Raw genomic sequence first — 57,671 nt, 5'->3', positions numbered from 1 at the left:
AGGCATACTAACCATTGCCAAAAACACATCGCGCTCTAGACGTACTAGATTGTCTAAGCGCTGACTGACTACCTTGATTTGCGCGTACTCTTCGAGGCGTTCGATCAGTTCTGCTTTTGGATCACGCTCGTCGGTTGGGGTATCAGGGGCAGGCAATAGCAGTTCGGTTTTGATGGCGATGAGCGTTGATGCCATAAGAAGATAATCACCCGCTAATTCAAAGTGCTCGGTATCCAATTCACCGATATAAGCTAAGTACTGCTCAGTGATAGGCAGAATAGGCATTTGGGTCAAATCGACGTTGTTCTTTTTGACCAAATACAATAGAAAATCCAATGGACCAGCAAACTGCTCTAACCAAATAGCAAATGCTTGCGGTGGGACATAAAGATCGTCTGGCAAATGCTGCACAGGCGTTTGATAGATACGTAGCGACATATCATGGTTGACTGATTCATCAGGCTCATTCTGATTGTCCATAGGCTCAGAAGTTGAATCAGCCATAGCAGATAAGGCGGCTTTAGACAAAGCCGCCTGTTTGGTGTTTGGTTCAGTTTGCACGTTTAGCACCCGCTTTGATAATAAATTGCGCCAGTAAAACGACTATTCCAGCAACGATTATTTAAGCTTAGCAAGCGGACGGATACCGATAGCACGGCGAGCTTTGTCTAGTTGCTTACGACTATGGCGACGGGCTTTATCCGCACCCATCTGCAAGATTTCTTCTAGCTCTTTTGGATTGGCCATCAGCTCTTCATAACGTGCACGGAATGGCGCGATTTCGTCATTAATCTTATCAAACAGAGCTTGCTTAGCGTCACCCCAGCCAATACCAGCGGCATAACGCGCACGCATATCAGCAATCTCTTCAGGGGTCGCAAATGCTTTATAAATCTCAAAGATAGCTGAATCATCAGGATCTTTTGGCTCATCAGGTAGCTGTGAGTTAGTCACAATTTTCATGATGGCTTTATGCATTTGTTTTTCAGGACTAACTTGTGGATTTGGCTCACCAAATAGGGGAATCGTATTGCTATAGCTCTTACTCATCTTGCGGCCATCAAGCCCAGTAAGCAGCGGTATATCGTTATCAACGACTGCTGACGGTAGCGTGAAAAGCGACTTATAACGATGATTAAAAGTACCTGCGATATCACGCGCCATCTCGATATGCTGCACTTGGTCACGACCAACAGGCACGTGGGTCGCATTAAACATCAAAATATCAGCCGCCATTAGCACGGGATAACCGAATAGACCCATGGTGACACCTTGATCAGGATCGACATCGGCTTTTTCTGTATTGATATCAACGGCTGCTTTATAGGCATGGGCGCGGTTCATCAAACCTTTGGCACATGAACAGTTCAAAATCCAAGCAAGTTCTGGAATCTCAGGCACGTCTGACTGACGATAGAACGTGACGCGCTCTGGGTCTAGACCACAAGCAATCCACGTAGCGGCAATGGCTCTCGTCGACTCATGAATGATAGCAGGGTCATAACAACCGATAATGCCATGGTAGTCTGCCAAAAAGAAAAACGCTTCATGATCACTGTTCTGAATAGACTCAATCGCTGGACGAATCGCGCCAACATAGTTACCTAAATGTGGAATACCAGTTGGTTTGATACCAGTCAAGATGCGCTTAGCTTCGGTTGAAGTATCAGAAGTTTGATTGTCAGGAGTACTGTTATTGCTCATGGAAAATCCGTTATTTTGTTTATAAAATTATTATCAGTGCATAGCTAAAATGCAAAATATTAGCCGCAAAGTATAGCAAACTTCACCAGTATTTTTGGGAATAAAGGCTTACTTATAGATATCAGTACGACCGTTTGGCCCATGTTTAAAACGACGATGGAACCACATCCACTGCGTAGGATCAATACGAATGAGCCCTTCTAAAACTTCATTGACCCGAGTGGCATCAGCGACTTCATCTTTACTTGGATAGTTGTCTAATTCTGGCGTAATTGTTAAATGATAATGGGGACGTTTACCACGCGGCAAGTTGTCAGGCGTTTGCCGATAAGTATGCAATGCCATGACAGCTGGTGGCTTTGCTTTGCTACCCAGTTTTGCCATGCGACGCGATGCAGTGATAGTCGCGGCGGGCACACCGAAAAATGGTGCCATGACCCCTTGCTTAAGGCCATAGTCTTGGTCAGGAGAGTACCAAATGACGTGTCCTGCTTTGATAGAAGTAACTAAGCTTCGCATATCACGACTAGAGATTTGCTTACCAAATATATTGGTACGACCATTATAGATAATCCAGTCCAGCAAAGGGTTGTTTTGCGTACGATACATACAATCTACTGGGAAAAACTGCGCACATAATAGTCCACCCAAATCTAGCATCGTATAATGTGCACCGAGCAGGATAACTGGTCGCTGCTCATTTTGCGCATTAACAATATGCTGTAGCCCTGAAATGGAAACAGTTCTAGTAAATATATTTGGCCTGAACCAAGCGCATAACGTTTCAAACACACCAATGCCTTGATTGACAAATACTTGCTTGGCCATTAGTTCACGTTCAGCTTCGGGCTTTTCTGGAAATGCCAGCTTCAGATTGATTAGCGTATCGCGTCTACGCGAGCCAGCAGCTTTATAAATCAATATACCAAGCTTACGACCTAGCCAAAACTGCCAACGTAGTGGCAGATATATCATTGGTAGCATTATTAAGAATAATAACCAAATGCCCCAATTCTTTGGTGATAAAAACTGCCACTGAAATGGCTTGTTATCTGCTTGCGCTGTACGCTTATGATTTTGGGTAATTGTCGGTGTGCCAGCAGGTATCGCAGGCGACTTAGCCGACTGTTTCATGCTAGGCGGCACGCTGCTATTGGCAGATGGTTTGCTAGGGTCAAATTGTTCTGGCGCTTTCATAATATCCTTCTGCAGCACGGTTTGAGGCATCATGGCAAATAATAAAAAGTTACTGATATGATGGGGTAGCGTTTAATGCTTTGCAAGTTAGAATTTCTACAGACGCTCTACTTTGCAGCGTTGAAACAAGGCACTCATGTTAGTTATTGCCGTAAAACAAAGCTGGTTTGATGAAGACAATCGGATAATCAACACGCTATCAGTAGGCATAAAAAAACCTTATAAGCTGTGACCAGCTTATAAGGTTTTGCAAAACCAGACTCTTATTTAACTTTGCTACTGAAGCTCTGAGAAAAAGACAACAGCAGCAAAAATATAAGAGATAGTTTTGATTAACGTTTTGAGAACTGTGGACGTTTACGTGCTTTACGTAGACCCAGTTTCTTACGTTCAACTTGACGTGAATCACGAGTAACAAAACCAGCTGCTTTTAGGGCAGGCTTCAAAGTTTCGTCAGCTTCGATTAATGCACGTGTGATGCCGTGGCGGATTGCGCCAGCTTGACCACTAATACCACCGCCTGCAACAGTTACATATAAGTCATATGCGTTAACAGAGTCTAGTAGTTCTAATGGCTGACGTACAACCATGCGTGAAGTTTCACGGCTGAAGTATTCGTCAAGTGGCTTACCGTTAACAACGATACTACCAGTACCTTTTGATAAAAATACACGAGCAGTAGACGTCTTGCGGCGACCAGTTCCGTAATTGCGTTCCATAAGTATATCCTTAGATGTCTAGTTCTTTAGGTTGCTGTGCAGTATGTGGATGATCAGTACCCGCATAAAGTTTCAGCTTCTTGATCATCGCATAGCCAAGAGGGCCCTTTGGAAGCATACCCTTAACTGCTTTGTGTAGAACATCTTCAGGCTTATGTGCAAGCAACTTATTGAAGTTGGTTTCTTTAATACCACCTGGGTAGCCACTGTGACGATAGTACTTTTTGTCTTGTGCTTTTTTACCCGTTACCGTGATTTTGTCAGCATTGATGACAACAATAAAGTCACCAGTATCAACGTGCGGAGTAAAAGAAGGCTTGTGCTTGCCACGTAAGCGAGTTGCGATTTGAGTGGCTAAGCGACCAAGGGTTTTGCCGTCAGCATCTACGACATACCAGTCATGGGTCACTTCAGCTGGTTTTGCACTAAGTGTTTTCATGATAAAACCTTAAAATTAGAATTCGTTGAGAGTTTAGCTGGGAACGGGGCTCTCAAAAAACAGACTGCACATTATAAGCAGTAGCGCCTACGCTTGCAAGCTGCATTGGGGTTTATTTTCGCCTTATATACATTAAACTGCAGCGTCGGCCAGTTTTTAGCGGTTCTAAACATTTGTAAAATACGTTAACGGCTTTCATTAACCCGACAATTATGACGATGATAGACGATAAAGTCCAGCGACAACTTGTCCGACTTTGGTTTGTTTCAAGCATTCAAAAGTGATTGGTTGCTGAGTAACGCTCGATTGAGAGGCTAAATTCTCATTTAGCGACGCTTCCAATTGCTTAAGCTGTGCTGACAAATCTTTATCAGCTTCTAAATAAATTAGTGTTTCAGTATTGATTAAGGCATTGGTAATAAGCGCAGTCAAAATAGGCTGCCATAAATCCTGAGCATAAGGTGGATCGATAAATACAATGTCAAAAAGGCGTGCAGTCAGTTGCTCTTGACGTAATACTTGCTTAGCAGTGCCAGTGATGATTTGGTAAGCAGCAGCTTCAAGACGTAATTGCTCAGCACTCTGACGTAGCATGTTACTTTGTGCTGGATTGATTTCGATAAATGTTGTGTGGGCCGCACCGCGAGATAGTGCTTCAAATCCTAGTACGCCACTGCCAGCGCAGCTATCGAGTACATGGGCGTCATGAATGTCAGCGAGTAGCCAGTTAAATAAAGTCTCCCGCAAGCGATCTGGGGTCGGGCGCAGGCCATCTGCATCAATGAAACTTACAATACGGCGCTTAAACTGACCACCGATAATGCGCACATCACCCGCTGCCGCACTTTTCGTCTTACGGTTATTCTTTGGTGCGCGTCCATTTGAGGCTTTTTTCATTATTGTGTCTCGCTTACCAATTCTATGCTAGGTTTTACTTTACTAAGTCTTATTTCACTAGGTTTTACTTTTTATACTATTAACTGCTTAAACGTCTAGTTACTCAGACGTTGCTGCTGCCGCTTCAGCTTCCGCGGCTTCTTTCTCTTCCAATGCTTTTGCTTCTTTATCACGAATGGCATCACGCATCGCTTTTTCAAAAGCCTTTTGGCGTTTAATGACTTTTAGCTCATCAGCGGACGGCGGCAATATCGGATCAGTTTTGCGTTGTAGCATCCAGTAGTCAAATAGAGCACGGCCAATAGGCGCTGCAACAGCACTACCACCGCCGCCATTTTCGACCAATACCGCAAGGGCAATCTGCGGGTCTTCTACTGGCGCAAAACCATTAAACCAAGCATGATCCCAGTGGCGCTTATCTATTGCTGACTTATCGTAGCGTTTGCCCTGCGCAATAGATTTCACCTGTGCAGTACCTGTTTTACCAGCGATACGATAGCGCGGGGTATAGATACCGCGTCCTGTACCATTTTCTACCACGCTTTCCATCGCATCATGCATACGCAACCAGTCAGACGGCTTACCGTTATAGTCGATTTTACCATCTGGCTTAGTGATAATTTTGACGTCCGCGGCACCGTCACTGCTCTTTAATAAATGCGGAGTAATGTGCTGACCTTTACTGGCTGTCATGGCTGTAGCGTTGGCAATCTGTAATGGTGTTGCCAAGAAATACCCTTGTCCAATACTGACCGAGATGGTTTCGCCCGGTAGCCAATCTTTATCGTAAGTGTCTTTTTTCCACTTTGGTGATGGCATGATGCCTGATTTTTCATTAGGCAAATCAATACCAGTATCTTTACCAAAACCAAAGCGTACCATCCAATCGTGCAGACGTTGAATGCCCATCTCATAAGCCAGCTTATAATAATAAGTATCGACTGACATGGCGATAGATTTTTTTAGATCTACCGTGCCATGACCGCCACGTTTCCAGTCACGGAATCGATGTGTGTCGCCAGGTAAGCTAAAATAACCAGGATCATAGATGGTGCTGTTCCAATCGCGTAGACCATAATGAATACCGCCTAGACCCTCGAATGGCTTGATAGTAGAGCCAGGTGGGTAGGTACCTTGTAGTGCACGGTTATACAATGGCTGGTCGAGATCTTCACGCAGGTCGTCGTAATCTTTAAAAGAAATACCTGATATGAAAGGGTTAGGGTCGTAGCTTGGGTTACTAACAAATGCTAAGACGTCACCGTTTTTGGGATCTATCGCAACGATTGCACCGCGGCGTCCATCGAGCTGCTGCTGGGCGATGGTTTGCAAACCATAATCCAAGCTCAACGTAATATCGTTACCTGCTATCGGCGGCTTGGTATCCAGCTGGCGTAAGATATTACCATGTGCGTCTGTTTCTACCGATTGATAACCCGGTTGCCCAAGCAAAATATCTTCGTAGTAGTCTTCGATACCAATTTTACCAATCAAGTCAGTACCAGCATAACGGTCTTTATCAATACGCTTTGACTCTTTGTCATTGATACGTCCGACATAGCCGATGACATGGGCAAACAGCTCATCATAAGGATAAGAGCGCGTAAGCTTGCTCTGAATAGAGACCCCGCGGAAGAACGGCTTACGCTCACTAAACTGAGCCAACTGTGCTTCTGTTAAGTCGATCTTGATCGTTACAGGGTCATTTTTATTTTTACTTAGACGCGCCAAGATATCAGTGATATCTGTATCGGTTAAATCAAAAATCGGCGCGAGTAGATGCAACGTGCGCTCAGGATTTTCGACCTCATCAGGGCTGAGCATCGCTGTAAATACAGGCTGATTGTCTGCCAGTATTACCCCGTTACGATCATAGATATACCCACGACTAGGTGGCGCAGATATCAGTTTGATACGGTTGTTATCGGCTTGCGTTGTGTACTGATCATGAGCGTAGACTTGCAAATACCCATAACGTGTTATCAAACCGCCCAAACCAATCAATATTATAATCCCAAAGATGATAATACGATTGGTAAAGGTACTGTTGACCTGTTCGGTATTGGGAGTTATCGGTTTATTCATAGAAGATCAGAGCCCAAACGGTCAGTGAGTCAATAAAAGAAAAATAAGAGGGCAGGTTGGTTAACCAAAGTGCGGTGAGTCTAAAAGATAATGCAAATGGTTTCAATCACATAGAAGGGTATGGGGTGAAAACGTTATGCAGTCATTTATACGCAGGTAGTCTTTGTTATTGCACTACAAATTATAACAGAACAAATGAGCAGACGCAGTACTCAGTCATATATTTTGTCTTGATTATCTACTGACCAAGCACTTGCTTATATTTAGGTTTTTATTGGTTAACAGACGATATCAACCATGTCATCTTTAGTCACAACTTGCCGCTGGTCTATATGTGCTAATAACTGGCAAGTATGCTAAAATCAGGCGATTTATTTTATAGTAGTTATTATGGGCGGAGCGTCTTTTGAAACGTTCTCATTTTGCTAAAGTCTCGTTATCAGTAGCGACAGTATTAGCAACGACAATCAACCTGTCAGGGACTAGATAAGTCATGGACGTAAATTCATTATGGCAGACGATAGCTGAACACCCAGAGTTCTTTGCCATGCTGACCATTCCACCAGTGACGGCATTCGTCACTTGGGTACATGTGTGGATGGCGCTCAAGATGCTGTTTTATCCGGTCAAGTTCTGGGGTATTCGTATTCCGAACTTCCCATTTTTTGGGCTGCCAGGTATCGGTTGGCAAGGTATTGTTCCGCGCAAAGCGGGCAAGATATCAGGAGTTATCGTTGACCAGACGCTCTCAAAACTCGGTTCGCTTGATGAGTTTTTTAAGGCGATGGAACCTGAGCAAATGGCGATATTTGTCACTGATACGGTGGACAAAAACCTTGAGCCATTGATTGATGAGATTATGCTGGATCACTCACCAGCATTGTGGGGCAATTTGCCTTACGCCCTAAAGCGCCGTGTCTATGCGCAAGCCCATAAAGAGCTGCCCAGTATTATGCAGTCGCTTGTGACAGATTTGACTTATCATGTCGAAGACTTGGTCGATATGCGCAAAATGATTGTCAATACCATGGAAAATGATCGTCGTTTGATGGTCAATATGTTTTTAAAAGTTGGGCAAAAAGAGATCGATTTTATCTGGCACATCAGTGCTTTGATTGGTCTGGTATTTGGTATTATCCAGATGTTTATATTTTTGGTAGTGCCGCAGCATTGGACCGTACCGTTCTTTGCTGCAATTTGGGGTTTTCTCACCAATTGGATTGCCATTTGGATGGTATTTAATCCAGTAGAGCCGCACTTCATACCTTATTTGAAGCTGTTTACGGTGCAGAGTCGCTTTCCATTTATTAAACCGGTTATACCGCATATCGCAAAGTATCGTTTGCAAGGCGGCTTTATGAAGCGCCAAGAGGAAGTTTCTGAGGTTTTTGCTGAGATTGTGGTAAAGGATTTGGTCACTTTAGAAAACATCATGAATGAAATGATGTACGGTGATCGCTCAGCGCAAACGCGTGATTTGATGAAATCGCATCTATATACGGTGCTAGAGTCACCAGTGATTAGCACGACATTACGTGTGGGATTGGGTCGCCGTGATTATGGACAACTCAAAAATACCATTATTGACAAGTCTATTGTCGCAACGATGGTACCACTGCGAGATCCTGAGCTAAATGAAAGCCGAGCCAGTAAAATATTTGGTCTGTTTCGCGATAGAATACGTGCGCTTACGCCAAATGAGTTTCAGAATCTATTGCGTCCAGCTTTCCGTGAGGATGAGATGACGTTGATTGTTTTGGGCGGTTTGACCGGTTTTCTAGCAGGTTGGTTGCATTTAGTGTTAGTATTTTTCCCCTCGATGCAGTAATGCATCAATAAGTATTTTTAATTAGTCATGAATGGCTGTATTGAATAAGCTTTGAATAACTAAAAAATGTAAAATTAACAACAGATAAGCATTTTGTATCAATCATTCATATTGGTACGTCACAATGATAGTAGCGGGTTTCATGTGCTTCTACAGCAATTGAAACCTCAGTTTTTAACCGTAAACTATGACCGCATAAAGGACTATTAGCGTTTGCCAGTGGCTAGCAATGCCATCGGTGAACCCTTAATTGTATCCAAGGTAAACAAGGTTAGACCGTATGTTAATCACAGAATTGGGTTATTTTGCCTTGCTGGCCGCTTTTATACTGGCGATTTTGCAGGTGGTACTACCAACCATTGGCGTCATGCGTGACCACGTCGCTTGGCAGCGTTTGGCGCCAAGTCTGGCATGGGCACAATTTGCGGCAATGATTACCTCATTTGCAGCATTGATGGCAGGCTTTTATTACAACGATTTTAGTCTCGTCTATGTCACACAGCATTCCAATACATTGCTGCCTTGGTACTACAAGCTGTCGGCGACATGGGGCGGGCATGAAGGCTCGCTGCTATTGTGGATGACCATCATGGCCACTTGGTGTGCGCTGGTCTCTTACTTCAGTCGTGGGTTGCCGTTGTCTATGCGTGCGCGAGTGCTGGTGATACTGGCAGGCGTGCAGATGATGATGCTAGCGATGCTTATCTTTACCTCATCGCCATTTGATCGCACATTGCCCAATCTACCTGTTGATGGCGCGGATCTAAACCCTGTATTGCAAGATTTTGGTTTGATTATTCACCCACCAATGCTTTATATGGGTTACGTGGGCATGGTAGTGCCATTTGCGTTTTGTATGGCAGCATTGTGGGAAGGGCGTTTGGATGCGGTATGGACACGTTGGTCGCGTCCATGGGCATTGGCTGCTTGGGGGTTCTTAACAGTCGGTATCGCGCTTGGCTCATGGTGGGCTTATTATGAGCTTGGCTGGGGCGGTTGGTGGTTCTGGGATCCAGTAGAGAACGCATCATTAATGCCGTGGTTGGCAGGAACGGCGCTACTGCATTCGCTTGCTGTCACCGAAAAACGCGGTGTATTTAAAGCATGGACGATTATGCTCGCAATCTTTGCTTTTGCGCTTAGCTTGCTTGGTACGTTCTTAGTACGTTCAGGTGTCATCACGTCAGTGCATTCATTTGCCGCTGATCCAACGCGTGGTCTAGTGATTCTAGTCATCCTCGGTATTATCGTCGGTGGTGGTCTGTTGATGTTTGCTATACGTGGCTGGCGTTTGACGGTTGAGAGTCAGTATCGACTCATCTCACGTGAATCATTTTTGGTAATTAACAACGTTATTATTCTCATTTCAACCTTAGTGGTACTACTTGGTACGCTATATCCTATTATTGCTGATGCCTTTAACTTAGGTCAGGTATCTGTTGGCCCTCCATACTTTAACGCTCTATTTGTGCCGTTGACATGGCTGCTACTGGTAGCGATGGGTATGGGCTCTAATATCCGCTGGAAACAAGACAGCCGCCCGTTATTGGGTGCTGGCATGGTCATTGCGGTGAGTAGTTTGGTATTGGCCGCCATTATTACCTATTTCACCAGTCCGTCGGCGATGCTAAATATCGGTGTCACATTGGCTGTGAGCTTTTGGGTGTTGCTATGGATGGTTGTCGATTTCAAAGACAAGACCAAAAACGCACCAAGTCGCTTAAACGGTTTACGTCAGTTGCGTCTGAGCTACTGGGGTCAGCAAACTGCTCATATTGGTGTCATCATTGCGGTCATCGGCGTGGCATTTACCACTACGTTGAGTATTGAGCGTGATGTGGCATTAGGGCCTAATGACAGTGTCAATGTGCAAGGCTATGACTTTACGGTAGAAGGCTTTAGTGAAGTAAAAGGCAGTAACTTTGACGCTACGCAAGCAGAAGTAACAGTCAGTAAAGACGGTCAAGAAGTGACCACGTTATATCCTGAAAAGCGTAACTACATTATCAGTATGATGCCGATGACAGAAGCTGCGATTGATGCCAATCTGATGCGCGATGTCTACGTAGCACTTGGTGAGCCGATTGCTGAAGATAGCAATGAATGGGCTTTCCGTATCTATGTCAAACCGCTTATCCGCTGGATATGGTTGGGCGCGCTTATCATGGCGTTTGGCGCATTGCTCAGTATGCTAGACAATCGTTACCGTATCAAAAAAACCAAAACACCTGCACAAATCGCGGCCAAAAAATCAGGCTTTGCGACGGTTGCAGATTTGGATACGTCAGCTACAAAGATAGGGGAGCGTTAATATGACTACCTCAAACAATGGACCTGATAAAAAAGCTCAGCAAGATGTTGTCAAAGACCCTAAAGTTGCAAGCAGCAATAAAGTAAAAACTAAGAAAAAACTAAAAATTGGGTTTTTGATTCCGCTGGTTATCTTTATTGGTTTGGTCGCTATGCTCTATATGCGTTTGGGCAAACCGACTGATATCGTAACCAATACAGCGCTTGAGCGTCCAGTACCTGCCTTTGAGTTGCCATTATTATCAGATACCAGTCGTATCATGACCAATGACAACCTCCCAGATAAGCCATTTCTAATGAATATTTGGGGCTCTTGGTGTCCAACTTGTATCATTGAGCATCCTTTTCTAATGAAGCTAGAAGAGCGCGGTGTTAACTTGGTGGGCGTAAACTACAAAGATGATATTGGTGATGCGTTAGGGTATCTGAATCGCGGTGGTGACCCGTTCTCTATGTCTATTCAGGACTTGTCAGGACAGTTCGCTCTAGACTTAGGTCTGACTGGTGCACCTGAGACTTTCATCGTCGATGGTGATGGGATTATTCGTCAGCATATCATCGGTGAGATCAATGAGAGCAATTGGCAAAGTCGTATTACGCCTTGCTTAATGGTACTCAACGACGCTAGTAATAATGGGGTCAGTCCAGATCCGAGCCAAGTTGCGGAGGCGTGCAAATGATAGCCTACCAAATAAGAAACGCGACCATAAAGTTAGTAAGCTTGTTTATCGCTTGTCTATTCAGCATGGCAAGCCTTGCTGCCATTGATGTCTACGATTTCGATTCTGTGCAACAAGAAGCCCAGTACCGTGGTCTTATCGAAGAGCTACGCTGTCCAAAATGTCAAAACCAAAACTTGGCAGGGTCTGATGCACCCATTGCGCAAGACTTAAAGCAAAAAACCTATGACTTGATAAAAGATGGTCGTAGTGATGGCGAAATTCGAGCCTATATGCAAGAGCGTTATGGCGACTTTATCAGTTATAAGCCGCCAGTACGTCCTTCAACATGGATTTTATGGTTTTTCCCACCGTTATTATTGATTATTTTATTGGTCGGTTGGTTTTGGCAAAGTAAACGCCGTCAGCTTGTCGCCAGCGGCGAGAGTGGCGTTGCAGTAGACAACCATGTCAAAGCGTTGTCTGCCGCTGAAAAAGCAGAACTTGATCGCTTATTGTCACGAGCTAACAGTGATGACAAAGACGACACTACAAGCCTTGGGGGCAAAAAATGACCATATTTTCTACTGTTGGCTTATTTATTGCGCTAAGTTTACTTGTCGCTCTTTTATTGGGTGTTATCACCATTAAGCCGTGGTTAAGAGCACCGCGTTCGCATAGCATGCCTGTGGACAATCAACTGCTGGATATCAACGTTGCTGTGTTTCGTGAGCGACTAGCAGAGCTGAAAACAGACAAAGACAGTGGTATCATTGATGACCATCACTATCAAAACCAGAAGCTTGAGCTTGAACGTCAGCTTTTGGATGCTCAGCGTGAAGTGTCACCGATGGTCACGCCTGGTATCAAAAGCCGATTGATTATTATGGTTTGGGTGCCTGTATTGACTGCTATGGCGTATCTGATGGTCGGTGATCGCACACCTGTATTTGAGCTGTGGGCTGCTGAGGACAAAGTCGGCCAAGTGGCAGATGACTTACTGACAGGTAGAATCGATCAGCCACCTGCTTGGGCAATTGAAGATGGTAACCAGCTGATTAGTGCCATGCAGACTAACGTCTATCGTCATGCCAGTGACTACAATCGCTGGATGCGCCTATCAGAGCTATTCTTGTCATTAGAGGCGACTGATTCGGCGTTAGAGGCTTTGTCGCGCGCTTATCGTCTATCACCTGATAACGAAGAAATTGCGACCACTTATGCGCAGATCAGTTTTTTTGCTAATAAAGGTCAGTTAGATGCCAATAGCCGCCGAGTGTTAGAAAACATACTGGCCAAAAACCCAGAGCATGAGGGCGCACAAATGCTTATGGCGATGGGTGAGGCACGTGCTAGCAACTTCGATCAAGCGCAAGGCTGGATTAAACGTCTGCGTGACAGTATCGCGGCCAAACCAGGTGATCATACGCAAGCGCTATCAAGTCTAGATGAGCTTAGCGCTAATGTGGTGATGCAGCAACAGCAAGCCTCTGAAGGCGTCGAAGTGACAGTCAAAATAAATGCTAGTCTGTTACCATTGGTAAAAGCTGACGATACGCTGTTTGTAGCGATACGTGACGTGAAAGGTGGTCCACCATTTGCGGCTAAGCGTCTACCGATTAGCAATATCAAACAAGGCGAAGCGGTTATTAGCCTAAGTGATCTTGATGCTATGATGCCAGAGCGTACCCTAGGGTCGGCTCGTTCTGATAAAGTACAGCTAGCGGTCATCGCTCGTATCAGTCATAGTGGCAATGCTACCGCAGAGTCAGGCGACCTCTCGGGTAATCCCGTGGTTATCAGCGCAGAACAAAATCAGGTCAACGTGGAAATAAATCAGCAAGTTCCATAGCCATAGTAGTAATATAAATACTGGACGCTAATGGTATTTATTATATAGACGCTGTTGCTCAGTATGGACGCGAGCAGCAGTGTTATGATTGACTTGATTAAAAGAGATATAAAGGTAACCCAGATATATAAATGGGCACTCCAAACGCAGTCAATACTGCTGCTTTTTATCTTGAATTGACCATGTATGAACAGATAAGTCATGCCAACTTGTCACATCAATAATGAAAATACTTGAGCTTTGCAGGGCCACAAGGTAAGGTAGCTTTGCAAACAACTAATCCCAGAGTTTTATTAATCCCAAAATCCTATCTATTAAGGAGAGTCGTGTAATGATGCGTATTATTTTACTAGGACCACCAGGCGCCGGTAAAGGTACCCAAGCCCAGTTTATTTCTAAAGAATATGATATTCCACAGATCTCAACTGGCGACATGCTACGTGCAGCAATTAAAGAAGGTAGCGAGCTTGGCAAAAAAGCCAAAGATATCATGAATGCTGGTGGTTTGGTTTCTGATGACCTCATTATCAACCTAGTGAAAGAGCGTATCGCTAAGCCTGATTGTGTGAATGGTTGTATCCTAGATGGTTTCCCGCGCACTATTCCTCAAGCGCAAGCACTTGCAGACGCTGATGTTGCTATTGACCATGTTATCGAAATCAGTGTACCTGATGACGAAATCGTGAGCCGCTTGTCTGGCCGTCGTCAGCATCCAGGTTCAGGTCGTGTTTATCATGTCGATCACAATCCACCAAAGGTTGAAGGCATCGATGACGTCACTGGTGAAGCGCTTATCCAGCGTGAAGATGACCAAGAAGCGACTATCCGTGACCGTCTATCTACTTATCATGAGCAAACGTCAGCATTGGTTGGTTTTTACCAAGACAAAGCTAAAGAAGGCGATGATGCGCCTAACTATGATAAGTTTGATGGTACGCAAGGTATCGATGACGTTAAGCAGCAAATCCTATCTGCACTAAAAGGCTAATGTTCGATATTAGCTAATTGATTTAGCCAGTCGATGTAGTCGTTGAAGACCCTGTTTAATAGCAGGGTTTTTTTATGCCTTATGAGAACACACACAAAAAAACCGCTTACTCATTATAAGTAAACGGCCCTTTATCAAATATACGACTGGTAGAGCTCATATATTTTTGGTTAGCGCTTAAGCATTACCTTGAGCATCAACTTGTGCTTGCTGCTGACTCTGTGCATACGCTTGATCAAAGTTCACAGGTGCTAGTAGCAATTGTGGGAAGCTACCACGCGTCACGATGTCACTGATGACTTCACGAGCATATGGGAACAACACGTTAGGGCAGTATGCGCCTAGGATTTGACCGATTTGATCTTCTGGAATGTCTTTTAGTAAGAAGATACCTGCTTGATGCACTTCAGCGATAAATGCTGCTTCTTCCGCATTTTTGGCAGTAACGCTCACAGTTAGGATGATTTGATAATGATCGTCATCTAATTTTTCAGCGTTGCTAGACAAATTGATATCAAGCTCTGGGTTCCACTCTTTGGTAAATACGCTAGCGCCTGGGACTTCAAGTGACATGTCTTTTACGTAGATGCGTTCTAGTGCCAATTGTGGTTGTGCTTGTTCTTCAGCCATGGTAAATCCTCTAAAATTAAATCAAATGATTGGGCAAATCGTCATTTTAATAAAAGTTCATTGTAATATAAATCGAGACTATTTTTTGGTATTGTCTCGATATTTTTTATCGTTACTTCTTACTGCTCTATTAAAACCTGCCACTGTCTGTCTTTACATAAGTAAAGACAGACAGTAAAGAAAGGTAGCAGATTAACCTGCCAATAGCTCGTCAAGTTTGCCTTGCTGGTTCATTTGGTTGAGCTCATCAAAACCACCGACGAAAGTTTCACCAACGAAGATTTGCGGCACAGTGCGGTAATTATTGGTTTTTTTCATCAACGCTTGACGCTCTTCGCTGCTCATATCGTGCATGCCGATTTCTTCATAATCAACACCTTTGGTTTTTAGTAGTTGTTTGGCGTTTGAGCAGTATGGGCAGATAGGGGTAGTGTAAACTTTCACAGATACAGTCATGGTAAATCCTTATTTATAAATTTATGGGATAACAAACGTATTATAAAAAGCATGATAAATTATCATAGTCTAAGCGTTGGTATAGTCTGTTATCAATGAGTAAAGTAAAAATGCATTCGGTGATGCTCATTACTAAAGTGGGGATGAGCATGACAAATTCAAGCCGTTTTGGCTCAAAACGTATTTTAGTGCTATAAAACATGATAAATAGAACATAAAAAATAAACCACAAAAAAAGACACCCAATAAAAAGGTGTCTTCTTTATAGCGTTGGTAGCGCTGATAACGTCAGTCAGGTCACACAAACATGGGCTAAGCGATGTGTATAAACGCTTCACTTAAGCGCCTATACAGATCTATTACTTGCTTAGACTTGGTTTTGTTTTACCTTTAGCCTTTGCTTTGGCGTCTTTTACACCAACCAACGGCATGCCAGCGCCTTGCCAGCCGCCAATACCGCCCTCTAAGCGATAGACACTATCTTTACCAATCATCTGAATCGCAGCGCCTGCTTGGACGCCCATGTCGCAGATGATAATCACCGGCTGCTCAATCGCGCGAATCTCTTCTAAGCGGTCTTTGAGGTCAGTGAATGGTATGTTGCGGCTGCCTTGAATATAGCCTGATTCAAACTTCTTCTTAGCGCGAATATCGATAAGCTGCGCGTTTTGAGAATTGACCATCATGCCAAGCGTGTTAGGCGATATTTTTCTACCGCTACGTTTGTTTTCAATCGTAAAAAACAGTATAGCAAGTACGGCTAATATACCAAATAAAAACGGGTGGTTGCCCACAAATTCCAGCGCACGATCCAAACCATACCTCCAAAAAAATAAGTGTTCTATTAAGCTGAGAAGACAGCCCAATGATAATGAACAAGGCGCTATTATACCGATAAGGCCATCTATAGTAAACGGGCGATGACATAGGCAATAATTGGGCGGTTATTGCACCTATCTATGGATCTTCTCAGCCTAATAAAAATATCTACTCACAAGACCGTGTTTAATTAAAACGAACAGTAACAAGCCAAATACTAATAAGGCTTCGTATCTGCCTCTTCTCGTAGCGTGACGAGATTTTCAACGCGGCGCTGCAATACTTCACCATCAGCTACGGCTTGCCATAGTGCACAGCCTTTGCTGTTGTGAGTATGGCGACAGTCACGGAATTGGCAACCGCTGGCCAATGGTGCTAGCTCAACGAAGCCTGAAATAATATCATCAGGAGTAAGGTGCCAAATGCCATATTCACGAATCCCTGGTGTATCAACGATACCGCCTTGAGTGAGATCTTCTGGATTGAATGGCAACAGTCGACTGGTCGTCGTAGTATGCTGACCAAGCTTAGAGTTTTGCGAGATGATATTGACGCTCTGTCCAGAGTCAGGCAAAAGGGCATTGATTAGACTGCTTTTGCCGACGCCAGATTGACCCGCGAAGATGACCAGCTTTTTATCTATATAGCGTTTTAGTTCATCAAGGCCTTCTTGCTCATCGCTCTCAGCGATGTTTTCAGGGCAATCGACCGAAGTTAGAACGCTTTCATAACCGAGCGCGGCATATTGTGCCAATAGTTCATTGGTGTCCACGCCGTTCTCTTCTGCTAATAAATCGGCTTTGTTGAGTACCAATAGTGGTTTGACACCTGCATGATGGCATACCACGAGATAGCGATCGATCAGCGTTGGCGCGGCGGCAGGCAATGGCGCAAAAACAATCGCCAGAATATCGACATTGGCGGCAACAGGCTTGAGCTTGTGATAGCGGTCAGGACGAGAGACCAGCGATGTACGCGGTTTGACCGCTTCGATACGACCAAAGCCAGTATTAGAGTCGGCATTCCAGCGCACTTGATCGCCAGCAGCTAGCATCGGTAGATTGGTACGCACATGACAGCGCCAAATATCATTCAATTCAAGCGTTTGCCAAAACGGCTCAGGATCATCAGGTGCAATCTCTGGCTGCTCAGGTATGACAGCTGGCAGGCTAGTGACTTGTACTTCTAGTTGCTTACCGTAATGCGCCATGACCACGCCATCCATCAAACTGTCATCAATACTATCTTGATTGGACAGTTGCTGCTTGTCGATGCGACGAATCTGTTGTTTAGTCAGTTTGCGTTGCCGGATTAATGCCATGGGTTTTTGACCTATTATAAAAATATTGCTAAGTGTAGCGTGAAAATTTGCTAACATACAGCCTAAAGCGTCTGCGGCAGACAGTGGTTTTGTAATATTTTAGCTGCTTGCTAGATTTTTTGAATCAATCAGTGCATGACAAACCTGCCTGAATATGAGTATTCAACCGCAATACGTTTTTTAAATTATGTTTAAAACTGTCCCAAAATTTAATGACCATAGGATATTGTATGACTACCGGTGACCATCCCAATAAGATTAAAATCAAAAATCAAGGCAAAAAAGGGCTGGTGTGGATTGATTTAGAAATGACCGGACTTGATACCTTAAACGATGAGATTATCGAGATTGCTACTGTCGTTACTGACGAAGATTTGAATGTACTTGCTGAAGGGCCTGTGTTTGCTATCAAAGTATCAGATCAAGTCTTAAATAAGATGGATGACTGGAATACCAAGCAGCATGGTCAGTCAGGATTGGTCGATCGTGTACGTCGTAGTACGGTGACATTGGCAGAAGCCGAAGCGGAGACCATCAAGTTCCTAAACAAATGGGTCGATAGTGGTAAGTCGCCAATGTGTGGTAATTCTATCTGCCAAGATCGTCGATTTATGGCGCGTCAAATGCCAGAGCTTGAGCGTTTCTTCCATTATCGTAATCTTGACGTGTCATCAATTAAAGAGCTTTGTTTCCGCTGGCGTCCTGATATCTTAAAGAACTTCGAAAAAGGTGGCAGTCATTTAGCCTTAGACGATATTCGTGACTCTATCCGTGAGCTAAAGCATTACCGTCAGCATTTCTTTAAGCTAATACCTTAAATAGCTAGCAAGCGATGAGCTATTTAAAAGTGTAATGAAAGAATTGTGGTAAAAAATAAAAAGGGTCTGTTGATATTTCAACAGACCCTTTTTGTTTTTTAGATAGATTCAACGATCAAGTCAAACAAACATTGTAAACTCAAATAATCCAAACTCAGCATCATTACTGCTTAAATCATTACTACTAAAACCGTCATTTGAATGCTCGTCATCTGTAACTGCACCAATCACGGCACTGACTTTCGGCTGGCGAGTGTCTTTATCTAACAATCGCCAGTCGCCAAGCACGTAGCGCTTTTTATCATTAGTTACCTGATGAATGTCTGGACGATGAGTATGTCCGTGTAATAATGCATCGCTAGTAGTGATGGCCTGACGTACAGCTTTATCATTCACATCCATGATATGCGCAGCTTTGTTCGCATTATTCTGCTGGCTTCTTTTACGCATGTTTTCTGCGATGACTAAGCGTTTTTCTAATGACTTATTAAGCAAATACCACTGAGTTAAACGGTTGCGCATAATTTTGCGAAAGAACTGATATTTCTTATCATCAGTACATAGTGCGTCACCGTGTTCTAAGCGGTAGTTCTGCTGACCAACAGGCAAAATATATGGCTCGTTGATAAGCTCTCCACCGAACAGATTACAAAACGGCTGACCCAATAAAAAATCACGGTTACCGTGCATAACCAATATCTCACAGCCATTGATACGTAGCTGCTTGAGTTTAGCTATGAGCGGAGTTAGCCAATGTTTTTTCTGCTCATCTCCTGACTCCTTCTCTTTCGATAGGGACAGATACGTATCATCACCTAGCCACACCTCAAACCAATCACCCAATATAAAGAGGCGTTTGAGCGCTGGCAGGGCGAGACAGTCATCTAATAGCGCCAAAAAAGCCTGCACTAAGGCAGGCTCCTGAGGCGATAAATGCAAATCGCTAATCAATACTTGCCGCACTTGATGAGGGCGGGTCGTGATTAAGTGATTAAAACTTTGCATTTATCTTGGTCCTCGTGACTTATCGTATGGCGAGCATGACTTAGTAAATTCTACTAGAAAGTGCTCGCTCATTCACAGCTATCGCTAAGTAAATATTACTGACTAGCTGCTATTAAATAACTACTACTGAGTAATGATGGTTGCTGAGTTGATAACAACTGGCTCTTTTGGCACATCAGCATGCATGCCGAAACGACCAGTTGGTACGCTGCGCATTTTCTCGATAACGTCCATACCGCTTGTTACTTTACCAAATACGGTGTAACCCCAACCTTGCATGTTTTTGCCAGAGTGGTTTAGGAAGTCGTTGTCTTTTACGTTGATGAAGAACTGGCTAGTCGCTGAATGCGGATCTTGGGTACGCGCCATTGCGATAGTACCTTTGTCATTTTTTAGACCATTGTCCGCTTCGTTTTCGATAGGCGCATTGGTTGGTTTTTCATTCATCTCAGCGTCCATTCCGCCGCCTTGAATCATGAAACCATCAATGATGCGATGGAAAATTGTACCGTCATACTGACCAGATTTTACGTAGTTCAAAAAGTTTTCTACAGTTTTTGGTGCTTTTTCTTCGTTGAGTTCGATAACGATCGCACCCATATTGGTTTCTAGTTCTACTACTGGTGGCATGTCTACCATGGGATATTCCTTTTTTGTTGCAGCGCCTTAAATGACGCTGTCAAGTGGTGGTTAAAAATTAGTGATTAAAAAGTTACGGGTAGTCTAACGGCTTTTTTATCCCGTGTCATGTATCAGGCTGTTAATGCGTTTGCGAAACCTGATAGAATAACGCAACTTTACCCATTTTTGAAAAATTTTGATAATGCGGTCGCACTATCTAAGTTTTAATATTCTCGTTTTATTTTAACACTTTAGTTTAAACGTTTCGTGATGCGTGATGGCACGCACCATGAACTGACAATTTGCGTTAGGAGCAATGCCCGATGAGTGATCACTCAAGCAACAATGCACAAAAAGATGAACCAAAAAACGATTTTATTCGTAATATCATTCGTGACGATGTCAATGCGCAAAAATATCAGCAAATTGTAACGCGCTTTCCGCCTGAGCCAAATGGATACTTGCATTTAGGCCACGTAAAATCTATCTGCTTAAACTTTGGTGTGGCCAAAGAGTTCGGCGGTGTGTGCAATCTGCGTTTTGATGACACCAACCCAACTGCTGAAAAGCAAGATTACATCGACAATATTAAGAACGATGTGCAGTGGTTAGGTTTTGAGTGGCCAGGCGAGGCGCATCATGCCTCAGGTTATTTCGATCAGTTGCATGCATGGGCAATCCAGTTGATTGAGCAAGGCGACGCTTATGTTGATTTGCAAACCCCTGAACAAATCAAAGAAAACCGTGGTTCATTCAATGAAGCGGGAACGCCTTCACCATATCGTGATGCCAGTGTTGAAGAAAACCTAGCGCTTTTCAACGATATGAAAGACGGTAAATACGCTGAGGGTAAGGCTATTTTGCGCGCCAAGATTGATATGGCCAGCCCAAATATGAACCTACGTGATCCTGTCATCTATCGCGTGATGCATCAAGCGCATCATCAGACTGGTGATAAATGGTGCATCTATCCGATGTATGACTTTGCTCATCCACTCTCGGATGCGTTAGAAGGAATTACCCATTCATTATGTACGCTTGAGTTTGAAGATCACCGTCCATTCTATGATTGGGTCATCGAAAAAATCGGCTTTGACGTACCACCACATCAGTACGAGTTTAGCCGCTTAAACGTTGATCATACATTGACCAGTAAGCGTAAGCTAAAACAACTGGTAGATGAAGGTATCGTAAGCGGTTGGGACGATCCCCGTATGCCGACCGTCGCTGGTATGCGCCGCCGTGGTTATACGCCAGAGGGCTTGCGCGATTTTTGTGAGCGTGTGGGTGTGACCAAAGCGGATAGTGTGGTTGATTTCCGTTTACTAGAGTTTAGTGTTCGTCAATCGTTAGAGACAACTACTGGTCGCGGTATGGCAGTCCTAAAGCCATTGAAAGTGACGATCACTAACTTTAGCGAGGCGGTAAGCAGTTGGGAGTCACAAAAAGCCGATAGCGTTAATGCACGTTTTGACGATGCGACTCAGACGCTTTGGTTGACTCAGCCAAACCATCCTAACGTGGATATGGGTGAGCGTGAGATTCCATTTACCGAGACGCTATACATCGATCAAGGTGATTACGAGATTGAACCGCCAGCAGGCTACAAGCGTCTCTCTCCAGAAAAGCCAGAGATTCGTCTGCGTAACACCTACGTACTAGCCGTCACTGAGCATATCACTGATGAAAGTGGCAATGTCGTTGAACTAAAAGCGACGATTGACCCTGCTACTTTGGGCAATAACCCTGAAGGGCGTAAAGTCAAAGGCGTGATTCATTGGGTATCAGCCAGTCAAGGTGTGCCAGCGACGGTACGTATGTATGAGCAGCTATTCAGTGCTGAGGATCCAAGTAGCGTTGCTGATGTTTATCAAGCGCTAAACCCGAACTCGCTCACTGAGCTAAATGCAGTGGTTGAGCCATCTTTGGTCAATGCAGATGCTGGCACGCGTTTCCAGTTTGAGCGTGAAGGTTACTTCATCTCTGATAGCGAAGATCACAGCACTGATAAGCCAGTATTTAACCAAATCGTTAGCTTGCGTGATAGCTATAAGCCAGCTTAATTTATGTTGACTCAGTATATGAAAAGTATCCTTATCCAAATAGATATTTTGAAATAATACTGAACAATAGTAGTTTGCAAGTTAGCCTATTTCTAGTACGCTAGGAATGGGCTTTTTTGTGTGCAGTTATAAAGTTAAGTATGATTATGGTGCGAATTTTGCTTATGGGATGCAGGTATGGTGGTTTAATTATTTATCAAAGCTACTTGTCCATAAAATTCATTAAAAGATTTGTCCATCAGCTTAGAGGTAAATGGAATAACCGCATTACAATCCGTCACAAGACATTCATAACCAGTTTGTTACTATAAAGTCAGTTTTTACGGATGTGCTTTGCATTTTTATGGCGAGCACATCGATGATAATAATAGAGCGCGCGGCCAACGGGTCGATACAAGCGTTCATCAACATAGCTAAGGAATAAAGCATGGCACATTTACGTTTAGGCGATACCGCACCAAACTTTGACGCTGCGACCACAGAAGGCGATATTAATTTCCACGAGTGGGCAGGCGATCATTGGGTGGTTTTTTTCTCACATCCATCAGACTTTACCCCAGTATGTACCACTGAGCTTGGTCGTGCAGCAGCACTCAATGGCGAGTTTCAAAAGCGCAATGTAAAACCGATTTGTATCTCTGTCGATAGCTTAGAGGACCATAAAGCGTGGGCGAGTGATATCGGTGAGACGCAAGGGACAGAGATGAACTTTCCAATCATCGCTGATCCTAACAAAGAAGTGGCTGAATTATATGACATGATGCATCCTAATGCAGATAGCACGCATACGGTACGCAGCGTTTTTATTATTGATCCAAATAAAAAGGTGCGTCTAACGCTGACATATCCTGCTAGCTGTGGCCGTAACTTTGATGAAATTATCCGTGTAATTGACGCACTACAGTTGTCGGATGAGTATAACGTTGCAACACCTGTAGACTGGAAAGATGGTGATGACGTAATCATTCCACCAAGTGTGAAAAACGAAGATATCGCTGCAAAATATCCAAAAGGTCACAAAGAGATTAAGCCGTATCTACGTACCACACCTGCACCAAACAAATAATTAGACTGATGTATAAATGTGATTAAATAAAGCCCCATGACTCAAGGTTATGGGGCTTTATTTATTTCTACTTTATGATTAATAACACTTTGCCATGATGGCCCGATTAGGCTATAACTGTGGTATAGCGTATCAATATTTGTGCTTATCAGTACAATAACCATAATAAAGCGTATCAGCGCCAAATCGCTGTCTAATCATTCTTACAAGGAGTTTGCTATGAAAAAACTATATATTACCCGTACAGCGCCCAATCCACGTAAAGCGCTTATCCTATTGGCTTCAAAAGGTATTGATGTTGATGATATGGATGATGTCGATGTGATCGATATTGATTTTGCGGCAAATGAGCAAATGTCAGAAGCCTTTACGCAAATGAATCCGATGCAGACCGTACCTGTTTTGACCTTAGATGATGGTACTGTATTGAATGATTCGCAGGCAGTTTGTGAGTATCTAGATCGTGTTTACGGTGAGCGTTCGGTCATGGGTAATGATGTGGTACAGCGTGCCCAAGTTTGTTCTATGCGCCGTGTTGCAGAGTTTGAGGTGATGTATAACTTGATGCTCGCGTTTCAGCACAGTCATCCATCTAAAGCACAACGTGTTGAGCAAGTGCCCGAGTTCGTCGCACCATCAATTGCTCGTGCGGTCAAAGCCATGGCGTATTTTGAGACGATATTAGAAGGTCGCGAATACCTAGTAGGCGAGCAATTAAGCTTCGCGGATATCGTGCTATATCTCAGCTTAGATTTTGGTAAAGTGTTGAAAATTAATCCTAATGAACAAGGCGAAAACCTAGCCCGTTTTTATCAAAAAATGAATGAACGCTTCAGTATTAAGAATATGGCTAAAGCCAAACCTGCCAGTGTGAATGACTAAAAGGTTCTAGAAAAATAGTTTAAATCATAAAATTTATCTATTAACCCATTTGGTAAATTGATCGCTATAAAGCAAAACAGCTAACCTCAATCGTTAGCTGTTTTTTTATGGAATATAATAAAATTCAACATTTCGTTACATAGGTTAATAGTGCCAAGGTTATAGTGGTTAATCTAGCTTAGTTATATTAGTTATGTTTTTAAATTGTTCATTTAAGAGGAATAGTTTTTTTAAAATATAGATGGTACGCGAGATAAGTTGTACAAGCTTACTAAGAGGTATGTAATATGGTAGGTAGCCGAAATAAGCCAACGTTAAAATTACTGCTATTACCCAGTATGATGGCAGTTAGTCTGATGCTAAGTGCGTGTCAAAAAGACGCGGCGTCTAGCGAAAATGATACATCGCAGGGTGCTGAAGCTGGCGAGATGACAGACTCAGCCGTAAGTGAAGGTCTGGTATCTAGTATGAGCCCTACATCAGACGAATCTAAACCTGTTGAATTAACCACTCAAGACAAGCTGACGACCACCTTATCTCATCATCGCTGGACGTTAGTAAACGCAGTCGACGCCAATGAACAACCTATGGCTGAATTTGCGAATATCAACAGTCAGGTAACGCTTGCATTTAACCAGTATCAAGGGCAAGACACGCTAAGCTATAGCGTAGGCTGCAATACGATTAGTGCTGGCTATCAGCTAAAAGGGCATACCGTAACCACTGAAGAAGGTATGAGTACAAAGATGTCTTGTGGCGAGCTAGATATGGCAGAAAACACCTTGAATACGTTGATGCAGGGCAGTAATGAGTTCAAAATTGATCAAGGCGATAATCCAGTATTAACCCAGTTTACCGACGATGATGTAACTCTGGTTTGGAATGGTAGGCTTACTGCACAAGCGAAATATAACAGTAAGGGTGAAACGGTGTTTTGGGCAGTAAACTCCGAAACAGTACCTTGCGAAGCAGGTAACTCTGAGCAGTGTTTACAAGTTAAGCCTATTACTTATAATGATCAGGGCATTAAAACTCACGAAGGACAGTGGCGAGTATTCGTTGGTGAAATCGATGGCTATCAGCATGATAGCAAACACGAAGAAGTATTGCGCTTACAACGCTATCCACTACATATCGATGAATTATCAGAGATCAGTGAACCAACTAAAGATGATACTGCTGATGAAAAGTATGCTTATATATTAGATGCTGTCATTGAAAGTGCAGTTGTAGAGTAGCCTATTATAGTTTGAACATTTGAAATGTTCATAGTCATAAAAAAACACGCGTCTAATAGCGCGTGTTTTTTATGGGATGTCTACTTTGCCGTTTATCTATTTTGACGCTTTTCTGCTGCAACACCTCGCTATCTTAACGCCTCACTATTTTAACGCTGATCTTTAACGTAAGTTACCTAAATCTTCTTCGGTCAAGCGCCAACGGCCTTTCTTCTTGGAAGCGCCGCGACCACGCATGGCGCTATTCAAGATCAGTTTGTTCATTGAATGGCTTGAGTGAGCATGACAGATGGCGCAGGCAAGACCATCGGCAGCATCTTGTTGCGGCACGACTTCTAACGCTAATATCCGGCACACCATCTCCTGTACTTGCTCTTTGGCTGCCGCTCCATAGCCACAAACGGCTTGTTTGATCTGCCGAGCCGTATATTCTGACACTTCTAAATCTAGTGCAACCATCGCTGCAATCGCGGCACCTCTTGCTTGCCCAAGCTTAAGTGCAGAATCAGGGTTTTCTGCCATAAATACTTGCTCAATCGCTGTATAGATAGGCTCGTCTGCGTATTTTAAATGATGCTGTGTGATACGGGTTAGTCCATTGAAGATACGCTTGAGGCGTTCAGGCATCTCTTTGGTATCTGTACGAATCGTCCCTGCATCGATATAGGTCAGCTTGTCACCTGTCTGCTGTACTATTCCGTAACCGGTCATGCGTGACCCTGGATCAATTCCTATAATAATTGCCATAATATTCCGTCTTGCTTACCTGTCATTTTATATTCAGTCCTATAGAAATCGGATATGGAGTCAGACTCGCTTAGCCTACTGCTAGTAGCACTGACGTTTGTCTTTCTTGTAGCCAAATTATATCGTACCGACTATATGGCTTAAAAATTAGCCTTAAGTTTGATAGTATAGCAACCAATCCCCATATACATCATATGTTAGCCATTTTAATTTTCATGGCGCTCAATTTATTGGTTTTTATTTTATAGGACGACACTTTATGGGTCAGATAGTTGGTATAGCCATCGTTTGGTTTATTATCGAGATGCTACTGTGGTATTTGCTTGCTCAGTTTATGAGCGGCTGGTGGGTGTTTATGTGGTTTATTATCGCCGCAGTTATCGGTATCTCTTTGATGCGCAAAGGCATGGCTGCTCTTAATCCAATGGCACAGCAAATGAAAGCTGGTGGCATGATGAACCCTGCGATGCGTCCGCCAGAGACCACGATGATTAAGAGTATCGCGATGGCAGCTGCAGGTATTTTATTGCTTATTCCTGGGGTGCTTAGTGATTTGATGGCGCTGTTGGTAGTATTGCCACCTGTGCAAAAAAAGCTAAAAGACTTGGCCAATAATTACGTCATGAATAATCAGCAAAAAATGATGGAAATGATGGCCAAGCAGATGGGCGGTCAAATGGGTGGTGGTCAAAATCCATTTGGCGGTGCTGGTGGCATGGGTGGTCAAAACCCGTTCGGTGGCGCAGGTGGCATGAATGGTCAAAATCCATTTGGTCAACAGCAGCAAAACCCATTTGGTGATGTGTTTAAACAGCATACTACGGTTGATGGTACTGCCAAAAACATCCCTAAAGATGTCAAGAAAATTACCAAGTCTGCTAATGACGAATAACTATTTAGTTAAATCATAAGCATAAAAAAAGCCCCTCTCGTCGATGACGAAAGGGGCTTTTTAGTGGTAGTAAGCATACTATTTATAGGAAATATATTTTTATAAAGAATATACGTACAAACCGAATGAAACAACCGAAGTGCCGCTGTAAGATGGTGACCCATGAACCGTGAAGTTCAGGGCGGATGCGTCATCATCTCTGCAGGTTTCCTGATACACCGCAAGCGGTGCAGGCATACACAATGAGACAATAGGTACCACATCCTGGTAAAGCATTATCGGCTCAGGGAATAAACATCTACTAGCCAACACTTCAGAATAGTTTTATCTTAACCAATGAAAAGAGTGATTGCAAGTCTGAATTACAGATTGATACGTAGCTTGGTTGGTTGGCCGCATTTATATTGTCTTGCATAGAAAAATCATCACAAGATAACCCTATAAAATTATTCATAAACTCACGAAAAATGCTCAGTTTTTCAGCTATTTCAAGATGTGTGTTAATATAGAGGGCTTTATATTCCCTTACACAGCATTATAGGCGTTCATTCACTCGAGGAGCGGTAATATATGACCAGTACCCAACAAGCATCAGACTCTATTGATAGTAACAAAACACAGCTTAGCAATAACCAAGACGGTGCACAGAATAAAAAAATACCGCATGTCTTGATGATATTGGACGGCTTTGGTCATCGTGAAGAAGATAAAGATAACGCCATCGCTGCCGCTAATATGCCAAATTTAGACAAGATTTATCAGCAATATCCTCATGGGCTGATTTCAGCTTCAGGGGAAGATGTTGGTTTGCCAGATGGTCAGTTTGGTAATTCAGAAGTCGGTCACATGAATTTAGGGGCAGGGCGTGTTCTTTATCAGGACTCAACTCGTATCTCAAGTGAGCTTGCCAATCGTGAATTTTATAAGAACGAAGCATTGGTCAATGCGGTCAAAGCGGCCAATGAACGTGGCGGTAACGTCCATATTATGGGTTTGCTCTCTGATGGCGGCGTCCATTCACATCAAGACCATATCGAAGGTATGTGTCATTCAGCATTGGTCCATGGTGCCAAGAATGTCTTTATTCATTGTTTCTTAGATGGCCGTGATACCCCGCCTAAATCTGCTGATAAGTACATCAATCGTCTGCGCGACTATATTGATAAATTGAATGCTCATTACGAAGGTGGCCGCGTACAAATTGCGAGTATTATCGGACGCTACTATGCAATGGATCGCGACAATCGTTGGGATAGAGTGCAAAAAGCTTATGAGCTGATTACTGAAGGTAAAGCTGATCGTCTATCAACACGGGCAGATGGCGCTGTTCAAGCTGCTTATAAAGCGCGTGAGACTGATGAGTTTGTCAGTCCAACGACTGTGATTGGACGTGATGAAGTGCCATATACTGTCAATGATAACGACGCACTTATTTTTATGAATTTCCGTGCTGACCGTGCTCGTGAGCTTGCCCAAGCGTTTGTTCTGCCAGATCATGAGTTTTCTGGATTTGCGCGTCAAAAACAGCCAAAGCTGGCGGCATTTGTGATGTTAACTAAGTATTCAGATGTCCTAGCTGACAATCCAAAAACCAGCATTGCTTACTACCCAACGTCTTTGGCCAATACATTGGGAGAGTACTTGCAGGACCAAGGAAAAACTCAACTACGTATCGCTGAAACTGAAAAATATGCGCATGTGACGTTTTTCTTTAGTGGTGGCCGCGAAGAAGAATATCAGGGTGAGACCCGCATTTTAGTGCCATCTCCAGACGTTGCAACTTATGATTTACAGCCTGAGATGAGCGCGCCTGAAGTCACTGATAAATTAGTAGAAGCGATTGAGTCTGGTAAGTATGATGTATTGGTGGTCAATTATGCCAATGGTGATATGGTTGGACACACAGGTATCTTTGATGCAGCGGTAAAAGCGGTAGAAGCTTTGGATGTATGCGTTGGCCGTATCGAGTCAGCGGTGCGAGCAGCTGGTGGTGATATGCTTATCACAGCCGATCATGGTAACTGTGAGCAGATGCAAGACTATGAAAGCGGACAAGTACATACACAGCATACGACAGAGCATGTGCCATTGATTTATGTGGGCGAGCAAAAGCTGCAAGTGCGCCGCGGCGGCAAACTTAGTGATGTGGCGCCGACTATTTTATCATTGATGAATGTTGACGCCCCTGCTGAGATGACAGGTGAGAGCTTATTGGTTCCAGCAGTCTAGGCCAGTCGAATTAAACTACAGTACTTGAATGACTGTGGTTTATATCAATCCGTTAGCTGTATTAGAAGATATCAAAAAGGAAAGGATAACCTATTATCCTTTCCTTTTTTTGTGATACATTTTACTTAATTTACTTGCAATACTATGCTAGTTCGAAATATGCGTTTGGTGCTATCTTATAAGCCGCTATATAACGATAAATTCGTATTCTCTATTATTTAAATGAGTTCTTTTATGCAGCCTATTTCTTTTGCACGTTCTTTTTTATCCAAAGGGTTAAGTAAATCAGTATGGAAGGCATCAGTTGTGTCCAAGGTTTTGCAGCCTGCAATTTTAATCGGTGTGCTTGGTTGTGCGATTAGCGTAAATGCACAAGCCGCAGTGGGAGCTTCTACAAATAGTGATAATCCTACGAATGGTCTACAGCTCATCAGTTTAAATGCAGATGAGATAGCGGATGAAAAGGACGCTGATAATTTATCGAATATTGCTGATATGCTAGATGTCGCCGATGAGCCAGATGACTCGATAGATAGTGTGCCAGATGAAAGCGCGCTAACGGATGATGCTGATGATATTGATACGGATATTCCAGCAGAGGTCGCACAAGTATCGCTAAATGCTATCTCTCCTGAGACGTTAAAGACATTTGTGGCTGTTGTAGATTTAATACGTCGTCAATACGTTGATGCCGTCAATGACGAAGAGTTATTTAGCAATGCGATGAGTGGCATGTTGACCAAACTTGATAGCCATGCTGAGTTTTTGGACGCAGAAGCTTATGAGAACCTGCGTGCTTTTACTGAGGGTGACGTTGGTGATATTGGTATTAAGGTTAATTACCGACCAGAGGCAGGATATTGGGTCGTGACAGAGGTTATCGATGATTCACCTGCAGACAGAAAAGGCATCGCAGTTGGTGATTATTTGCATCAAGTTGATGAGTTTAAGCTAGACGACGGGCGACAGGTTAATGACGTTGAGCAGCTTTTGACGGGTATTGCCGGTACGCAGGTAGATATTATCACTTCTAAAGCTGGCCGCCGTAAGCACACAACGACGTTGCAGCGTAATAATAGTCATCCGCAGATTATCGAGACCAAACTGGTTGATGGTATTGCCATTGTTAAATTACCAGCGTTTCAAAACAACAGCCGTGAAAAATTACTAGAAGGTTTAATTAACCTAAACGCTCCGATATCAGGAATTTTACTAGATGTGCGTGATAATCCAGGTGGCGTACTGACATCAGCAGTGAGCGTGGCCAGTTTATTTATGGATGATACCGATGTAGTGCAGGTGCAAGCACGTCAAAATAAATCACGCGTACTATCGACCCAAGGTGATGCGATACTTAAACCTTTGCCATTAGTGGTATTGCAAAACCGCTATTCAGCATCAGCAGCAGAGGTGCTTGCCAGTAGTTTACAAGCACAAAAACGCGCTACTATTATTGGTGAAGTTAGCTATGGCAAGGGCTCAGTACAATCAGTCATACCATTAAACGATGAGCAAGCCGTCAAATTGACTGTGGCCAATTATATGACGGTAGCAGGCAAACAAATAGACGAGATCGGCGTAGAGCCTGATGTGACTTTATCAGGCAACGAGAACACGTGGGAGCAGCAAGCATTAGAATTAGTAAAGGCGCGCGCGCTTGATTCGGGTATTCGCTTTGTTAGAAAAAATGCTACGAAAGAATAGAATCTCGTAGCATTCAATTAACAGCACATACCATTCGACGCTTAAAAATATTTGAAGATGTCGCTTAAGAGAAGCTAATCAAACGCATCTTCAGAAATTTCGAGCTTTTTCATACGGTAGCGTAAAGAGCGAAAGGTGGTTCCTAATAATTCAGCTGCTTGGGTTTTGTTCCAGCCAGTTTGTTTGAGTGCTGTGATAATCAGCTGCTTTTCTTGTTCCTGCAAATAATGCTCTAAGCCTTGAGGCGGCAGTTGTCCGTCAAACAATTCTTGTAAACCTGATATGTCTTTAGAAGTTTCTTGTTGGGCGGTGGAGTCAAGGAGCGACTCTTTGTCATAAGTACTTGCTACGTTGGTTGACGAACTGTCATTACTAGCTGACGAATGCTGTACCATTGAGGGGTAGTGGTTGGTGTTAGTACGATAGGGATGTAAATTGGTCGCCCTTTGCTCAACCTGCGTTACTATATTGCGACTAGATTGAATGACTTGCTCATCGTCTTTTGTAGATTGAACGTCTATTTGATTTTCTACGTTACGGGCAGGTAGCTCAGAGCTATCGATAGCTGAGCTATGATTTTGCTCTTGTGTATTTACAAGCTCAGGTTCAATGTCAGGAAGACCTAAATGACTAACGTCTATGTATGAAGTTTCAGCTAACGTAACTGCACGCTCCAACAAGTTGCGTAGTTCACGGACATTACCCGCAAAGTCGTGGCGTTGTAAGCGTTCGCAGGCCTCCATCGTCAATGAGGGCGGTGACTCTAATTGCCAGTCATCAGCAATCATAGCTAAAAAGTGGTCTGCTAATACAGGAATATCATCACGGCGTGCATTAAGTGTTGGAAGCTTTAGCTCAATGACATTGATGCGATAATATAAATCTTGTCGAAATGCACCATCTTGTACCAATTGGCTCAGGTCTTTGTGAGTGGCAGACAAAATACGGATGTCTACTGGAACTTCTTTTGTATCACCGATTGCCCTTACTGTTTTCTCTTGAATGGCACGTAACAATTTAACCTGCATGGCTAAAGGTAAATCTGCTACTTCATCTAAAAATAACGTGCCGCCATTGGCTTGCTGGAATAACCCTTGTTTATCAGCGACAGCCCCTGTAAAGCTGCCTTTTTTATGACCAAAAAACTCTGACTCCATTAACTCCGATGGTATCGCACCGCAGTTCACTGGTACAAAGCTACCATCACGACGTGGACTTAAATCATGGATCAATCTGGCGACCACTTCTTTACCTGTGCCAGAAGCGCCCGATAAAAACACAGGTGCCTGTGAGCGTGCTAGCTTTAAAATAGTGTTTTTGAGGGGGTGCATGACAGCAGAATTACCGATCAATCTACTATCTAGCATTTTTTGTTCAGGAGAGTATTCTGGTGCGGCCTGTACTTCGTTATCTTGATGAATAACTTTTAAGGCGTTCTCTACCAGTTGGCGCAAACGTGGTAGTTCTAGCGGCTTATTGACAAAATCGAAGGCACCAAGCTTTAACGCCTCAATAGCTAAATCCATGCTGCCATGAGCCGTGATCACCGCTATTGGAATATTAGAGCTATTGCTGATTTCTCTTACTAGCTCCAGTCCAGAGCCATCTGGCAGTTTTAAATCCGTCAGACAAAAATCGTAGTCATTGTCTTGCCAAAACGTTCTTGCTTGCGACAATGTATAAGCCACATCACTTCTGATACCCATTTTAGTTAGGGTAATTTGCATCAATCGACATAAATCTACTTCATCATCGACGACTAGCGCGGTTGTTGTCATACATCATCTCATCGTATTTTATGGCTATAAAATCAATAGCTGGGTCTAAATGGGCGTAATAGCTTTCAAAAGATAAATTTAGGTAAGATTTTCTTCGATAGTTTGAAATTTATTATCAGATTTAATAGAAGGTACAATTAATCGAAAACATGTTTTTTCATGTTCAGGAATGTAGAGTAAACGCGCTTGATTGGCTTCACAAAATGCTTGTGATAAATAGAGCCCCAGTCCTGTACCAGCTTTATCTGTTGTAAAAAATGGATCGAACAAAAGTTCTAAGTTTCCAGTACTAACACCATTACCATTATCCAATATATCGATTATAACATCGTTGTCTGCGCAGTAAATATCGATTTCCACATAAGCATGAGGATGAGCATAGCTGCTATAACGCAGGCCATTGTTGATTAAGTTGATTAATATTTGCTCTAACTGATGAGTATCGAATGATATGATGGGCTTGGTTTTCATTCGTAGAAAAATGTCGTGTCCTTGAAAGTAATTCTCCAAAAATGATGGCATCCATTCAGCCAATTCGAGCACCTGCTGGGTAGCCGTTTGCTGACGAGACAGCTTTAAAATATCCTCAATGATACGGTTTACACGTTTTGTCTGTGAAAATATCATCTCATAAAGCTCATGGTTGCCGGTTATGGCAGTATTCGATTCACTTGTTGATGCACTGCCATCTTCCATTTGTTCTGCAACATCTTCCATTAATAGCTGACTGGCTTGCGATATCGCTGCTAATGGGTTTCTGATTTCATGGGCAATACTGGCAGTTAATTGCCCTAAAGAAGCCAGTTTCAACTGTTGAGCACTGGCTTGCTCACGGCGTAAGTCTTCTAATATGACAAGTTTGCTATCATCTTTTAGTGGAATAATCTGTACGCGTAATTTGCCAAATATTGAGGCATTTGCCACAGCTGGCACATCGTAGGTAAAAGCGCGTGACTGCCCAGATGCTACCGACAAGCAGGCATTAAACAACTGTGAATGCTGTTCATTGAGTTGCTGCTCAAAATTAGAGAGAAGTGCTTTGCTATGAGTCTCTTTCACATCTTCAAGGGTATTCTGTGCTGTGACAGGCGTGACAAGTGATAGACTCAGCAACTGATGTGCGGCAAGATTTGCTAAGACAACATGTTGCTTATCGATAACGATAACACCATTCACCATCTGCGTGATAACCTCTTGATTAATCACGTTGAGTCGCTCAACTTCCTTAGCATGGTTTGCCGCGACCTTTTCAAGCTGTACCAATCGCTGAGAGATAGACCAACTCAAACCGCCCACTGCTAAAAAACTCGCTGACATCAGTAGCGCATCACCTAGATTGGCTAGACTCATGCTATTAGCAATAGCGTAAAAAAATTGCTGATAAATAACGAGAATGATGGCAAGTAAAGTAATAACCAATGCTTGTGAGCCATGTAGTAGCATAAAGCTAGCCGCGACGACCACCATGTATAGCATGGTTAGCTGCAAGTCAGGGTTGCCTGTCGTATAGAGCAGCAGGCTTAGTATAATAACGTCTAAGGCCAGTCCGAATGCCAATTGGCGGCGCATATGTTTTCTAACAACATAAAATAATCCAAGCAGTATCAAACTTAACAGTACATAGAAGCTTAGAGTCGTTTGTTGTAAAAAACTCGGTAAAGAAGCGCTATCACCAGTACGAGCAGAGATGTATAGCATGAGCATAGAAAACAGGCTAACAACGAAACGATAACTGCTATAGATCAGTCCCAACTTACGCAACTGCGGCAAAGGAAGCGTATCATCATGATGAACATAACGAGTAATGGCAGAGCTAAAATTGGTAGCAGGGTTCATAAACTGGCCGTAATAAAATAAACGCTAAAATGGTTTATGGTTGAATCAGACCATGACGAATGGCCAAATGAGTTAATTTAACATCACTATCAACCCCAACTTTTTCATAAATACGATAGCGATACGTATTAATGGTCTTGACGCTAACAAACAATTGATCGGCTATTTGCTGAGGGCTCTGACAATTGACAACCATCATGGCCACTTGTTTTTCTCTGTCACTTAATAAGTCAAAAGGTGAGTTGGCATTATCAGACAATAAAACATCTGCTAGCTGTTCAGCAACATCTTGGCTGAAGTAGCGACCTCCTTGATAAATCTTTTTGACTGCACGTATCATTTCATCAAGCGGCGTGCCTTTGGTAATGTAACCATTTACACCTGCTTTGATCAGCATTGAGGGATAGGGCTGTGCAGACATACTACTGACCGCCAAAATCTTGATACCCATGTCGAGTTGTATCAGACGTTTGGTTGCTTCGAGCCCGCCAATATTCGGCATATTGACGTCTAGCAAAATCACATCAGGATGTAGTTGTTTGGCTTGTTTGATAGCCATATCACCGCTGTCTGCTTCACCTACCACTTCAATATCGGGGCTGTCTGACAACATACGGCTAATACCCATCCGTACCAAATCATGATCATCTACCACTAATACTTTAATCATAACCATACTCTTTATTGATTGTCAGAATGAACGCTTTATTGGGTCCAAATAGTATAAAAAACGAATATATTTCAACCATTATTGTTATCTTTGTATATTCAAAATACCGCTGATTAATATAACAAAATACGAGTAATCATAACATTCGAAGTTAAATTATATTGCTGCAGTGTGAATTGATGTTTCTATAATATAAATTGGTTGTAGCAAAGTTTGAATGAAGCCAAAAAAAACTACTAAATCAGTTTGATAGATTAAACTTAAATGTAAACCATGATACACTAAAAATACAAAAGCTCTATGTGAGTACTTACAAACACATCTATAAACGCTACGTACGTTTTTGGCGTCAGACAATATGTAACTGGCGTAATAGCGACAGCAGGAGGCATAATGAAGCAACTACCATTAACCAAACAGCAATTGATCGCTGCTATGATTTCATTGAGTTTGGGCAGTGTTGCACAAGCCGCACTTACAATTAATGGTAGCACTGACACTGCCTCTAGTGCACGCCTGAGTTGGGGCGGCGCTGATAGTTTGTCTGAAGCCCGCAATATTATGTACAAGTCTAATGGCTCTGCTATTAAGAAAGTCGATAATGGCTACGGCACTACCAATATTACGAATACTAATAGTTTTGCTAGTAGTAATAACACCAATAGTGCTCGCTATAACACAACTTATCGTGGGGCATTCGGTAGCAGCGATATGATTCCGATTAGTACGGATTCACGTAGTGTTGCGGTGATCGATGCTGAAACTGGCGAATCTATCTACGAAAAAGATGCTGATATCGCGCGTCCTATGGCTAGTATCACCAAGGTTATGACGGCTATGGTCGTATTGGATGCAGGCCTTGATATGCGTGAAGAGATCACGCTTGATCCAGAGGATTTTGTTGGTCCAAAGCGTGCAAGCTCGCGTTTGAAATCAGGTGATCGTTTAAACCGTGCTGAGATGCTATTGATGGCGTTGATGAAGTCTGAAAATCCAGCGGCGAAGAGTTTAGCGCGTAATTACCCAGGTGGCTATGATGCCTTTATGCGTGCAATGAATCGTAAAGCGCAAGATTTGGGCATGAATACGGCATTTTTTGGTGATCCAACTGGACTTGATAAGCGTAACGTAGCTTCGTCAAAAGATTTGGTCAAGATGGTACGTGCTGCTGGCAACTATGATGTGATTCGTCGTTTTTCTACCACCAAGAGCTATGACTTCTTTGTTTCAAACTACTCAAGTGGTAATCGCACTTATAAAGCCAACAACACTAGTAGCTTGGTTCGTGCAGGTGATTACCCAATCGGTATCTCAAAAACAGGTTTTATTAACGAAGCTGGGCGCTGTGTTGTGATGGAAACGCGAGTCAATAATCGCCCTGCAATTATTGTCATCCTAGGGGCAAACAGCTCAGCAACACGTTGGGGCGATGCTAAAAACATTCTAAACAGTTTGGCGACACGTCGTACCGTATAGACGCGCTGTTTTAAATATGTAAAAAAGGCTGTTATATCATATAACAGCCTTTTTATTGTGTTGAGTTTAAGATTAAGGATCTGCCCTATGAACCAGTCATCAACCTCATCTGCGATACCCAAGCTATATTTGCTGACCAATGATGATGAATTTGAATTGTTGTATCAAAAGTTAGATGCCGCCTTATCAACAGGGCTAATCGTATTGTTGCAGATTCGGCGCAAGCAAACACTTAGTCTACCAGATGGTCATATAACGCTTTATGAAGAAGCCAAACAGATTGTTAAGCTGGCCAAAGCACATGACGTTCCAGTCGTTATGAATGATGATATTGCAATAGCAGCCAAGCTTGGTATTGGTGTACACCTTGGGCAAGGAGATGGCAAAATTGGTGATGCTTTGCAGTCTCTTGAATCGACTCAAATAATTGGTCGAACTTGCCATGGGAATATTGAATTAGTCAAAGAGGCAAAGGATAATGGTGCAAGCTACGCTGCGATGGGTGCCATATTTACCTCTACCACAAAACCGAATGCTGATATTATCTCACGTCAGAAGTTGATTGAAGGCTGTCAACAAGACATACCTATATGTGTGATAGGCGGATTAACTGCAGAAAATATTTCAGAGCTGGCAGGCATACCAATTGCGCTTGTGGCGGTAGTAGGCGATATTATGGATTTGCCTGTAGAAAAAATCGCCGAGCGTTGCTATCAATGGCAGCAGGCACTTTCTAAATGGAAAACACCTGCTGTATAAAATGTGTTCTAGATGAAATTTATTAGCTATTCAGCATGTTCCATACACAAAGTAGCGTAGGGCAGCGCTTCTAAACGTTGCTCTTCAATCGGTTCACCGCAAACCTCGCACTCGCCATAAGTACCATTTTCGATACGACTTAAGGCATTTTCGACATAGATTAGGCTCTGACGCGCTTCGGCCATTAAATTTTTACGCATATCATTTTGACGATAGGATATAGCCTGATCTTCCCAGTGCTCATTGAGATCATCTTGTGGGTTTTGGATATGATCTTCGATTTTGTCAATGCGAGACTCGTACTCATCTTTTAGTTTCAATAGATTTTGCTTTGCAGTGTCTAAGTCGATACTCATTGTGTTCTCCTAAAAAGTTATTGTTATTGTCAACGCTTCTATCATAAAGAGCCTGACTGCTGAGTACCACCACGAAATGTTACTGTTTATTGAATGAGTTCAAAGCTAGCAGTTACAGCCGTTTCCTATCAATGCTGGAGTAAAATTACTCACTCAATATTTTCATGTTTTTAAAAATCGTGAAAGTTTGCTTGTGAGCATCTCATAGAAAACTGATAGAATACACCGCCACTGATTTCTACTCACTTATCTGTTCCAGTAACTTGGTGTGATAGTTAGTATAAAGACTCAGTGATGAAGACATATAAAGATAGCAAGTGTGCAGTCTAATAAGGCTCATTGTTAGAGCAGATATAGTAAATGATAGTTAAAAAATTATCAGTCATATCAATCATGATAGTAATCGTAAATTAATAGATATATTGATGCATAGGAGCAGGTAATGAATTTTTTGCGTATGAGCGAGCTGAACTTAACCGATAAAGTGGTATTGATCCGAGAAGATTTAAATGTCCCTATTAAAGACGGTAAAGTCACAAGTGATGCTCGCTTACAAGCAAGTCTACCTACTATTGAGATGGCGCTAGAGAAGGGTGCCGCTGTTATTGTTTGTTCACATCTGGGACGCCCAACAGAAGGCAATCCTGAATCTATTTATTCATTGGCACCAGTTGCTGATTATTTGACAGACAAATTGGGCTCGCAATTAGCGTCACCAGTGCGCCTCAATAATGACTACCTGACTCAAGGCGCTGCTGTAAAATCTGGCGAAGTCGTACTACTAGAGAATGTGCGTTTTAACGATGGTGAAAAGAAAAACGATGCGACGTTAGCAAAAAAATACGCGGATTTATGTGATGTCTTTGTCATGGATGCATTTGGTACCGCACACCGTGCGCAAGCATCAACAGAAGGCTTGACGCAAGCAATGCGTCAAGCAGACAAAACCGTTTGTGCAGGGCCTTTGTTGGCAGCGGAGCTTGATGCCTTGAGCCTGGCGCTTGAAACACCAGCTCAGCCTATGCTTGCCATCGTTGGCGGCTCAAAAGTATCTACCAAGTTAGAAGTGCTACATAGCTTGGCTGAAGTCTGTACACAGATTATCGTTGGTGGCGGTATTGCCAATACTTTCTTAGCGGCGCAGGGACATAGTGTGGGCGCGTCGCTATACGAAGCAGATTTGCTCGATACTGCACGTGACATTATGACCAAGACTGAAATTTTGCTGCCTGAGTACGTCGTCGTCGCTGATAAAAATGACATCGATTTCGCTGACTTTACTGGCTCATTGCAAAAAGCTACCGCAACGATCAAATCAGTTGATGCGATCGGTGACAATGACATGATATTGGACATCGCACCAGAAAGCGCAAAACAGCTTGCCGATGCCATTATTAATGCAAAAACCATTTTGTGGAATGGTCCAGTGGGTGTATTTGAGGTCGATGCTTTCGGGCAAGGTACACAAATACTGGCAACTGCGGTCAAAGACAGTGATGGTTTCTCTATCGCGGGCGGCGGTGATACATTAGCAGCTATCGATAAATATCAAGTTGCTGAAGGCGTGAGTTATATGTCAACAGGTGGCGGTGCGTTTTTAGAGTTTGTTGAAGGTAAAGTACTTCCAGCAGTTGCTGCACTGCAAATAGATGCCTAACTAATTAACGATACTCTGTAGCTTAGTAACATTAGACGTACAACTAACTTTAAATAACTAAGGTAGTCTGTAAAAATAATATTTTGGCTGTTGATTTGCTTGTTTTTATTGACATAAGTAAGTGCAATAGTCATCGATTATTATTAAGCAGTAATTATTTATTTATATACTGAAAATTACTATTGCATGTCTGATTCGCACTCTATAAAATAGCGCGACCATGTATTTTGACATGCATTATTTACGAGAGGTTTATTATGTTAAAACGTCATTTATTACTTGCTAGCGTACTTGCTGGTACCTTTGCAATCACTGCATGTAGCCAACAAACAGAAGAAAACACAGAAGCTGCTGTTGAATCTGCTGGCGATGATGCCGCTGCAAACGCTGATGCTGCTGCCGCTGAAACAGACGCTGCTGCTGATGAAGCTGAAGCTGCTGCTCAAGACGCTGGTACTGAAGTTGCCGAAGGCGCTGACACTGCTGGTGCAGCTGCGACAGACGCTCTAGAAAACACTGGCGATGCTATTGCTGAAAGCACTAACACAGCGGTTGAAAATACTGCTGAAGCTGTTGCTGATGGCGCTAACGCTGTTGCTGATGGCGCAAATGATGTTGCAGTTGATGCAGAGCAACAGTACTAAGCTACGCGATAACTAAGCACTATAATGACTGATTTGCTAGGATGCTATCGATTGGTAGATACTCATTGGTAAATAATTTCTAAAAAGAGTCATTGCTTTATAAGCCTCAAAATACTAGAAAAGCCTTGGTGATTGCCAAGGCTTTTTGCGTTGTATGTCGTTGTGGCAGTTTATAAAGTGACAGTTTATAAAATTAAACTGATATCAAGAGACGGTATAGACTGACAAATAGTCGGTCAACCGCTACGAAGACAGAACAATTTTTGCTATAATCACCGCGTGGTAATCATATCCAATATTATTCAGACTTTTACTAGCCTATATACGGTCAGTATGGTCGAATATACAGTGAAATGATTGCTATCAAGCTGTTTTTTAAAATACTATTCAAAATCTAATCAGAGAGCGTCTTATGGCCCTAATATCCTTACGTCAACTTCTAGATCATGCCGCTGAACACAGCTATGGTGTTCCTGCCTTTAACGTCAATAACTTAGAGCAAATGCGTGCAATCATGATGGCTGCGGATGCTTGTGATTCACCTGTCATTGTCCAAGCCAGCGCAGGCGCACGTAACTATGCAGGGTCAGCATTTTTGCGTCATTTGATTATCGCTGCTATCGAAGAATGGCCACATATTCCAGTAGTGATGCATCAGGATCACGGTATGTCGCCAGCTATCTGCCAACGCTCAATCCAATTAGGTTTTTCATCAGTGATGATGGATGGCTCACTTGGTGAAGATGGCAAAACGCCAATGGATTATGATTACAATGCTAGCGTCACGCGCGAAGTTGTTAAGATGGCACATGCTTGCGGCGTCTCTGTAGAAGGCGAAATCGGTTGCCTAGGTAGTCTTGAAACTGGTATGGCTGGCGAAGAAGATGGTTCTGGCGCTGAAGGCGTATTGGATCATGAGCAGCTTTTGACCAGTGCTGATGAAGCTGAGCAGTTTGTAAAAGATACCAATGTCGATGCGTTAGCGATTGCTATCGGTACTAGCCATGGTGCCTATAAGTTCACACGTCCACCGACAGGCGATATCTTGTCTATTGAGCGCGTAAAAGAGATTCATGCCCGTATTCCTAATACTCATCTTGTTATGCATGGTTCTTCATCAGTGCCACAAGAATGGCTAAAAGTTATTAATGAAAATGGCGGTGATATCGGCGAAACTTATGGTGTGCCAGTTGAGCAAATCGTTGAAGCAATAAAACATGGCGTACGTAAAGTAAACATCGATACGGATTTACGTCTGGCATCAACTGGTGCTATCCGTGAATTCCTTGCGAAAAATCCAAGTGAATTTGATCCACGCAAATACTTTAAAGCGTCTATGGTAGCGATGTCAGATATCTGTACCAATCGTTTTGAAGCGTTTGGTTCTGCAGGTCAAGCACATAAAATTCGTCCAACCAGTCTTGAAGGTATGGTGAACTTCTACCAATAAGACTGTGTTGTAGAACGTAGTTGTTAATCATGAAGTAGCAGCTGATTTTATAATATTATACATAAGAGGTCGTAAATAATGATTGGATTGATTACCGGACAGGTGCAGTACTTGATGGCACCGACGGCTTGTATCATGACGACCTCTGGTGTGGGTTATGATATCGAACTGCCATTGCCTTCGTTTTGTCAGTTACAGCTGAATGAACAAGCTAGCATCTGGACACATTTCCATGTTCGCGAAGATGCCCAGTTGCTCTACGGTTTTATCGATCGAAAAGAACGTGATGTCTTTCGCCAGTTAATTAAAATTAACGGGGTTGGTGCAAAAATGGCCTTGGCTATGCTGTCTGCAATGTCAGCAGCTGAGCTAAAGATGCACGTCGAGCAAGAGTCGGAGACGGCATTAACTCGTATCCCAGGCATTGGTAAAAAGACGGCGCAACGTTTATTGATTGAGCTAAAAGACAAGCTAAAGAATATCGACGTTGATAGTGGTGCGTTTGAATTGATACCACAGGAAACTACGATTTCTCACGAAGGTAGTATTATCGCTGAAGTGGAAGGCGCATTGATTAGCTTGGGCTACAAAGAAAAAGAAGCTCAGCTAGCGATCAAAGCTGCTAAGAGTAAAGGAGATACTTTTGCTGATACTCAAGGCTTGTTAAAAGCTACTTTGCAGCAGTTATCTGGCTTTTAATTCATATTAACTAGCCGTTTATCGATAACAACCACATAGTGTATCAAATTAATAAGCGACATTAAATGTCGCTTATTTTCGTTTTAGTGCTCGCTTAATGAGGTTTTGCATGACTTATGCGCAGCGTTTAGTTATGCTATTTGTTAACTAATTTTTTAATATAATGATAAATTCTATGACGCAAGATCGTTTAATTAATCCGCTAGAAGGTGCAAGTGACGCTCCTGATGCCAATATCCGACCAGCATTATTGGCTGAGTATATTGGTCAGCCGGTGGTACGTGAGCAGATGGAAGTGTTCATCGGTGCTGCTCGTGGCCGTGACGAAGCGCTAGATCACACACTTATATTTGGTCCACCGGGTCTTGGCAAGACGACCCTCGCCAATATTATCGCTCGTGAAATGGGTGGCAATTTGCGTTCTACTTCAGGGCCTGTGCTTGAGCGCCCAGGAGATTTGGCAGCCATGCTGACCAATCTAGAAGCAGGTGACGTGCTGTTTATTGATGAAATTCACCGTCTGAGCTCGGTGATTGAAGAGATACTTTATCCAGCAATGGAAGATTTCCAATTGGACATTATGATTGGTGAAGGGCCTGCTGCGCGTTCTATCAAGCTTGATTTGCCACCGTTTACCTTGGTAGCAGCAACGACGAGAGCAGGACTGTTAACCTCACCACTACGTGACCGTTTTGGGATTGTACAGCGCCTTGAGTTTTACAATATTGCTGATCTAACGACGATTGTCAGTCGCGCAGCACGTCTAATGCGTGTACCAATGAGTGAAGACGGGGCTGTAGAGATTGCGCGCCGTGCACGTGGTACACCAAGGATTGCTAACCGCCTATTACGCCGTGTGCGTGACTATGCTGAGGTAAGAGGCGACGGTAGTATTAACGGCGCGATTGCAGGTAGTGCGCTAGATATGCTGGCAGTGGATAGACGCGGTCTTGATCATCTAGACAGACGTTATATCGAAATATTGCACGAGCGCTTTGACGGTGGTCCTGCGGGTGTTGAAGCAGTGGCAGCAGCGATGGCTGAAGACCGTGGTACGCTTGAAGATGTGATTGAGCCGTATCTGATTCAACAAGGTTATGTGCTGCGAACTGCTCGTGGCCGCGTACTGACACAGATGGCAATAGATCAGATGTTATAGTAATCAGTATTCAATAAAAAAATGCGTCTACTTTTAATGAGAAGTAGGCGCATTTTTTTGTTTAAATCTGAAATTATGAAAATTTTCTGAACTGATTGAGTAAAAATAAATCTGATTTCTAAGCTAAAATTCGCCAAACAACTACCAGAACAGCCAGTATATAAAATATAGGTGATAGCCAGCCGATAACTTGCGTAGCGATAGCAATAAAAATAGCAAACCCTGCGAGTGCCAACCAATCGCGGCGACGGTCGTTTAGCATGTCAGCGCGAATCTGTTGTATCTCGCGTAGTTGACTGTCCTGACGAGAGCCCTGTGAGGCAAGGCTTTGTAGCCCTTGATCTAATAGTTTAGGAATATCAGTGGTAGACAGGAGTATTTCAGGCAGTTGTTGACGCAGTTGCTGTAGATTACGCATAGGATCTAACTGCTCTTTAATCCAACTGCTTAGAATTGGTTTGGCAAGTGACCAAATGTCTAGATCAGGATATAAATCACGACCGAGTCCTTCCACATGGACCAAGGTTTTTAGCAGAAGCATCAGCTGCGGCGGGATACTCATATGATGTCTACGCGCAATGTCCAAAATCTGCATCAGTACGCCAGCAAAGTCGATATCATCGATTGATTTTTGTAGCATAGGGCCGACGGTACGTTTCATATCACGCATCAGGGCATGCTTATCAGCATTTGGCGGTATCCAACCTGCACGACTCACAATATCAACCACAGCGGTAAAGTTATTGTTCATTACAGCAAGTAACATCCGCGCCACGATGAGCTGATCGTCTTTTGATAAAGTGCCCATGATGGCGCAATCAAGCCCGATATAACGTGGCTCATGACCTAAATCAACTGCTTCCATACCTGCATGTAGAGTTTGCACAGGTGGCGTCTCTACGAACACATTGCCTGGATGCATATCAGCATGAAAGAAGTTATCACGGAAGACTTGGGTGAAAAATATGGTTAGGCCTTTTTCTGCAAGCGCTGCACGGTCATAACCTAACTGATCAAACATCTCAACTTGTGAGATAGGGACGCCTTGGATACGCTCCATGACCATCACGTTTTTGGCAGCGTCATAAACTTCAGGCACATACATCAATGCTGAACCCAAGAAGTTATTACGCATCTGAGTAGTATTGTCAGCCTCAAGCGTTAAATCTAACTCGTTGAGCATGACTTGCCGATAGTCTTCGACAATATCAATGATATGGACGGCACGTGCTGCTTCAATACGTGCAGATGCCCAACTTGCCAATTCTCGCAGTAGCTCAAAGTCAGAAACAATCACAGTGCGAATATCGGGGCGAACCACTTTTACCACGACTTCACGCCCATCATGTAAGGCAGCCGTATGTACTTGGGCGATAGAGGCGGCCGCTAACGGTTTGATATCGAATCGAGCAAACAAGGTTTCAATAGACTGGCCAAGACCATGTTTAGAATGCTGAATTTGGGCGACAGCGATATCAGCGTCAAAAGGCTTAACTTTGTCCTGCAACTGAATCAACTGAGCGATAATCTCAGGCGGTACCAAGTCGCGACGCGTTGAGAGTAACTGGCCAAGTTTCAAAAACAGCGTACCCATATCTTCAAGCGCATACTTAATCGCATTTGGTTGGTGCTTTTTACCCCATGCTGCTGGATGCATGCGAATTAATCGCGCCAAAGGTTGCAGTTGCGGTGCTTCTTCGATAGAAAAATGGGTATCAAGGCGATACATTGCGGCGATACGCCAAAGCTCAAGTAGACGAGCGCGGTGCGATAATAGCATGAGGTTAGGTACTCTAAACAAAGACGAAAATGGGGTAGGCGTTGTGCTTAATCATAAATAGTGCCATCGGTAATAGCGTTCATTTATGATTGAGACAATCGGCTATTGATGAAACGAGTTGTTAAGAAACTGAGCTTGCTCTTCTTTGATAGCAGCAAGTTTGGCTTCTTCTCGTTCGACGTCAGCACGTAATTTTAACAATAGCTGCTTAAGATCATTTGCTTCAGCCACCTCGATAGGGTCAGGTGTGCTATTGCCAGCTACTTCATTGGCCCAATCACTGACGTCATCAAAAGCACGTTTGGCACTATGACGCCAGCTACCTTTGAGCTGAGAGATAAGAAGGTGTAACTGGCTAGCCATTGGTTTACCAATAAAAGGCTCAAGCTGTCCAGCCACGTCAGGGTCAAATCCTGCAACCAGTTGTTTGAGCTGCATTAGCACTTTGTAATCGCCAGCGATTGGCAGGTTACCTTCCGCACCGCGCATTAGATTGAGTAGTTGAGCGGCATTGTCTACGGTGATGGTACAGTCCGGACGACTGTGACCAAAACGTGCGCGCTCCATGCCGGCTCTTTGGCGCTCATTCATCTGGCCACTTGGCTCAAATACGCTCTCTGTCGTGACCGGCTCAAAGCGCAAACGCTCATGAGTGAACAAGATATCTAAATGAATCTCCGGCATTCCCATATTAAGACGTAACACCTTACCTGCAAGGGGCGCTAAACCTGCTTTGGTAATCTCATCACTAGCAATGGCAATGTTAATTAGCTTTTCGGCACCAGCTAATAGAAGGACAGTCAGCATAAGGCTCTCGCATCGTTAAGTGAGCGCCTTCGCATTAGCTGCATCAGCGCATAGTGTGTTCGTGTTAGGTTCAATAAGGTCTGTTAAACGTAATAGTCTTGCAAATCGTACTCTATCGTTACGCTTTAAAGCCGCGATGGACAGCCACGATACCAGCAGTCAAGTTATGATAATCGCAGTTTTCAAACCCAGCTTGTTGCATCATCTGCTTGAGTGTCTGCTGATCAGGATGCATACGAATTGACTCAGCTAAGTACTGATAACTTTCAGCATCATTAGCAATCAGCTTACCCATCACTGGCAGTGCGGTAAATGAATACAAATCATAGGCTTTAGATAGTGGCTCAAATACTGGTTTGGAGAATTCTAAAATCAATAGACGACCGCCTGGCTTTAGGACGCGATACATAGATTTTAGCGCGGCATCTTTATCTGTGACGTTACGCAAACCAAAGCTAATGGTCACTAAATCGAAGCTTTCATCATCAAATGGTGCTAATGTCTCAGCGTTTGCCAAGACAAAATCAACATTATTACAACCAGCATTAATCAGGCGCTCACGGCCTACTTCTAGCATCGCAGCATTGATATCAGATAGTACTACGTGGCCATTTCGACCAACTTCACGGCTAAATACTTTGGCTAAATCACCTGTACCACCAGCGATATCAAGGACATGCTGACCAGCACGTACGCCTGATAGACTAATCGCATAGCGTTTCCACAGACGATGAATACCGAATGACATCAAGTCATTCATGATGTCGTATTTTTTGGCAACAGAAGTGAATACGTCAGCCACACGTGCTTGTTTTTCTGCTTTATTGACTGTCTTATAACCAAAATGCGTCTGCTCGTTGCCGTCTGTTTCAGGCGTGTGCGGATTATTGATATCATCACGCTGATTGAATAGCGTTTGTTTTATGGTTTGCTCTGAAGGGTTTGTGCGAGTCGTTTGATCGTTGTTTGGCATAGTGGTTTGTTGGCCTTGTGGCGTTCCAGTTGGTAGGTCTTGAACTTTAGTAAAGTCGCTATTGTCATCACTAGCAACGCTATTATTCTTGCTCGGCACGACATTGGTTGTTTGGTTGCGTAATATCTGCGCGCTAATCTGTTGATTATGAGCAATACTGTCTTTTACCAGTTTGTCTTGCAAATGACCATTAGTTGTTGTGGCTTGATTAGAAGGGGCGCTGCTATCTTTTGAATTATCAGTCATCATGTTGTCCTAGAATTTATTTTTATGATTGTCTTTATCGGAGGAAATCGTTAAATAGTAAGCGTCAATTGGCTATTCAACATATTGACCTTATGATACACCAAACGCTACTGGCTTACTGCCATTATCCGTATCATGAACCTGATCAATAATGGACAGCTCACGCTTGCAGAACGGCTCAATAAAATCGCTGACGCTGCTCAGAGGTTTCATGGCCTTAAATCCTGTATCAATAAAATCATAAAGCGGCTGGTAGCCATGACGATAGGCTGTACTTTTTGCTAGTGCAAAGGCTTTTTTGAGCATAAACGAATTTAAATGTTTGTCTGTGCGATAACAGACGTCTTTTAAATTGGCAATCTGAACTCGGCGCTCGTTTTCTTCATCGATAGTTCGATAGGCGGTTAGCATGTTCTCTTCGTTCACTGGCAAATCTTGAGCGAGTAACCACTGGGCTAAATGCAGATCTAGCTCAATGGCAAAAATTGCTGCTTGGATACCCATGCTACCAGCCTCTAGAGCTGACTCTTTGGCAAGACGTTCTAGCTTTTTCGCTTTTGGCAGGATACGTGCCAATTGCTCTGCTAATAACTTGAACTCTTCGCCACCATACAGTTGGGTGAGGAAGTAATCGGCCATTAGTTGGTTTTTAGGTTGTTCAAATAGCTCGCGATGCGTCTGCTGGAGACGTGCTTGTTGCCATGATTGTACTTCTTTGAGCTTAGCATTTAATTCATCATTTTGGTGATGAGGCATCGCCCAAAAACGTGTCAAATGCTGTTGTAAATCAGCTAAAGCGGTCATGGCAGTGAATCCTGTAGAAGTAAATAGGGTAATCAAATTTAAGTATTGTTGTTTTAAATATGGTGGTTCAGGGTTATAAGGTTTTCAACAACTGTTCTATCCTATACTCAAAATTGTGTTCACCTTAAAAGAAAATAATTAAGAATACAAATACCAATCTGTTACACAGCAATATTATTTACTCGATTGGCGCAGTGCTATGATTAAATGAGATAAAAATGATTGATGAGATAGAAATATTAAGAGTTATCTTATCGAGAGCTATCCCATAAGTCATTCATTAGTAAAGCCGCCCAATAACAATAATAGCGAGTGTAATCATGTCTAAAAAAAATGATACTACTGAACCAAAAGCACCACAAGCGGTAAGTACACAATTTAGTGAGCAAGTTGTGGAGCAGCGTCTAAAGCCCAATCCTTTGAGTCAGTTTTCACTGGACGAGGATTCGCTTAGACTGGCATTGGTAACAGCTCAGTATGCTTTAAAAGCCACTCGCCAGCAAACGCCGCTGACCCTCAATAAGCCAACAGGTCTGTTAGTGCTAGTGAACGGAATGGAGCAGGCAGGTAAAGGTACCGCCGTTAAGCAATTACGGCAATGGGTAGATCCAAGGCTGCTTAAAGTTGAGGCAACTATTGGTCATTCGCCATTGAGTTATCAACCCATTTGGCAAGCGCATACTAGCGCCATGCCACGCCATGGTGATGTCATGGTGTATTTCGGCAACTGGTATGCTGATTTATTATATAACGTCATGCGACTAGCGACATCAGATAGTGAGAACCTTGAAGCATTATCAAATGATAAAGGTCAAAAAGGTAAAAATTCGCTTCCTATCGCTCAGTGGCAAGACTATCTACAGCAGCAGTTAAATACACTAAAAGCATTTGAAAACGATCTCATTGCCAATCAAACCAAGTTATTAAAATGTTGGTTTCATGTCGATATTGAAACGTTGCACAGTCGCTTAAAGGATGATGAAGCAGATCCGCAGTTTTTGTATCAAATTGACTGGAATAATAAACAAGTCATTGAGAAGTTTAATGAGGTGGCTGCGACCTTGCTGCGTCAACAGGATGACTGGGTCATCATTGATGGTGATGATAAGTTAGAGGCCGCTGATAACTTTTGTCATTTGGTGCTACATGCTATGCAAACAGCGCTGGTGAGTAGTCAGACAGATAGCAATGACAATGACAATAATAACGACAATGACAAGGAAACGTCAGAAAACCATTCTCAGTCCGAAAAACTGGAACTTAACTCAGATACTAAACAAAAACAGTTTGAACCTGTACCAATACCTAAGCAGCTGACGTCTATTAAAGATAAAAAAATCAGTAAGTCCGTCTATCGTGAGGCATTGGCAGAGAAGCAGGCAAGACTCGCTGAGTTGCTACGTGCACGCCAAGGTCGGCATGTTGTATTTGCTTTTGAAGGAATGGACGCTGCTGGCAAGGGCGGTGCAATCAAAAGATTGGTCGCACCGCTAGATCCTCGCGAGTATCAAATTTATAATATTGGCGCACCGATGTTATATGAGACCCAGCATCCTTACTTGTGGCGATTCTGGACGCGATTGCCTGACGAACAAACCAATCGTATTAGCCGTATCGCTATTTTCGATCGTACTTGGTATGGGCGTGTGCTGGTTGAGCGCATCGAAGGATTTGCATCTCCTAATGAATGGCAACGAGCATATGATGAAATCAATCGTTTCGAGGCAGATTTGGCAGCAGCAGGAACGTTGGTTATCAAATATTGGTTAGCGATTGATAAAAAAGAGCAGCTTAAACGGTTTGAAGATCGTCAAGAAACACCGCATAAGCAATTTAAACTGACAGATGATGACTGGCGTAACCGTGATAAATGGTCAGACTACGTGCAATCTGCAGCAGATATGCTGGCACGTACAGATACAACGACGGCGCCATGGTGTGTTGTTGCGACCAACGAAAAGCGTCAGGCGCGTTTAGATGTGTTAGATCATGCTATAGAGCAGTTGTCTGCATTTTCTGAAAGCAAATAGTTCTCAAAAATGAATGAGTTTTAAGGGCTCTTATAGGTTTATATAGCTGTATTTTTCAAGTATTTCCTAAGTAGGATGGCTCGAAACATATTCGAGCCATCCTGTCTTTTACAGAGTGTGGTCTTGTCCGTATACACCCGCAGTTACAAATCTCGCAATATCATCATGCATTATGTGCTCATATTTAATATAATAGAGCGCAAAACAGCTCCTGCTAAATAATAATTTTAATTTAGCAAACAACGTGTTTTGGTTATTTAGTATAGATAACTTAATAATTACGACAAAAATTGTTACAATAGCTGTTAGTAGTACCACAAATATCGCTAAGAAATATATAAGCCGCAAGATGCTGTAATCAGACGATTTGGCAATATCACTTGCGGCTTTGTGACATGTTGAAGGATGTGCTTTCCCTTTCGCTCTAGTCGGTTCAAGGCCTTCTAATCGCATGTTATATATTTTCCATTGCTACTTCATTAGATGCCGTAACAAGTACTGTGAGTAGCAGTGCAATATTATCAACCTCATATAATTTTAATCAGCTTACGCAGGACGTACTAACGTATGGGTATTAGCAGCAGTTCTACAGAGTCAGTCAAGCCAGTTGGCTCTATGAGAATCAATCTATTTTTTGCCATTTTACTGATTGCGATGACTTCCTACTTTTTGTGGTGGGGTTTAGATTACACCATGCGTCAACAAACGACGCTATTCATTGTGGCGACCGCTTTTGGTGTCTTTATGGCATTCAATATCGGTGGTAACGATGTCGCCAACTCATTTGGTACTTCGGTGGGTGCAGGGACGTTGACTATCCCGCAAGCATTGGGTATTGCCGCGATATTTGAAGTATCGGGGGCAGTTCTTGCAGGCGGGGAGGTGACTGATACGATTCGAAGCGGCATCGTCGATCTAGATGGTCTATCAGTGACGCCCAATCAGTTCATTTATGTCATGCTCTCCGCATTGGTTGCAGCAGCATTTTGGCTGTTATTTGCGACCAAAAAAGGTCTGCCTGTTTCGACCACGCACTCCATTATTGGTGGTGTGATTGGTAGCTCCATTGTGTTAGGTATCACGTTAGGTGGTACGGACATGGCGCTATCAACGGTAGACTGGGGAACGGTTGGAACCATCGCTATTTCTTGGGTGTTGTCGCCGCTACTAGGTGGCGTGTTGTCTTATCTTTTATATGGACAAATCAAGAAAAACATCATTGAATATAACGATAAAACCGAAGCCTATATTGCGACGCTAAAAGGCAATAAAAAAGTCTTAAAGCAAAATCATAAAGAGTTTTTGGATGGTTTGACAGAGTCTGAGCAATTGGCTTATACGTCAGCGATGTTACGTGATCAGGAAATCTATAAAGATGACGATTGTATTGTTGAAGACCTAGAAACTGATTACTATAAAAAGCTTTATGATATTGAGAATGAGCGCAGTAGCCTTGATACTCTAAAAGCACTTAAGCAATGGGTACCTATCATTGCTGCCGCAGGTGGTGCGGTGATGACTTCTCTAGTCGTCTTTAAAGGTCTTAAAAATGTTAATAGCGGCCTGACCACACTACAGGGCTTCTTGATTATGGGTATGATAGCGGCGCTAGTATGGTTAGCGACCTATATCTATACCAAGAGTATCCGCGGTAAGCACAAAGAAGATTTGACCAAAGCGACGTTCATTATGTTTAGCTGGATGCAGGTCTTTACCGCGTCAGCTTTTGCCTTTAGTCATGGTTCAAACGATATCGCCAATGCCGTTGGTCCTTTTGCCGCCATTATGGATGTGATTCGTACTAATAGTATCGCTACTGAAGCTGCTGTTCCACCTGCTGTCATGCTGACCTTTGGTGTGGCACTAATCGTTGGTCTTTGGTTCATTGGTAAAGAAGTGATTCAAACCGTTGGTACCAATCTAGCGAAAATGCATCCAGCTTCAGGTTTCTCAGCTGAGTTGGCTGCAGCAGCTGTTGTAATGGGCGCATCGACAATGGGTCTGCCTGTATCTAGTACTCACACGCTAGTAGGTGCGGTACTGGGTATCGGTATCGTCAACAGAGATACTAACTGGAAGCTTATGAAGCCGATTGGCTTAGCTTGGATTGTGACGCTACCTGCAGCGGCTACTATGTCTGCTATTAGTTATCTCGTATTGAGCAATATTTTTTAATGCGCTGTTTTTATCAGTGAATTATCATAATTGAGTTTTAATAACTAGGGCGTGTCTTCATTTCAAAAATGGTGGTAAAAATGAGATAAATTGCCGTCAAACAAGAAAAATAGCGCAGATAATATCGGGATATTAACCAGCTATTTGACGATGTTTGGCAAGATTTAGCCATTTTTAGCCCATTTAGATGACTATCGGGTGAATTGAAGACACGCCCTAGGTTCAACGCAATAAAAAACGCTTATCAGCATCATGCCGATAAGCGTTTTTTTAATGATGTATAATGATTTACTCGGTACCAAACTGCTTACGTTTTTTGGCAAAAAATCTGTCCAATCTATCCATCGCATTTTCTAGGTCAAGCAAGTTAGGCAAGAACACCAGACGGAAATGGTCGGGTCTATCCCAGTTAAACCCAGTACCTTGAACCATCAATACATTTTCTTCAACGAGCAAGTCCATCATAAAATCCATATCATCGGTGATAGGATAGACCTCTGGATCCATTTTTGGGAAACAGTAAAACGCGCCTTGAGGCATGGTACAAGAAATACCTTTGATAGCATTAAGACGTGAGACTGCCATTTCACGTTGCTTATATAGGCGACCCTTTTCAGAAGTCAGGTCTTGCATGCTCTGATGCCCACCCATCGCTGTTTGAATGGCATACTGTCCCTGCACGTTAGAACAAAGGCGCATGGATGCTAGCATATCTAAGCCTTCAATAAAGTCAGCTGCGTGCTGTTTGCGGCCTGATACCATCATCCAACCTGAGCGAAAACCTGCAATACGATGCGACTTCGACAAGCCATTGTAAGAGAGTACTAGCACGTCGTCAGTTAAGGTGCCCATCGGCGTATGTACATTATCGTCATAGAGAATACGGTCGTAAATTTCATCAGCCATGATGATTAAATCATGCTCTTTAGCAACTTCGATGATTTGCTTTAATAGCTCATCACTATAAAGTGAACCTGTTGGGTTATTCGGGTTAATAACTACGATACCTTTCGTTTTGCTCGTAATTTTAGACTTAATATCTTCAATATCAGGGTGCCAGTTGTCTTCTTCATTGCAGCGATAGTGCACCGCAGTACCGCCAGCGAGATTAGCAGCAGCAGTCCAAAGCGGGTAGTCTGGCATTGGAATTAGGACTTCATCACCGTCATTCATCAACGCCTGCATGGTCATGACAATAAGCTCAGAAACCCCATTGCCCAAATATACGTCACGTACGTCAACGGCCGACAGCAATCCCTTTGATTGATAATATTGCAAAATGGCTTTGCGCGCTGAGAAAATCCCTTGCGAGTCTGAATAGCCAGTTGCCTCAGATAAGTTCATAGCGACATCACGCAAAATCTCATGCGGGGCTTCTAAACCAAAAGGTGCTGGATTGCCTACGTTTAGTTTTAATATGCGTTTGCCTTCTGCTTCCATCTTATTCGCAGTCTGCAATAGAGGACCACGAATGTCATAGCAAACGTTTTGTAATTTATCAGATTTTTTTATGGTGTTCATAGCATGACCGTTTTTCGGGTTGGTTGTCGAATTGGTTTTTGATTTTTTACTAGCGGAATAAGGTGTCGTCGATTGAGCATCAGTTATTTTAATGTCTGACTGGGTGTGAGAAATCGTATCTATCTTTTGATGTTCACTGCGCTCTACAGATGATGTCGACTCGTCTGCATCAATAGCTTCATTGTTGAGGTCGCCGCGCAACAGATATCCTTCACTACAGCCCAAAATACGCGCAAGTGTAGGCAGCTTAGATGAGACAATGCCATTGGTACCGCGCTCCCAGTTTGAGATAGCACCACGGCTCACTTTTGCACCAGCGGCTGTCATGGCTTGCGCTAGCTGCTCAGCAGTAAATCCTTTGTCACGGCGCAACTGTACCAGTCGTTCCGCTTGCGTACCTTTGCCATTGTCGTCAGACATTGTTATATGAGCCTTTGTTAATCAGTAATTATTCAGAGTAGAGATATATTAAACATTTTAGTTAAGCACTAATGCAAGATATTATTGCATTGATAGTTAATTTGCAAATGATTTTACAATCAGTTCTATCAGTGTTTGCAAGTATATCTTGCAATTAATACTTGGCTTATATTTGTATGGCTCTAAATCTCTTAAGTAGACTATAAAATGTATAGGTATCAAAATTACATCTTTACCCATCATTATCTAAAATTAATTTGGTATATTTAACTCAGTCAATCTCTTCAATCATGCTGTCTATCTCCCAATATAAAGAGTGCTTTTCTTATATATGCCTTGAATAGTGTGCTGATAACCAACAGATAGAGCACGTCGTTCTCATAATCATATGGCGATAAAATAGTTACCGAGATTAGATAATAAATACTCGAATAAGGATAAATTATGCAAGACAATCAACTAAGCAAAGAAGAGATCAGCCAGTTGACTGAAGCTGACTGGAAAGAGCGTTTAACCGCTGATGAGTATCATATTATGCGTGAGAAGGGCACTGAACGCCCATTTACAGGTGTATATAATGATGCGACTGATGATGGCGTTTACCGTTGTAAAGGCTGCGGTGCAAGCTTATTTGACTCAAGCAATAAATTTGATGCGAGCTGTGGCTGGCCAAGCTTTGATCAAGGTATCGATAACAGCGCGATTGAAGAGCACGTCGATAACTCGCTAGGCATGACTCGCACCGAAGTCACTTGCAGCAACTGCGGCGCACATTTGGGTCATGTATTCCCTGATGGCCCTACTGAGACAACAGGCATGCGCTATTGCATCAACTCAGTATCTATCGATTTAGATAAGTCTGAGAAGTAAGTAGGCTAAGTAGTATTAGAAACGTGAAAGGGAAGTGCACGGTGCTTCCTTTTCAATAGTTTTATTATGTGTATGATAGAAAAAGAAGTAGTGCATAAACACCCAAAACAATAAAAACCTCAATTTAAGGATAAATGATGAGCACAATTTATGATTTTACGGCTGAGCGCATGGATGGTAACTCGCAAGCATTTTCAGATTACCAAGATAAAGTATTATTAATCGTCAATACCGCAAGCAAATGTGGATTTACGCCGCAGTTCGAAGGCTTAGAGTCGTTATATCAACAGTATAAAGATCAAGGGCTGGTAGTTATCGGTTTTCCTTGTAATCAATTTGGTAGCCAAGATCCAGGCAGCAATGACGAGATTGGTGCATTCTGTCAAAAAAACTATGGTGTCAGTTTTCCAATGATGGCAAAGACTGATGTCAATGGCGCAAATGCTCATCCTATCTATGAATGGCTAAAAGAACAAAAGGGTGGCGTGCTAACAGATGGTATCAAGTGGAATTTCACCAAGTTCCTAGTCGATAGTAAAGGCCAAGTTGTTGACCGTTATGCACCAACGACCAAGCCAGAAGCCATTAAAAACGACATCGAGCAAGCACTGGCTAACAAATAAGCACTAAACCTAAAAAACATTGGGTTTGTATGAAAATATAAAGCCAATAAAAACAAATGCTTGCTAGATATTTTAATAAAGATAGAAAAAATATCTAAAAAAGTCGTAAATACTGTTTGACACCCAACAGTAAATCTATATAATACACACCCACAGCAGCAGAGCTTAGTGACAAACTTAAGAGCTCAGTTGATGTTGAATAAATTGCATAGCAATTGTTCGAAGGGTGATTAGCTCAGTTGGTAGAGCGTCTGCCTTACACGCAGAATGTCGGCGGTTCGAATCCGTCATCACCCACCACTTCTTAGCAAGTGGCTAAACAAGCTAAGAGACCTAAGCAGCGGTAGTTCAGTTGGTTAGAATACCGGCCTGTCACGCCGGGGGTCGCGGGTTCGAGTCCCGTCCGCTGCGCCATATTTAAAACGAATTTAAACCTTTGGGTTTAGGCAAGTTTCGCCTCAAACATTAGATTGTTTGAGGTTTTTTTGTGTCTGTTTTTTATGTATCTATATTTTATGAGTGATAAGTCAGGTAAGGAAGTACAGTAAGAGTTAGAATCTAGAACTATGATTTATATTTACTCAAGTCATATCACTTAAAAGTCAGCTAAAACGACGACCCTTCTTTTATGTCAGTCCTATATTGAATAAAAGAAGGGTCGTTGTACTTATTTTAAGTATAGCATGTCTTAGTTACAGTACATTAAAATGCCTCTGTTTAAAACTTGAGACGCGTTTAGCTCATTGTAGATTTTAGCTACGGGTAAAGACTTACTCATGCGTTGCTTGTCATGCGCCCATCGACCCTAGATAGATATCAATGTGCTCAAAACCTCGACTAGCGAGCCATCCTGCTGCTATTGTTGCCCGAGCACCACTGGCACACATCAATGTATAGTGGCGACTTTGGTCAAGCTCATGCCAACGCTCGTTCAGGTGTCCAACATAGATATGCTGTGAGCCTTCAATCGCACTAGTATTCCTCTCATCGATATCGCGTACATCGAGCAATGTCCAGTTCTGAGCATTATTAAGACGACTCTCTACCTCGGTTGTATCGATCATAGGGGTTTGCTGCACCTGCTCACCTTTGACAGCAGCAGGGACGACACCCACATAGCCACCTATAACATTATCAAAAGCAATACGTACCAGATGCTCCATCGCAGTCGCAAGTTGCTTTTCATCAGAGGCAATCAGTGCCAAGCTTTGTCCTTCTTCAATAAACCATCCAGCAAACGCAGGTAGCATGTTGACAGGTAAGCTCATAGAACCGGGTAGGTGTCCTGACGCATATGCCATAGGTTCACGAATATCGATGAGATGATCAGCATCGCAGTCATGCAGCTGTTTGAGTGAAAGGTTACGCGGACGCATAACCACTGGAGGTGCTTCACCACCTTCCATGTTGAGGCGCTCCATCAATCTGAAGTAGGGTGGCTGATAATGGTTTTCGCTAGTCTTGAAATCAATGAACGCCTCACGATTGGTAATCTGTAAACGTGGGTTGTTCATTCTTTCGTGACCGACGGTAGAAAACTCACGCTCCGCCATGCCTGAACCACAGACGGAGCCAGCACCATGAGCTGGATAAATAATCGCCTGATCACCAAGCGCTAAAATGTCTTGTAATGAGTCATAAAGTAGACCTGCAACTTCTCTACGACGATCAGGATAAAAGTCAGTACGACCGACATCACCTACAAAGAGCGCATCCCCAGTAAAAACGCCAACCGCCTTATCTGGGTACGCTGTGTCAAACAGCGCATA

The 57,671-nt window shown here is 43.0% G+C and carries 48 protein-coding genes, 2 tRNA genes, 1 other RNA gene and 2 pseudogenes (2 of these 53 cut by a window edge); 27 read left to right on the top strand and 26 right to left on the bottom strand.

The genetic code is table 11. The annotated features are described in order from the left end of the window. The 7 genes from CXF69_RS02520 to mrdA form a co-directional block, all read right to left on the bottom strand. Positions 1 to 480: the 5' portion of a segregation and condensation protein A gene (locus tag CXF69_RS02520; RefSeq protein ID WP_101206460.1), read on the bottom strand. It extends 384 nt beyond the left edge of the window; only the first 480 of its 864 coding nucleotides appear in the window; the start codon lies at positions 478 to 480; its stop codon lies off the left edge, out of view. A 138-nt stretch (positions 481 to 618) separates the two neighbouring features. Further along, positions 619 to 1,704, bottom strand: coding sequence for a tryptophan--tRNA ligase (locus tag CXF69_RS02515; protein WP_101206362.1), 1,086 nt, complete (start codon positions 1,702 to 1,704; stop codon positions 619 to 621). 108 nt (positions 1,705 to 1,812) lie between these two features. Beyond that, a complete protein-coding gene (locus tag CXF69_RS02510; protein ID WP_101206363.1) occupies positions 1,813 to 2,901 on the bottom strand; it encodes an LpxL/LpxP family acyltransferase in 1,089 nt (362 codons plus the stop codon). 332 nt (positions 2,902 to 3,233) lie between these two features. Next, positions 3,234 to 3,620, bottom strand: a complete 387-nt coding sequence (gene rpsI / locus CXF69_RS02505) for a 30S ribosomal protein S9 (RefSeq protein ID WP_101206364.1) — start codon at positions 3,618 to 3,620, stop codon at positions 3,234 to 3,236. 10 nt (positions 3,621 to 3,630) lie between these two features. Next, positions 3,631 to 4,059: a 50S ribosomal protein L13 gene (gene rplM / locus CXF69_RS02500; protein ID WP_057761004.1), complete on the bottom strand. Its 429-nt coding sequence runs from the start codon at positions 4,057 to 4,059 to the stop codon at positions 3,631 to 3,633. Positions 4,060 to 4,269: 210 nt separating this feature from the next. Beyond that, positions 4,270 to 4,956, bottom strand: a complete 687-nt coding sequence (rsmD, locus tag CXF69_RS02495; RefSeq protein WP_101206365.1) for a 16S rRNA (guanine(966)-N(2))-methyltransferase RsmD — start codon at positions 4,954 to 4,956, stop codon at positions 4,270 to 4,272. 99 nt (positions 4,957 to 5,055) lie between these two features. After that, positions 5,056 to 7,041, bottom strand: a complete 1,986-nt coding sequence (mrdA, locus tag CXF69_RS02490) for a penicillin-binding protein 2 (RefSeq protein ID WP_102077872.1) — start codon at positions 7,039 to 7,041, stop codon at positions 5,056 to 5,058. A gap of 493 nt (positions 7,042 to 7,534) precedes the next feature. Here mrdA and CXF69_RS02485 point away from each other — a divergent pair, with 493 nt between their 5' ends. The 6 genes from CXF69_RS02485 to adk all read left to right on the top strand — a co-directional run bounded on the left by CXF69_RS02485 (position 7,535) and on the right by adk (position 14,678). Further along, positions 7,535 to 8,869, top strand: a complete 1,335-nt coding sequence (locus tag CXF69_RS02485; protein ID WP_101206367.1) for a DUF445 domain-containing protein — start codon at positions 7,535 to 7,537, stop codon at positions 8,867 to 8,869. Positions 8,870 to 9,149: 280 nt separating this feature from the next. After that, positions 9,150 to 11,180: a heme lyase CcmF/NrfE family subunit gene (locus CXF69_RS02480; protein ID WP_102077873.1), complete on the top strand. Its 2,031-nt coding sequence runs from the start codon at positions 9,150 to 9,152 to the stop codon at positions 11,178 to 11,180. 1 nt (position 11,181) lies between these two features. Beyond that, on the top strand, positions 11,182 to 11,859 hold the full coding sequence (locus CXF69_RS02475) for a DsbE family thiol:disulfide interchange protein (protein WP_102077874.1): 678 nt from the start codon (positions 11,182 to 11,184) through the stop codon (positions 11,857 to 11,859). A 65-nt stretch (positions 11,860 to 11,924) separates the two neighbouring features. Further along, positions 11,925 to 12,413: a cytochrome c-type biogenesis protein gene (locus CXF69_RS02470; RefSeq protein WP_416374994.1), complete on the top strand. Its 489-nt coding sequence runs from the start codon at positions 11,925 to 11,927 to the stop codon at positions 12,411 to 12,413. Next, on the top strand, positions 12,410 to 13,690 hold the full coding sequence (gene ccmI, locus CXF69_RS02465; RefSeq protein WP_101206371.1) for a c-type cytochrome biogenesis protein CcmI: 1,281 nt from the start codon (positions 12,410 to 12,412) through the stop codon (positions 13,688 to 13,690). The genes CXF69_RS02470 and ccmI overlap by 4 nt, the downstream gene beginning before the upstream one ends. Before the next feature lie 334 nt (positions 13,691 to 14,024). After that, positions 14,025 to 14,678, top strand: a complete 654-nt coding sequence (gene adk, locus CXF69_RS02460) for an adenylate kinase (protein WP_180952604.1) — start codon at positions 14,025 to 14,027, stop codon at positions 14,676 to 14,678. A 177-nt stretch (positions 14,679 to 14,855) separates the two neighbouring features. On the opposite strand, the gene secB is transcribed toward adk, so the two are convergent. The 4 genes from secB to rsgA all read right to left on the bottom strand — a co-directional run bounded on the left by secB (position 14,856) and on the right by rsgA (position 17,904). Further along, on the bottom strand, positions 14,856 to 15,308 hold the full coding sequence (gene secB / locus CXF69_RS02455) for a protein-export chaperone SecB (protein WP_057760989.1): 453 nt from the start codon (positions 15,306 to 15,308) through the stop codon (positions 14,856 to 14,858). Positions 15,309 to 15,500: 192 nt separating this feature from the next. Further along, positions 15,501 to 15,764, bottom strand: a complete 264-nt coding sequence (gene grxC / locus CXF69_RS02450) for a glutaredoxin 3 (protein ID WP_021813631.1) — start codon at positions 15,762 to 15,764, stop codon at positions 15,501 to 15,503. A 359-nt stretch (positions 15,765 to 16,123) separates the two neighbouring features. Continuing rightward, a complete protein-coding gene (locus CXF69_RS02445; RefSeq protein WP_057760987.1) occupies positions 16,124 to 16,579 on the bottom strand; it encodes a rhodanese-like domain-containing protein in 456 nt (151 codons plus the stop codon). A 221-nt stretch (positions 16,580 to 16,800) separates the two neighbouring features. Further along, positions 16,801 to 17,904, bottom strand: a complete 1,104-nt coding sequence (rsgA, locus tag CXF69_RS02440) for a ribosome small subunit-dependent GTPase A (protein WP_101206372.1) — start codon at positions 17,902 to 17,904, stop codon at positions 16,801 to 16,803. Between the two features lie 230 nt (positions 17,905 to 18,134). Here rsgA and orn point away from each other — a divergent pair, with 230 nt between their 5' ends. Further along, positions 18,135 to 18,722, top strand: a complete 588-nt coding sequence (orn, locus tag CXF69_RS02435; protein ID WP_057760984.1) for an oligoribonuclease — start codon at positions 18,135 to 18,137, stop codon at positions 18,720 to 18,722. A 120-nt stretch (positions 18,723 to 18,842) separates the two neighbouring features. On the opposite strand, the gene CXF69_RS02430 is transcribed toward orn, so the two are convergent. Then, positions 18,843 to 19,727 (bottom strand): UDP-2,3-diacylglucosamine diphosphatase, encoded by an 885-nt coding sequence (locus tag CXF69_RS02430; protein ID WP_101206373.1) that lies wholly within the window; start codon positions 19,725 to 19,727, stop codon positions 18,843 to 18,845. A 123-nt stretch (positions 19,728 to 19,850) separates the two neighbouring features. After that, positions 19,851 to 20,366 (bottom strand): peptidylprolyl isomerase, encoded by a 516-nt coding sequence (locus CXF69_RS02425; RefSeq protein ID WP_057760980.1) that lies wholly within the window; start codon positions 20,364 to 20,366, stop codon positions 19,851 to 19,853. A 305-nt stretch (positions 20,367 to 20,671) separates the two neighbouring features. On the opposite strand from CXF69_RS02425, the gene CXF69_RS02420 reads away from it, so the two are divergent. From CXF69_RS02420 to CXF69_RS02405, 4 genes are all read left to right on the top strand, one after another. Next, positions 20,672 to 22,411, top strand: coding sequence for a glutamine--tRNA ligase/YqeY domain fusion protein (locus CXF69_RS02420; protein WP_101206374.1), 1,740 nt, complete (start codon positions 20,672 to 20,674; stop codon positions 22,409 to 22,411). 427 nt (positions 22,412 to 22,838) lie between these two features. After that, a complete protein-coding gene (locus tag CXF69_RS02415; RefSeq protein ID WP_101206375.1) occupies positions 22,839 to 23,477 on the top strand; it encodes a peroxiredoxin in 639 nt (212 codons plus the stop codon). Positions 23,478 to 23,696: 219 nt separating this feature from the next. Further along, the gene (locus tag CXF69_RS02410; protein ID WP_101206376.1) at positions 23,697 to 24,359 is read left to right on the top strand and encodes a glutathione S-transferase family protein; all 663 of its coding nucleotides are present in this window, start codon (positions 23,697 to 23,699) and stop codon (positions 24,357 to 24,359) included. Between the two features lie 287 nt (positions 24,360 to 24,646). Next, a complete protein-coding gene (locus CXF69_RS02405; RefSeq protein ID WP_101206377.1) occupies positions 24,647 to 25,597 on the top strand; it encodes an META domain-containing protein in 951 nt (316 codons plus the stop codon). Positions 25,598 to 25,759: 162 nt separating this feature from the next. On the opposite strand, the gene ruvC is transcribed toward CXF69_RS02405, so the two are convergent. Then, positions 25,760 to 26,344: a crossover junction endodeoxyribonuclease RuvC gene (ruvC, locus tag CXF69_RS02400; protein WP_057760973.1), complete on the bottom strand. Its 585-nt coding sequence runs from the start codon at positions 26,342 to 26,344 to the stop codon at positions 25,760 to 25,762. A gap of 259 nt (positions 26,345 to 26,603) precedes the next feature. Between ruvC and CXF69_RS02395 the strand changes: the two genes are divergently transcribed. Further along, positions 26,604 to 27,236, top strand: coding sequence for an FxsA family protein (locus tag CXF69_RS02395; RefSeq protein ID WP_057760971.1), 633 nt, complete (start codon positions 26,604 to 26,606; stop codon positions 27,234 to 27,236). 127 nt (positions 27,237 to 27,363) lie between these two features. On the opposite strand, the gene ssrS is transcribed toward CXF69_RS02395, so the two are convergent. Next, positions 27,364 to 27,559: non-coding RNA, 6S RNA (gene ssrS / locus CXF69_RS02390), on the bottom strand. A 247-nt stretch (positions 27,560 to 27,806) separates the two neighbouring features. Between ssrS and gpmI the strand changes: the two genes are divergently transcribed. Both gpmI and CXF69_RS02380 read left to right on the top strand, forming a co-directional pair. Further along, positions 27,807 to 29,465: a 2,3-bisphosphoglycerate-independent phosphoglycerate mutase gene (gene gpmI, locus CXF69_RS02385; protein WP_101206378.1), complete on the top strand. Its 1,659-nt coding sequence runs from the start codon at positions 27,807 to 27,809 to the stop codon at positions 29,463 to 29,465. Positions 29,466 to 29,699: 234 nt separating this feature from the next. Next, complete coding sequence (locus CXF69_RS02380) at positions 29,700 to 31,169, top strand: S41 family peptidase (RefSeq protein ID WP_102077876.1); 1,470 nt, start codon at positions 29,700 to 29,702, stop codon at positions 31,167 to 31,169. Between the two features lie 74 nt (positions 31,170 to 31,243). Here CXF69_RS02380 and CXF69_RS02375 read toward each other — a convergent pair whose 3' ends face one another. The 3 genes from CXF69_RS02375 to CXF69_RS02365 form a co-directional block, all read right to left on the bottom strand. Further along, positions 31,244 to 32,947 (bottom strand): sigma-54-dependent transcriptional regulator, encoded by a 1,704-nt coding sequence (locus CXF69_RS02375; protein ID WP_102077877.1) that lies wholly within the window; start codon positions 32,945 to 32,947, stop codon positions 31,244 to 31,246. Between the two features lie 78 nt (positions 32,948 to 33,025). Further along, positions 33,026 to 34,783 carry a sensor histidine kinase gene (locus CXF69_RS02370; RefSeq protein WP_101206381.1) on the bottom strand — a complete coding sequence of 586 codons (1,758 nt, stop codon included), beginning with the start codon at positions 34,781 to 34,783 and terminating at the stop codon, positions 33,026 to 33,028. Positions 34,784 to 34,817: 34 nt separating this feature from the next. Next, on the bottom strand, positions 34,818 to 35,453 hold the full coding sequence (locus CXF69_RS02365; protein ID WP_101206382.1) for a response regulator: 636 nt from the start codon (positions 35,451 to 35,453) through the stop codon (positions 34,818 to 34,820). A 393-nt stretch (positions 35,454 to 35,846) separates the two neighbouring features. On the opposite strand from CXF69_RS02365, the gene CXF69_RS02360 reads away from it, so the two are divergent. Further along, complete coding sequence (locus CXF69_RS02360) at positions 35,847 to 36,929, top strand: serine hydrolase (protein ID WP_101206383.1); 1,083 nt, start codon at positions 35,847 to 35,849, stop codon at positions 36,927 to 36,929. Positions 36,930 to 37,016: 87 nt separating this feature from the next. Beyond that, a complete protein-coding gene (locus tag CXF69_RS02355; protein WP_180952601.1) occupies positions 37,017 to 37,688 on the top strand; it encodes a thiamine phosphate synthase in 672 nt (223 codons plus the stop codon). A gap of 26 nt (positions 37,689 to 37,714) precedes the next feature. On the opposite strand, the gene CXF69_RS02350 is transcribed toward CXF69_RS02355, so the two are convergent. Next, positions 37,715 to 38,044 carry a TraR/DksA family transcriptional regulator gene (locus CXF69_RS02350; RefSeq protein WP_101206384.1) on the bottom strand — a complete coding sequence of 110 codons (330 nt, stop codon included), beginning with the start codon at positions 38,042 to 38,044 and terminating at the stop codon, positions 37,715 to 37,717. 442 nt (positions 38,045 to 38,486) lie between these two features. Between CXF69_RS02350 and CXF69_RS02345 the strand changes: the two genes are divergently transcribed. From CXF69_RS02345 to ruvB, 5 genes are all read left to right on the top strand, one after another. Then, positions 38,487 to 39,701 (top strand): phosphoglycerate kinase, encoded by a 1,215-nt coding sequence (locus CXF69_RS02345; protein ID WP_101206385.1) that lies wholly within the window; start codon positions 38,487 to 38,489, stop codon positions 39,699 to 39,701. 257 nt (positions 39,702 to 39,958) lie between these two features. Continuing rightward, positions 39,959 to 40,345, top strand: a complete 387-nt coding sequence (locus tag CXF69_RS02340; RefSeq protein WP_101206386.1) for a hypothetical protein — start codon at positions 39,959 to 39,961, stop codon at positions 40,343 to 40,345. Positions 40,346 to 40,757: 412 nt separating this feature from the next. Further along, the gene (gene fba, locus CXF69_RS02335) at positions 40,758 to 41,795 is read left to right on the top strand and encodes a class II fructose-bisphosphate aldolase (RefSeq protein ID WP_057760953.1); all 1,038 of its coding nucleotides are present in this window, start codon (positions 40,758 to 40,760) and stop codon (positions 41,793 to 41,795) included. A gap of 78 nt (positions 41,796 to 41,873) precedes the next feature. Next, complete coding sequence (ruvA, locus tag CXF69_RS02330; RefSeq protein ID WP_101206387.1) at positions 41,874 to 42,494, top strand: Holliday junction branch migration protein RuvA; 621 nt, start codon at positions 41,874 to 41,876, stop codon at positions 42,492 to 42,494. Between the two features lie 175 nt (positions 42,495 to 42,669). Continuing rightward, entirely contained in the window at positions 42,670 to 43,653 is a 984-nt protein-coding gene (gene ruvB, locus CXF69_RS02325; RefSeq protein ID WP_057760949.1) for a Holliday junction branch migration DNA helicase RuvB, read from the top strand. A 118-nt stretch (positions 43,654 to 43,771) separates the two neighbouring features. On the opposite strand, the gene CXF69_RS02320 is transcribed toward ruvB, so the two are convergent. The 4 genes from CXF69_RS02320 to CXF69_RS02305 all read right to left on the bottom strand — a co-directional run bounded on the left by CXF69_RS02320 (position 43,772) and on the right by CXF69_RS02305 (position 48,263). Further along, positions 43,772 to 45,433, bottom strand: a complete 1,662-nt coding sequence (locus CXF69_RS02320; RefSeq protein ID WP_101206388.1) for an ABC1 kinase family protein — start codon at positions 45,431 to 45,433, stop codon at positions 43,772 to 43,774. A gap of 102 nt (positions 45,434 to 45,535) precedes the next feature. Continuing rightward, on the bottom strand, positions 45,536 to 46,240 hold the full coding sequence (locus CXF69_RS02315) for a ubiquinone biosynthesis accessory factor UbiJ (protein WP_101206389.1): 705 nt from the start codon (positions 46,238 to 46,240) through the stop codon (positions 45,536 to 45,538). 118 nt (positions 46,241 to 46,358) lie between these two features. After that, positions 46,359 to 47,462 (bottom strand): bifunctional demethylmenaquinone methyltransferase/2-methoxy-6-polyprenyl-1,4-benzoquinol methylase UbiE, encoded by a 1,104-nt coding sequence (gene ubiE / locus CXF69_RS02310; RefSeq protein WP_394123795.1) that lies wholly within the window; start codon positions 47,460 to 47,462, stop codon positions 46,359 to 46,361. 87 nt (positions 47,463 to 47,549) lie between these two features. Further along, positions 47,550 to 48,263: an FFLEELY motif protein gene (locus CXF69_RS02305; protein ID WP_101206390.1), complete on the bottom strand. Its 714-nt coding sequence runs from the start codon at positions 48,261 to 48,263 to the stop codon at positions 47,550 to 47,552. Between the two features lie 320 nt (positions 48,264 to 48,583). Between CXF69_RS02305 and CXF69_RS02300 the strand changes: the two genes are divergently transcribed. Together CXF69_RS02300 and CXF69_RS02290 are read left to right on the top strand one after the other, a co-directional pair. Continuing rightward, complete coding sequence (locus CXF69_RS02300) at positions 48,584 to 50,293, top strand: ATPase (protein ID WP_101206391.1); 1,710 nt, start codon at positions 48,584 to 48,586, stop codon at positions 50,291 to 50,293. Positions 50,294 to 50,860: 567 nt separating this feature from the next. After that, positions 50,861 to 52,468, top strand: a complete 1,608-nt coding sequence (locus tag CXF69_RS02290) for an inorganic phosphate transporter (RefSeq protein ID WP_101206393.1) — start codon at positions 50,861 to 50,863, stop codon at positions 52,466 to 52,468. A 288-nt stretch (positions 52,469 to 52,756) separates the two neighbouring features. Here the strand turns inward: CXF69_RS02290 and CXF69_RS02285 are convergent. Beyond that, positions 52,757 to 54,121 (bottom strand): annotated as a pseudogene (locus CXF69_RS02285) (aminotransferase class I/II-fold pyridoxal phosphate-dependent enzyme); the annotation flags it as partial. A gap of 53 nt (positions 54,122 to 54,174) precedes the next feature. Next, positions 54,175 to 54,409: pseudogene (locus CXF69_RS14615) on the bottom strand (helix-turn-helix domain-containing protein); the annotation flags it as partial. A gap of 444 nt (positions 54,410 to 54,853) precedes the next feature. Here CXF69_RS14615 and msrB point away from each other — a divergent pair. From msrB to CXF69_RS02265, 4 genes are all read left to right on the top strand, one after another. Further along, complete coding sequence (gene msrB, locus CXF69_RS02280; protein WP_057760931.1) at positions 54,854 to 55,279, top strand: peptide-methionine (R)-S-oxide reductase MsrB; 426 nt, start codon at positions 54,854 to 54,856, stop codon at positions 55,277 to 55,279. A 137-nt stretch (positions 55,280 to 55,416) separates the two neighbouring features. Beyond that, positions 55,417 to 55,902, top strand: coding sequence for a glutathione peroxidase (locus tag CXF69_RS02275; protein WP_101206395.1), 486 nt, complete (start codon positions 55,417 to 55,419; stop codon positions 55,900 to 55,902). A gap of 224 nt (positions 55,903 to 56,126) precedes the next feature. Then, a tRNA-Val gene (locus CXF69_RS02270) sits at positions 56,127 to 56,202 on the top strand. 37 nt (positions 56,203 to 56,239) lie between these two features. Then, positions 56,240 to 56,316: transfer RNA gene (locus CXF69_RS02265), tRNA-Asp, on the top strand. Between the two features lie 374 nt (positions 56,317 to 56,690). Here the strand turns inward: CXF69_RS02265 and CXF69_RS02260 are convergent. Further along, positions 56,691 to 57,671 carry the 3' portion of an MBL fold metallo-hydrolase gene (locus CXF69_RS02260; protein WP_101206396.1) on the bottom strand. Its footprint extends 351 nt past the window's final position, so 981 of the gene's 1,332 nt are visible here — the last part of the coding sequence; the start codon falls outside the window, past its right edge; the stop codon is at positions 56,691 to 56,693.

Source organism: Psychrobacter sp. Choline-02u-9 (assembly GCF_002836505.1).
Classification (GTDB): domain Bacteria; phylum Pseudomonadota; class Gammaproteobacteria; order Pseudomonadales; family Moraxellaceae; genus Psychrobacter.
The sequence above is the reverse complement of the archived record's forward strand: the minus strand, read 5'-3'. Positions and strand labels throughout refer to the sequence as shown.

What these genes read in the sequence shown, in the direction of transcription:
- CXF69_RS02515 (WP_101206362.1), bottom strand. Translation starts at nt 1,704, where the DNA reads ATGAGCAATAACAGTACTCCTGACAATCAAACTTCTGATACTTCAACC.
- CXF69_RS02510 (WP_101206363.1), bottom strand. Translation starts at nt 2,901, where the DNA reads ATGAAAGCGCCAGAACAATTTGACCCTAGCAAACCATCTGCCAATAGC.
- rpsI (WP_101206364.1), bottom strand. Translation starts at nt 3,620, where the DNA reads ATGGAACGCAATTACGGAACTGGTCGCCGCAAGACGTCTACTGCTCGT.
- rplM (WP_057761004.1), bottom strand. Translation starts at nt 4,059, where the DNA reads ATGAAAACACTTAGTGCAAAACCAGCTGAAGTGACCCATGACTGGTAT.
- rsmD (WP_101206365.1), bottom strand. Translation starts at nt 4,956, where the DNA reads ATGAAAAAAGCCTCAAATGGACGCGCACCAAAGAATAACCGTAAGACG.
- mrdA (WP_102077872.1), bottom strand. Translation starts at nt 7,041, where the DNA reads ATGAATAAACCGATAACTCCCAATACCGAACAGGTCAACAGTACCTTT.
- CXF69_RS02485 (WP_101206367.1), top strand. Translation starts at nt 7,535, where the DNA reads ATGGACGTAAATTCATTATGGCAGACGATAGCTGAACACCCAGAGTTC.
- CXF69_RS02480 (WP_102077873.1), top strand. Translation starts at nt 9,150, where the DNA reads ATGTTAATCACAGAATTGGGTTATTTTGCCTTGCTGGCCGCTTTTATA.
- CXF69_RS02475 (WP_102077874.1), top strand. Translation starts at nt 11,182, where the DNA reads ATGACTACCTCAAACAATGGACCTGATAAAAAAGCTCAGCAAGATGTT.
- CXF69_RS02470 (WP_416374994.1), top strand. Translation starts at nt 11,925, where the DNA reads ATGGCAAGCCTTGCTGCCATTGATGTCTACGATTTCGATTCTGTGCAA.
- ccmI (WP_101206371.1), top strand. Translation starts at nt 12,410, where the DNA reads ATGACCATATTTTCTACTGTTGGCTTATTTATTGCGCTAAGTTTACTT.
- adk (WP_180952604.1), top strand. Translation starts at nt 14,025, where the DNA reads ATGCGTATTATTTTACTAGGACCACCAGGCGCCGGTAAAGGTACCCAA.
- secB (WP_057760989.1), bottom strand. Translation starts at nt 15,308, where the DNA reads ATGGCTGAAGAACAAGCACAACCACAATTGGCACTAGAACGCATCTAC.
- grxC (WP_021813631.1), bottom strand. Translation starts at nt 15,764, where the DNA reads ATGACTGTATCTGTGAAAGTTTACACTACCCCTATCTGCCCATACTGC.
- rsgA (WP_101206372.1), bottom strand. Translation starts at nt 17,904, where the DNA reads ATGGCATTAATCCGGCAACGCAAACTGACTAAACAACAGATTCGTCGC.
- orn (WP_057760984.1), top strand. Translation starts at nt 18,135, where the DNA reads ATGACTACCGGTGACCATCCCAATAAGATTAAAATCAAAAATCAAGGC.
- CXF69_RS02430 (WP_101206373.1), bottom strand. Translation starts at nt 19,727, where the DNA reads ATGCAAAGTTTTAATCACTTAATCACGACCCGCCCTCATCAAGTGCGG.
- CXF69_RS02425 (WP_057760980.1), bottom strand. Translation starts at nt 20,366, where the DNA reads ATGGTAGACATGCCACCAGTAGTAGAACTAGAAACCAATATGGGTGCG.
- CXF69_RS02420 (WP_101206374.1), top strand. Translation starts at nt 20,672, where the DNA reads ATGAGTGATCACTCAAGCAACAATGCACAAAAAGATGAACCAAAAAAC.
- CXF69_RS02415 (WP_101206375.1), top strand. Translation starts at nt 22,839, where the DNA reads ATGGCACATTTACGTTTAGGCGATACCGCACCAAACTTTGACGCTGCG.
- CXF69_RS02410 (WP_101206376.1), top strand. Translation starts at nt 23,697, where the DNA reads ATGAAAAAACTATATATTACCCGTACAGCGCCCAATCCACGTAAAGCG.
- CXF69_RS02405 (WP_101206377.1), top strand. Translation starts at nt 24,647, where the DNA reads ATGGTAGGTAGCCGAAATAAGCCAACGTTAAAATTACTGCTATTACCC.
- ruvC (WP_057760973.1), bottom strand. Translation starts at nt 26,344, where the DNA reads ATGGCAATTATTATAGGAATTGATCCAGGGTCACGCATGACCGGTTAC.
- CXF69_RS02395 (WP_057760971.1), top strand. Translation starts at nt 26,604, where the DNA reads ATGGGTCAGATAGTTGGTATAGCCATCGTTTGGTTTATTATCGAGATG.
- gpmI (WP_101206378.1), top strand. Translation starts at nt 27,807, where the DNA reads ATGACCAGTACCCAACAAGCATCAGACTCTATTGATAGTAACAAAACA.
- CXF69_RS02380 (WP_102077876.1), top strand. Translation starts at nt 29,700, where the DNA reads ATGCAGCCTATTTCTTTTGCACGTTCTTTTTTATCCAAAGGGTTAAGT.
- CXF69_RS02375 (WP_102077877.1), bottom strand. Translation starts at nt 32,947, where the DNA reads ATGACAACAACCGCGCTAGTCGTCGATGATGAAGTAGATTTATGTCGA.
- CXF69_RS02370 (WP_101206381.1), bottom strand. Translation starts at nt 34,783, where the DNA reads ATGAACCCTGCTACCAATTTTAGCTCTGCCATTACTCGTTATGTTCAT.
- CXF69_RS02365 (WP_101206382.1), bottom strand. Translation starts at nt 35,453, where the DNA reads ATGATTAAAGTATTAGTGGTAGATGATCATGATTTGGTACGGATGGGT.
- CXF69_RS02360 (WP_101206383.1), top strand. Translation starts at nt 35,847, where the DNA reads ATGAAGCAACTACCATTAACCAAACAGCAATTGATCGCTGCTATGATT.
- CXF69_RS02355 (WP_180952601.1), top strand. Translation starts at nt 37,017, where the DNA reads ATGAACCAGTCATCAACCTCATCTGCGATACCCAAGCTATATTTGCTG.
- CXF69_RS02350 (WP_101206384.1), bottom strand. Translation starts at nt 38,044, where the DNA reads ATGAGTATCGACTTAGACACTGCAAAGCAAAATCTATTGAAACTAAAA.
- CXF69_RS02345 (WP_101206385.1), top strand. Translation starts at nt 38,487, where the DNA reads ATGAATTTTTTGCGTATGAGCGAGCTGAACTTAACCGATAAAGTGGTA.
- CXF69_RS02340 (WP_101206386.1), top strand. Translation starts at nt 39,959, where the DNA reads ATGTTAAAACGTCATTTATTACTTGCTAGCGTACTTGCTGGTACCTTT.
- fba (WP_057760953.1), top strand. Translation starts at nt 40,758, where the DNA reads ATGGCCCTAATATCCTTACGTCAACTTCTAGATCATGCCGCTGAACAC.
- ruvA (WP_101206387.1), top strand. Translation starts at nt 41,874, where the DNA reads ATGATTGGATTGATTACCGGACAGGTGCAGTACTTGATGGCACCGACG.
- ruvB (WP_057760949.1), top strand. Translation starts at nt 42,670, where the DNA reads ATGACGCAAGATCGTTTAATTAATCCGCTAGAAGGTGCAAGTGACGCT.
- CXF69_RS02320 (WP_101206388.1), bottom strand. Translation starts at nt 45,433, where the DNA reads ATGCTATTATCGCACCGCGCTCGTCTACTTGAGCTTTGGCGTATCGCC.
- CXF69_RS02315 (WP_101206389.1), bottom strand. Translation starts at nt 46,240, where the DNA reads ATGCTGACTGTCCTTCTATTAGCTGGTGCCGAAAAGCTAATTAACATT.
- ubiE (WP_394123795.1), bottom strand. Translation starts at nt 47,462, where the DNA reads ATGATGACTGATAATTCAAAAGATAGCAGCGCCCCTTCTAATCAAGCC.
- CXF69_RS02305 (WP_101206390.1), bottom strand. Translation starts at nt 48,263, where the DNA reads ATGACCGCTTTAGCTGATTTACAACAGCATTTGACACGTTTTTGGGCG.
- CXF69_RS02300 (WP_101206391.1), top strand. Translation starts at nt 48,584, where the DNA reads ATGTCTAAAAAAAATGATACTACTGAACCAAAAGCACCACAAGCGGTA.
- CXF69_RS02290 (WP_101206393.1), top strand. Translation starts at nt 50,861, where the DNA reads ATGGGTATTAGCAGCAGTTCTACAGAGTCAGTCAAGCCAGTTGGCTCT.
- msrB (WP_057760931.1), top strand. Translation starts at nt 54,854, where the DNA reads ATGCAAGACAATCAACTAAGCAAAGAAGAGATCAGCCAGTTGACTGAA.
- CXF69_RS02275 (WP_101206395.1), top strand. Translation starts at nt 55,417, where the DNA reads ATGAGCACAATTTATGATTTTACGGCTGAGCGCATGGATGGTAACTCG.